Source organism: Rhodococcus sp. MS13, from assembly GCF_013277835.1.
In the GTDB taxonomy this organism is placed as follows: domain Bacteria; phylum Actinomycetota; class Actinomycetes; order Mycobacteriales; family Mycobacteriaceae; genus Rhodococcus_F; species Rhodococcus_F erythropolis.
In genome coordinates this window covers 113,116-170,786 of sequence record NZ_VBTL01000011.1, presented here as the reverse complement: position 1 = coordinate 170,786, position 57,671 = coordinate 113,116, and the positions used below count along the sequence as shown (strand labels likewise).

Genomic DNA, 57,671 nt, shown 5'->3' with positions numbered 1-57,671 from the left:
AGAGTACGACCCTCGGCTCGGCGATGACGGCGCGAGCAACTTCGAGCATGCGACGCATCCCCAGGGGCAGCGACGTCGCGATCTCGTTGCGCAGGTGCGACATCCCCACGAGCTCGAGAACACGCTCGGCCTCGACGATGTCGGCCTTCGCGATCCTGCGGAAGCTGGGCAGGCGAAGCACAGCCGACGCCATCGACGCGCGGTGCACCGAATACCGTCCGGATGCAACAGCTTCCAGAACCGTGATGTTCTCCGGAATCGTCGGAGTTTGGAACGTGCGCGCCACCCCCACGCGCGCCACCTTGTGCGGCGACGACTGCGAGACCACCGTGTCACCGATTGTGATCACGCCGGCGTCCGCGGTGTAGAAGCCGCAGATCATGTTGAGCATGGTCGTCTTACCCGAACCGTTGGGCCCGATCAACGCGGTGACCTTACCGGCCTCTGCGGTCAGGGTTGCCGCATTGAGTGCCTGGTTACCACCGAATGCCTTGGACACTCCGTCGACCACCAACCGAGCGCCATTGATCGGCGCCAGTTCCGGTGTTCCGCCGCTGTTTTCCTTTGCGACGACTACGCCCAGGCCGGCCCTGCGATCGAGTTTCGAGACGATCGCTCGCCCGACCTTGGTCAGCCCACCGGAGAGCAGCACACCGCCGATGATCAGGAAGCCTCCGTAGAAGATCAGCGAGTATTCCTGAAATGCCGTCGACTGGTTGGGACCGAGCTGCATGATCGCGGCACCGACTACGGCGCCGTACACACTTGCCGCACCGCCCAGGATGGATGCCGCCAGAACCGCTGTCGCAAAGGTGAACCCGAAGGCTTCCGGCGAGATGAACAGGTCGGTATTGGCGAACAACGCACCCGCCAGACCGGCCGGGAACGCACCGATCGCATAGCCGAGCAGTTTCATCCGGAACACCGACACACCCTGCGACGACGCCAGCACCGGCGACTGCTTGAGCGTGCGGAACGCGATGCCGTGGCGCGAGACCACCAGGTTGCGCATCACCGCGAACCAGAGGACGGTCACCACGACAACCACCATGTAGTACTGCTGGGTGTCGAGTTCGGAGCCGAAGAGCGTCGGCGGCTCCATACCGGTGAGGCCGTTTCGGCCGCCGGTCTTGCCGCCGAAGATCGCCAGTACGTCCGGCACGAGCAGGACCAGGAAGAACGACGTCATCGCCAGGGACCAGTTGCCCAGTCGCAGACCGGGAACGCCGGTCAAGATGCCGACGCCCAATGCCACCGCACCGGCCGCAGCGAGCTGGACCAGGATGTCGGTGTGACCGGCCTGGGACATCAGACCCGCGGTGTATGCACCCGCCGCGTACATCGCGGCCTGGCCGAGCGCCAGTTCACCGGCAAAGCCGAGGCTCAGGTTCAGGCCGCTGACCACAAGTGCCAGGATGCAGGCCAATTGAATCTGCCGTGATGTCGACAGGTCGAGCCCCATCACGGGCAGCAGCAAGATCACTACCGCCAGGACCAGCGGGATGATCCAGCTCGGAAGGGAACGGAAAGTCCGCCACGCGCTAACCATTTCACACCACCCGTTCTCGGACGTTGCCGAACAAGCCGGCAGGTTTGACCATCAAGATGATGATCAGCACCGTGAAGACGGCGATATTGCTGTACTGACTTCCCGCCCACAGGGCGGTGAACGATTCCACCAGGCCGACGGTCAGGCCGCCGATCAAAGCGCCTGGCAGAGAGCCGAACCCGCCGATCGCCAACGCCACGAATCCCTTGAGGGCCAGCGCGGCACCCAACGTCGCAACTGCAAACGTCTTGGGGCCGACAAGGAGTCCGAGGACACCGGCCAATGCACCCGAGAAGGCAAACGCACCCAGCGCCAACCGTCGTACGTTGACTCCTCGCAGCATCGCCGCTTCACGATCCTCGGAGATGCCGATCAGAGCCAGACCCGTCATGGTCTTCTTCGAGACGTAACTCAACCCGATGACCAGTGCGATCGCCGCAACAAGCAGAGCGATCTCGACCGGGTAGGTACGGCCGCCGAGTAGGGTGATCGGTTCGTTCGATCCGAAGAACGGAACCGTGAGAGGTTCACTACCCCAAATCAATTGAGTTGCACCATTGAGCAGCGTGGCAACGCCAAGCGTGGTGACCAGCTGGTTCTGGTGATCGGCCACCGGTCTGATCGCGACGATCTCCTCGACCGAGGCGAGGAGCATCACGGTCACGGTTGCCATGACGGCCACCACGAGAACGGGAAGTTTCAGGGTTACGAGACCCGTGTAGGCGACGAAAGTGCCCACCATCATCAGCTGAGCTTGAGCGAAGTTGAAAGTGTTGGAGGAAACGAAAACGATGTTGTACCCGATGGCAACCAGCACGTAGACCGCGCCGAGCGCCAATCCGGACCACAGAATGGTCATGACGCAGCCGGGTTTCCGAACTGACCGTTGAGGATCTTCGTCGGGCTGATGAACTTCAGCTCACTGGTATCCGGGTTCGGGCCGTGGTTGTCAGAGCTGAAGTTGTAGCGCGAGAGGAATGCGGTCTTGGCATTCTCCTGAACCTCTGCGGTTTCCAGTGCTTCGGCGAGCTTCTTCGGATCGGTCGAACTGCCGACCTTCTCCGCTGCTGCCGCGACGAGGGGGAATGCGTCGTAGTTGTCCGCGAGGATCAGCGTCGACGGGATCGAGCCCAGCGACGCCATCGTGTCCACCATCGTGTTGACGAGCGCGTTGTTCGGATCGAACACCGTGCTGGTGAACACCTGCGTCACCAGGTTCTTCACCTGCGGGGTGCCGAGCACGCCGGCGGGCGGATCATTGGCGATGAGGTTGGTGGCAGAGACCGACGTGTTGCCGATCAACGGCACGTCCCAGCCGAGTCGCTCCAGGCTCTGCAACACGTATCCGAGCGGGGCGCCGTACGCGTCCAACGCGATTGCCGTTGCACCGGCATTCTTGAGGGACTGCAACTGCGCCGTCATGTCCAGAGCAGCGGCGTCGTATTCTTCGTTGCCGGCAGCCTTCAGACCGACCTTCTCGAGCGCACCGGTCATCTCCTCGCCGAAGAGTTCACCGTAAGCGGTACTACCGTGCAGGACTCCGACGCTGCTGTAGCCCTTGGTCTTTGCATACTCGGAGATGCCGCGAGCGGTGTCGGTCGCGCCCGGAGCCAGGTCGAAGTTCAGCGGGAACTTCGAGGGGTCCGTGGAATCGGGAGAAGGCGCCATGCTCAGCGAGAGGATGTTGTTCTGCTTGAGGATCGGGAGAACCGCAGCCGCGATCGACGAAGGACCCGAGTTGAGGTAGAGGTCAGGCTTGTTCCCCGAGTTGATGGCTTCGCGCAGCTTGGTGACAGCGATGGTTGCATCACCCGCGTCATCGACAGTGGTGAGCTCGATCTGACGGCCGCCGATGCCCCCGGCCTCGTTCTGGACCTGAACGCCGGCCTTCGTGGCCAGCAGGGAAGTCTGCGAGTTCGCCGCGAGAACACCCTGCGCACTGATCCCGCCGGTCAGCAGGACGCGGTACGGCGAATCCGCGCCACCTTCGGACTCCGAAGAACCACTACACCCCGCGAGAGCCAGAGCCGTCACGGCAACTGCCGCAACAAGAATGGGCCGACGATTCATGTCTGCACTCCTAGAACACATGTATGCACCGAACGTCAGGCGAATACCTGACGAAAGAAGGATCGGCCGGTGGGAACGCCTGATTTCGAGCACCAGCCAACCAAGCACCCGCTTGATGATCTAGCAAGCAGTTGCTTGGGTTGGAGCATAGAATGTGATCTGGATAACGTCAAACGCACAAAAGAGGAGTCATGGAAGCGGACGCTATGCATATTCGGGCGGCCTCGACAGACCGATTCCCGCTGGGTGGAAACGCCAAAACGGCCCCACGCCCTGCGGGATTCGATGAGGTGAATCCGAGCAGGGCGTGGAGCCGTTTGCGTAAAGGTCTGAACTATCGCTGGTTTCGTGGCTTCCAAACCACCAACGCGTTGTTGCGTGGAATCGGAACGAGGTCCCGGCGATAGCCCGCATGGACTTTCGCGATTTCCTCGGCCAGTTCGCGGACGCGATGCTGCAGAGCCTCGACCTGGTTGGTCAGTTCGATGATCCGTTTGATTCCGGCGAGGTTGACGCCCTCGTCCTGCGAAAGCCGTTGCACTTCACGCAGAAGCGCAACATCACGCGGGGAGTAGCGTCGTCCGCCACCAGTGGTTCGGTGAGGGGTGACCAAACCGAGTCGATCGTAGTTACGCAAGGTCTGCGCATGCATTCCGGCCAACTCGGCTGCCACCGAGATCACGAAGATCTGGGCGTCAGGATCGACCGTCGCATCCCATTGATTCTGCGGTCGTTCGGTCATCATGCACCGGCCCACCCGGCCCGTGGATCGAACCCGCTCGCCTTCTCGGCTTCGAGATAGGTCTTCAGCGCTTCGATCGCCGGGTCGTCCAACTTCTGCGGGACGGATACCTTGACGGTGACCAGAAGGTCGCCGGCCCCCTCGGGACGCTTGGGGATGCCGCGTCCGCGAACTCGCAGAATGCGTCCGTCCACCGTTCCGGCCGGAACCTTCACTCCGACACGGCCGTCCAGGGTCGGCACGGACAGTGTCGTCCCGAGCACCAGTTCGCCGTAGCTCACCGGAACCGTCAGCGTCAGATCGTCGCCGTTACGGCCGAAGACATTGTCCGGCTTGACGCGGATGTTGACGAACAGGTCACCCGCCGGAGCTCCGCGGAGACCCGCTTCGCCCTTGCCCTTGAGTCTGATTTTCTGACCGTCGCTCACGCCTGCCGGCACGCGAACCGTGATGGTCCGTGTCCGGTTGGTGACGCCGCTACCGTGGCAGTCCTCGCAAGGCGAGTCGATGATCGAGCCGGTTCCCCGGCAGTCGTCACACGGCTCACTGAATCCGAATGCGCCCTGGTTGCGGCTGACCACGCCGGTTCCGTTGCAATGCGGGCACACTCGCGGGCTGGTGCCCGGCTTTGCGCCGCTGCCGTGACACGTGGTGCACGACGTCGGGCTGGTCAGACGAAGTGGGACCGTGACACCGAGCGCCGCTTCGCGGAAGGCGAGCGTCGTCTCGGTCTCGAGGTCCTTGCCTCGACGCGGGCGGTTGGGCGCAGCTGTGCGCTGGCCCGCTCCCCCACGATTGAACAATCCGCCGAAGATGTCTCCGAGACCCGAGTCCTGCCCGCCGGCACCGCCGCCGAACAGGTCGTTGATGTCGAAACCACCAGCGCCGGGGTTGAATCCACCGCTACCTTGCGCACGGGGACCGAAGCCTCCGCTGGCAAAGAGGCGCCTGGCCTCGTCGTACTCCTTGCGCTTGTCCGGATCAGACAGAACGGCATGAGCTTCACTGACGGACTTGAAACGCTCTTCGGCCTTCGCATCGTCAGGGTTGGCGTCGGGATGAAGATCCCGGGCCAGCTTGCGATACGCCTTCTTGATTTCGTCGGCCGTCGCGGTGGACGAGACGCCCAGCTCCTTGTAGAAGTCCTTCTCGATCCACTCCCGTTGACTCACTGGGCGTCTCCTCCTCTCACTCTTACTTCGCTTCTTGTTCTGAACCGTCTGCAGGCTTGTCGCCTACCCGGTCCGTCACGGCCACCATTGCGGTCCGAAGGACCCGGTCGCCGAGCTTGTAACCCTTGCGCATGACCGTCCCGAGTACGGGGTCGTGGCCTTCGCCTTCATGCTGCACCGCTTCGTGGAGTGCGGGATCGAAATCGTCGCCCTCGTTACCGAAGTCGGTCAAACCCAGACCCGTCAGGGTCGTGTTGAGCTTGTCCGCGAGTGCACGCAGTGGACCTGATTCGAGGTCACCGTGTGCCCGAGCGCGATCCAGGTCGTCGAGGATTCCGATGAGTTCGGTGATGACCGAAGCGCGCGCGGTTTCCTTGATGACCTGCTTGTCACGCTCGACGCGACGACGGTAGTTGGTGAACTCCGCCTGAAGTCGCTGCAGATCCGCAGTTCGTTCGGCGAGCTGATCGGTGGCGGATGCTTCCTCCACGATCGACTCTGCTTCCTGAACTACCCCTGTGTCTTCCGAGTCGAGCGGCGGCAGGGATTCCCCCGCCGCCTCTCCCTGTGCACCGGTCTCGGGGTCGACCGGGTTGTTCTCGGAGTTGTCCGAGGTCACTTCTTGTCCGAGTCGGTGGGCTCGTCGACAACCTCGGCGTCGACGACGTCGTCGTCATTGCCTGCGCCGTCGGTGTTTCCGGCCTCGTTTGCAGCGGAAGCCTCGTAGATGGCCTGGCCCAGAGCCTGCGACTCGGTGCCCAGCTTCTCCACTGCGGTCTTCACTGCAGCGATGTCGGTGCCTGCCAGGGCGTCGTTGACATCCTTGACCGCTGCCTCGACCTTGGTCAGGATCTCCTCGGAGACCTTGCCCGCGTTCTCACCTTCACGCTGCTCCTTGACGAACTTCTCCGTCTGGTGGACCAGCGACTCGGCCTGGTTGCGGACCTCTGCCTCTTCGCGACGTGCCTTGTCTTCCTCGGCGTGAGCCTCGGCGTCCTTGACCATGCGCTCGATCTCTTCCTTGGACAGACCGGAGCCGTCCTGGATCTTGATCGTGTTTTCCTTGCCGGTGCCCTTGTCCTTCGCCGTCACGTGCACGATGCCGTTGGCGTCGATGTCGAAGGTGACCTCGATCTGCGGAACGCCACGCGGGGCGGGCGGCAGATCGGTGAGCTCGAAGGAGCCGAGCAGCTTGTTGTGCGAAGCGATTTCGCGCTCACCCTGGAAGACCTGGATCTGCACCGAAGGCTGATTGTCGTCAGCGGTGGTGAAGGTCTCGGAACGCTTCGTGGGGATGGTGGTGTTGCGCTCGATGAGCTTGGTCATCACGCCACCCTTGGTTTCGATACCGAGGGAAAGCGGCGTGACGTCGAGGAGCAGAACGTCCTTGACCTCGCCCTTGAGCACGCCGGCCTGGAGTGCGGCGCCGACGGCGACGACCTCGTCCGGGTTGACACCCTTGTTGGGCTCACGGCCACCAGTCAGTTCACGAACCAGATCGGAGACTGCCGGCATACGGGTGGAGCCACCGACGAGCACGACATGGTCGATGTCCTTGACAGCGATTCCGCTGTCCTTGATCACTGCCTGGAACGGCGCACGGGTGCGATCGAGCAGGTCCGAGGTGATCTTCTGGAACTCGCTGCGGGAGAGCTGCTCGTCCAGGAAGAGCGGGTTCTTGTCCGCGTCGACCGTGATGTACGGGAGGTTGATGGAGGTGCTCTGCGAGCTGGAGAGCTCGATCTTCGCCTTCTCCGCAGCCTCACGCAGACGCTGCAGGGCCATCTTGTCCTTGGTCAGATCGATGCCGTTCTGAGCCTTGAACTTGTCGACCAGCCAAGCGACGACGCGCTCGTCCCAGTCGTCGCCACCGAGGTGGTTGTCACCGGAGGTTGCGCGAACCTCGACGACGCCGTCGCCGATTTCGAGCAGGGAGACGTCGAAGGTGCCGCCACCGAGGTCGAAGACCAGAATGGTCTGCTCGGTGTCACCCTTGTCCAGTCCGTATGCCAGTGCAGCCGCGGTGGGCTCGTTGACGATACGAAGGACGTTGAGGCCGGCGATCTGGCCGGCTTCCTTGGTTGCCTGACGCTGTGCGTCCTCGAAGTATGCGGGGACGGTGATGACGGCGTCGGTGATGTCTTCGCCGAGGTAAGCCTCCGCGTCACGCTTGAGCTTCATGAGCGTGCGGGCGCTGATTTCCTGCGGCGTGTACTTCTTGCCGTCGATTTCCACGTTCCAGTCAGTGCCGATGTGGCGCTTGACGGAGCGGAGGGTGCGGTCGACGTTCGTGACTGCCTGGTTCTTCGCGGGCTGACCGACGAGAACCTCGCCGTTCTTGGCAAATGCGACCACCGAGGGGGTGGTACGTGAGCCTTCGGCGTTGGCGACCACTACGGGCTCGCCGCCCTCCAGCACTGCAACTACCGAGTTGGTCGTACCGAGATCGATACCGACTGCACGAGCCATAGTGTTCCTACCTTTCGTTCTGCGGTTCTCTGCCCGAGTGGTTGATCTCGAACATGACCGCGAGTTTTTCGCTTGGTGAGCGTCCTCCGCTCAAGTTTGCCTCCGACCGTGGCCGGGAGTCAACTTGAAGTTGAGCCGAGGGCGCTCAAGCTTGTCGAAATGGTCAACTACAGCCCACGTAGATTTGTTCCCGCCTTCCCCGAAAAGCCGAAAAAGTGCGCCACATCACGTCCGAATCTCTCCGAATGGCTACGATCGGCCGGTGACCGATCCCGACAATTCTCCCGTTCGACCTGCTCGACCGGCGCCGGCGCGCCCGGCACCCGAGCGACCCGACGTCTCGGTTCGGCCGCTCCGACCTGCAGCGAACGACGAGATGCCCAAGGCCGTGACCTTGTCCACCTCTGCCTGGATCGGCTCGTTCGTCGTCCTGGCCGGTATCGCCGGAGTGGTAGTCACCAGCCTCGACGACGTCCGGTCAGCCCTCGAAGAATCGACTGCGCGCGACAATCCCGGATACTCGTCCACCGACATCTCCGATGCCGTGACGGTCGTCCTGGCCGGCAGTGGCGGCGGCGCTCTCGTCCTGATCCTGCTCGCACTCATGAGCCTTCAACTCCTCCGTGCCCGCAAGAACGCCGGGCGGGTGATGACGGCGATCGTCGGAGCCCTCAGCATCGCGGCCGGACTCGGCTTCATGTCTCTGGTCGACGGCGCCGCGGATATCGGCGCCGGAGTTCTGAGATGGGGTCCGATTCTCTACTGCGTCCTTGTAGCAGTGGCGGCGATCGCTCCGTTTGCTCCCGGTGTCAGCACCTGGCTGCGAGTACGCCGATGAAGGTTCACGTACAACTCGACTCCGCGCCGGGCGCGGGCGCTGCTCGCAGCCGTGAACTCGCGGACACCGGCGCCGGTGGCCTGTTCACCTTCGAGGGACCACACGACGTGTTCTTCCCGCTCGTCGAAGCGGCATCGGCCGTCGACCTCGACCTGATGACCAACGTCGCCATCGCATTCCCCCGCAGTCCCATGCATCTGGCGCATTCGGCCAACGACCTACAGTTGCTCAGTCGCGGCCACTTTCGCCTCGGTCTCGGATCGCAGATCAAACCGCACATCGAAAAACGCTACAGCGCAACGTGGTCGCGTCCAGCGGCCCGCATGAAGGAGACGGTCGCAGCGGTCAAGGCGATCTTCACGGCGTGGGAGAACACCTCGACGCTGAACTTCCGCGGCGAGTTCTTCACCCACACTCTGATGCCCCCGACGTTCGATCCAGGCCCCAATCCCTATGGACCGCCGCCCATCCTGATGGGTGCGCTCGGACCGGTGATGACCCGGACGGCGGCGGAGGTGGCCGACGGACTCCTGGTCATGCCGTTCCACACGCAACGCCATTTCCTCGAACGAACACTTCCGGCCGTCGATGCCGGCCTCCGTGAATCCGGCCGCACCCGAGACGAATTCACGATCATCCCGCAGGTCATCGTCGGCGTCGGCCGCGGCGACGATCAACTTGCCGCGGCCGCCCGAGGCGTCCGAGCCCTGCTCTCGTTCTACGGTTCGACGCCCGCATACCGTCCGGTGCTCGACGTCGAAGGGTGGGGCGAGGTCCAACCGGAACTCAATGCCCTGTCGAAGCGAGGTGGTTACGCCGACATGGCATCACTGATCACCGATCCGATGCTGACCACACTCGCCGTCGTCGGCACCCCCGAAGAGTGTGCTGCCGAGATTCGGCGGCGGTTCGGCGAGCATGCCGACGAAGTGTGCTGCTACTTCCCGGGTTACGACGTAGAGCCGGCTGACGTGGCGTCGATGATCTCGCTTCTCACCTGAACCTGGTCGAACTTCCTGATCAGGCCCCCAAGGTACGGGCCAGCTCGGTCAACGACTCCCGGGCAGCACGCAGGCTCGCGTCACCCTGCTCGATCAGCGGTGCCATCGCCGGAATACGCTGCGCCAAAGTCAGTTCCGCGGTGATGACGGAGACATCCATTCCCATCGACACCCCGAGCACCTGAACGAGTGGCGGGACGGTGTGATCGTTGGCCTCGTTCCCCGAGCCCGGCGCATAGGTGTTCCCACGGCTGGACACGATCACCACGGGCTTACCTGCGAGCGGCTGAGTGCGCGTGTCGAAAGGCACCGTAGTCCCCAGGACGTGCACGTAATCTATCCACGCCTTCAACGTCGACGGGATCGACCAGTTGTACATCGGCGCGCCGATCACGACTACGTCTGCAGCGGTAAGTTGCTCGATGACCCGAGCCTGTAGTGCTTCCGCGGCGGGATCCGGAATCTCTCCCTCGACCCGCAAACGTGGTGCATAGTGCAGAGCCGCGTCCGCGAGGTGCGGCAAGGGATCCCGGTGCAGGTCCACCGTCACCGTCGTGTGATCCGGACTGTTGTTCGACCACTGCTGAGCGAACAGGGCGGTGAGATCACGAGAGGTCGAGTTGTGGAGTTCGGCAGACGAATCGATGTGAAGTAGCTGTGGCATCCTTCATCAGTACCAGAGCGCGCTCAACTCTTCTCCGCGGCGAGATCGGATTCTGCCGCGTACTGCGCCAGCAGGACACGTTCGCGCTCGCGGCGCGGATAGAAGAACGTCACCACCGCGGCACCGGCACACACGATGATGATCGCCGCGATGTAGGCGTTTGTATCCCCGTCCAGGAAGGCGTTTTTGGCGGCGGTCATGATTTGGTCCGCGTATTGCGGGTAGCGTTCCGCGAGAACTTCGGCGCTGGAGAAAGATTTGGTGAGCGCGGCCTGAGTTTCGGGAGTCACCTCGGATGCGTTCGGCGAGGACGAGATCGCATTCCCCAACGATTTTGCGTACCCGGCCGTGAGTATTCCGCCGAGAATCGACTGCATGATGGCGCCGCCCAGGTCGCGTTGCAGGTCCGAGGTTCCCGACGCCATACCAGCGCGGTGCACGGGAACGGATCCGGTCAGCGAACGCGATGCCGGTGTGCCTGCCAGGCCGACCCCGATCCCGACAAGCGCATAGGCCAGCGCGACCTGCCAATACTGTGTGCTTTCGTTCCACAGGAAAAGCGCGACAAACAACCCGAGAACCACGAACAGGTAGCCGGAGAGCAGCGTGACGCGGGCGCCGTACCTTTCGATCATGGTCGCCGAGCGCGGCGCAACGATCACCATCGCCAGCGCAGCCGGAATGATCGCCGCACCGGCTGCCAGCGTCGAGTAGCCGAGGACGTTCTGCAGGAACTGCTGGCCGATGAACATCGCGCCCATGAGCGAACCGAACACGACCAACCCGCCCACCGCCGCGACCCAGAAGGTCGGGCGCGCAGCTACGTGAAGATCGAACAGCGGATTGACCGCGCGTCGCTGTTGCAGGAAGAACCCGATACCCGCGACGACCGCTATCGCCCCGAGCACCAGAGCCAACGTGCCCGAACCCTTCACCGGCGCAAAGTTGATGGACAGCACCAGCGCCCCGATGAAGACGATCGACACTATGCCTCCGAGGTGATCAACTCGCTCGGTCGTCTCGTTGACGTGCGCGGGCACCAACACCAGCGAACAGATCAGTGCCACGAGAGCCAACGGAAGGGTGACGAAGAAGACCGAACCCCAGTGAAACTGCTCGAGCAGCGCCCCCGAGACGATCGGACCGAGTGCTGAAATCGCGCCACCGATTGCGGACCACATGGCAATCGCCTTGGTCCGTGCCGGTCCGGCCCACAGCGCCGTGATGATCGCCAGCGTGGTCGGGAATGCAAGACCTGCCGAGACGCCTCCGACTATCCGAGCAAGGAACAGCACTTCGAAGTTCCCGGCGAATCCAGCCACGATCGACGCCGGAATAGACAGCGCCATGCCGGTGACCAGCAGCATCTTGCGGCCGTATCGGTCTCCCAACGCCCCAAGGTAGAGCACCGTTCCGGCCAGGCCCAACGAGTACCCGACCGCGATCAGGTTCAGTTGCGTCTGGCTGGCGTCGAAGGCCCGCCCGATGTCCGGCAGCGCGACATTCGCGACCGAGAGATTGAGATTCGCGACCGCAGCGACCAGGATGAGCGTCCCCAGGACGAGGGTGGCTCGATCCGGTGAAGCGGACTTGATGTCACTCGCCATGCGCGTGCTCCCATCGAGGTGGGACCCGAACCTGGGAGTTATGTCCGGGTCATCCCGAACTCAAGATAGAACCCTCTCCAAGCGCTCGCACAGTGAACGGGTCCCTATTCGGGCACAATTTCAGCCAAGACGCCCTCGGCGCTGCGGGCAGCAACCAGGCAGGCGCGGGAGGTGAACCTGTCGAAGAGCGGATGCCTGGACAACTCCCGCCATCGCCGGACAGCCGCGGTAGCCCGCGCACGCTGGACCTCCGGCGATTCTTCCGGTTCGCAGCCCAACCGGTCACTGGCCCGGATTCCGTAGCCACCGATCAGCCTTTGTAGTTGTGCCAGGTCGTCGGGTGGCAGATCTGTGTGTACCGAACGAAGTCGCCCGAGCAGGCGAAGTTCGTGGAAACCGTGAACATCGGCAAGCAACCGTTGTGCCTCCGCCGCGATCAGATCGCCTTCCTCACTCGGATCGGCTTCGAGGATTCGGCCCAACGTCACCAGCGCGGTGTGCGATTTCAGTTGATCCGCGCGCTGCCCGAACTGAACGTCGATCACCTGACGAAGGTCGTCCAGTCCGCTTCGCTCCAGCAATTCGGCTGCCAGACTCGGCGAATCAGTGGCACCCAGCTTTATCGACGTCACGGCGAGGCGAATTCCGAAGAGCCCGAACCGATCGGCCAATTGCGCCCGCATCGCCGCGTCGACCGGGAGCGGACTGTCCTGCCTGGCAAAACGATCCGCGGAGAGCAAGGCCAGGCTCAGATCCTCGGATGAAACCTGCGCGAGCGCCGAGAAGGCAGCGAACTCGCTCTGCCGCATCGTCCGTGCGGCGAGTGCCAGCAGACCTGCCACGGGAACCACCGACTGGCACAGGCCGGTTCGCTCCAATTCCTCGGCAAATCGTGCCGCGACGTCCTTCGCCGAAGACAACGCATCGAGCCTGCCTGCGCCGACCTCGTCGGCACGCGAGAGAACACCGATCACTCCGAGCGGGCCGGATTCTCCGCCGACATGATCAGCGATCTTCCCGAGGAACTGCATGTCACTGGCGTTCAGGGCGCGCAGCAGGTAGACCACCGCGTCCGCGCCGGGCGCACCACCATCGGGAACCAGCATGTCCCAGGTTCGGGCCGAAACCTCGGTCGAGAGCGACGACGTACCTGGGGTGTCGATGATCGTCGTACGAGCCAATGCCGAAGACGGCCAGTCGACGTCGATGCGGTCCACCGAGTCTGCGGTGTACTCCCCCAGATCGAACGTGAGCCTGCCGTCGCGGCGCGTCACCGGTACGTTGAACTCGGCACCGTTCTCAGCCGTCGCAGTCACCTGGGGCGTTGTCCCGTTCCGATACCAGGTGACGACGCGCGTGCACTCCGTCGCGTCGGTAGGCGCTATATCCTGTCCGACAAGCGAATTGAGCAGCGTCGACTTCCCCGCCTTGAGGGAGCCGGCGAGCGCCACTCGGAGTGGCTCGCCGAGTCGGGCAGCGCATTCGTCCAACTGGGCTCGCGTCTGCGGCTGGTCCGCGTAGACCCGTCTGGCCTGGTCGATCAGAGCATGTGCCGACTCCACAGCGGTCACGGCGGTCGTGGCACTCATGCGTTGGTCACCTTTGCCGGAGCAGGAGCGGGAGTTTCGCCGATCAGCGTTCCGGCAACGGCGTCAAGCTCTGAGACGACGCGCATGTCGGTCTCCAGACGCTTGATACGAGCGGCGTGTTCGCTCGACTCCAACTGCGCAGCTTCCTGCGTGGCGCGGAGGGATTCGTTGATCGAGCGCAGCGCCTGCTCGGCGATGTCGGTGAAATGATCCCGCAGAAGCCGCTGCACCAGGCGGAGGCGGTCCTTCGACTCCTTGCCCACCTGGAAGCTGACGTCGTCGGCGAACCGTCGGATAGCCGCTTTCGCCTCGGCCCGACGCTTGAGCACCTGTGCTTGTTTGTCTTCGCGATAAGCCTTGGTACCCAGCAGAACCCCGGCTCCGATGGAGATCGGGTTGACCAGTGCCATGCCCATCATCGTGGTGATCAAGCCGAACATCAATACGCCGCCGTACGAGCCGCGCATGCCGACCAGGACCTTCTGAGTGATGCCGATACGGCCGGATTCGAGGTCCGACAACGCGCCAACCGGTTCCAGGAAACCGTCGGTGTCGGCGACGTCGAGATGCGGGAGCGCGACGTCGCCGGTCTCCGCGAAGTGCTGCGCCACAACTTCTGCCAACCATTGAGCTCGATCGTGAGCCCACACGAAGTTGTCACCGATAGCGGTGGCGATCTCCTGTTCGAGCCACTCCCCCACTACGTCCCAGTCCTTACCTGGATCGCCTTCGTCGACCGTCTCTTCGGCCTGGCGGGTGACCCGGCGCAACCGGTCCCGGAGGTCGTGATCGATGTCGGCGGCAAGGTCTGCAATGCCGTCGCCGAGGCTCTGTTGCCAGAGCGAGGTCTTCTTGTGCAGTTCCTCGGCCGCTGCCCGGGCACGCTGCAGGCCGGCGACCGCCGCTTGAGCGGTGGACGGATCCTTCAGCGCCGCAAGCTCACTGCCCATCTCCAACGTCAGATGTGCTGCCGAGGAACGCACGTCCATCGCAACTGCGCGTCGCGTGTTCGACTCGGCACGCGCAACCACGTTGTCCCGCAGGAACTGATAGAGGTCCAGAAATCCGGATTCCGTCTCGAGTTCCTTGTCCCCCAGCCTCAGTGCGTGCGACCGCAGTACCGAGGAGATCGGAATGAGCGGCAGGTCCAACCCGGCGCGCTGGAGATGTCCGCGATCGGCGTCGAGGATCTGTCGCCAGTGCGGGTACAGATCGGTCTTGCTGATCAGACCGGCCACCGCAGGACACAGATTGACGACCTGGCGGATGAATCCCAGCTCGGGTTCGGTGAACTCCTGACTGGAGTCCGACAGAACCAACACGGCATCGGCCGCAGTGATCAATCCCAATGTTCCTGCAGCATGCGGATTTCCATGACCACCGACACCGGGGGTGTCGATCAGAACCAAACCGTCGGCCAACAGCGGACTGGGAACACCCACTTCCACACGCAGAACTTCACGCCCTTCGGCGCGAGGCGTGGCCGGGGTGATCCCCATCAGTTCTTCGAGCGGGAGGGGCACCCGGATGGGCGCCGCACCCGGATCGGCGAGAATCAATTCGGCGACCGCGGTCTCCGCGTACTGCACGACCGTCGCCACGGCAGTGGTCTCGTCGTCACCGACCGAACACACGTCGATGCCGAGCAGAGAATTGACGAACTGGCTCTTGCCCTGTTTGAGGGGACCGACCACCACGATACGAATACGTGGATCATTGACTCTGACCTGAGCATTCTCGAGTCGGCGCACCAGATCCGTGCGCCCGAAATCCTTCGCCACGACGGCTGTTCGTTCGAGCAACGACGCCGTCGACGACGCGACGCGCGCCTTCCGACTGCTTACCTGACTCGCTGAATCACTCATGAGCTACGTTGACCCGCAATTCTTCCCGACTCGAATATCCGGCCCTGCGAACGCATAGCGCACGCAGGGCCGGATTTGTTACATCAGGTCATTTTGACCGATTTCAGTTCCTGCGTCAGCAGATCAGGGATGCAGGTGGTCGACAACCGCAACCGGGTCGATGTGATCGACCGGTGCTGCAACCGAATCCTCGGCGAAGAGCGAGTGTCCGGTATCGGCGCTCAGTCCCGAATCGGAGCCCGCACCGAAAGCGTCGGTCGCATCGATCGACGACCACGGGTTCAGCGCACCGGTCAAGGAACTTGTCAGGTCGGACACGCCGCTGACTGCTCCACCGAGGGATCCACCCAGGTCAGCGACTCCGCCGCCGCCAACGGTACCGCCACCGTCGACGGTGCCACCGGCAGCCGCGGCTGCGTCGGCACCGATCGAACCTGTCACGTCGGTGACTGCTCCGACAGCCCCGCCGAGCGATCCACCGAGATCGGTGACGCCGTTCAGTGCTCCGCCGAGCGACCCACCCAAACCAGCCGCAGCGTTCGTGGCGGCGTCGAGACCTGCTGTTGCGTCGAGACCTGCTGTTGCGTCCAGAGCACCGCCCACCGTTGCTCCGAGGTCGCCGGTCACACCACCGAGGTTCAGGCCGTCTGCCGCGATGCTTCCGAGGTCGACGGAAGGCAGTTCAGCGGAGATCGGGCCAAGGTTCACTGCGCCGAGGTCGACGGAGGGCAGGTCGGCGCCGATCGAACCGGTGTCGATTCCGCCGAGGTTCAGTGCCGTGTCCAGCGCTCCACCGAGTGCGCCTTCGGCACCGAGAACGCTGTCGAGAGAGCCCCCCAGCCCGAGGCCGGCGCCCAGCGCACCATCCAGCGCGCCGGTGAGGTCCGTGCCCACGGAACCGACAGCACCCAAGCCGCCTGCACCTGCGAGAGCGGTGTCGAGAGCCGCAGCCACACCGGCTGCCAAGCCTGCTTCGCCGCCCAGGCCGAGTGCACCACCGAGGTCGATTCCGGTAAGTCCGCCTGCGCCCAGCGCTGCGTCGAGTGCGCCGCCGAGACCGCCCGCCAGCCCGGCATCGACGCCGAGTGCCGAACCGAGGACACCTTCGAGAGCCGTCGACAGATTCGCACCGCCGCCCAGAGCCGCTGCGAGGTCTGCGCCGAGACCGCCTTCGAGGTCGAGTGCTCCCCCGAGCAGTCCACCGAGTGCGCCGCCCAGGTCGGCTCCGACCGTTCCGCCGGCACCGAGGGCGCCGGAGAGTGCCGCGCTGAGCTGCGCGCCCAGGTCTGCACCCCCGCCGAGTACGGCGTCGAGGTCGAGTCCTCCGCCGAGGCCCAGTGCTGCGTCGAGTGCGCCGCCGAGTGCAGTTTCCAAGCCGCCGCCGACGCCGAGCGCTCCTCCGAGTGCGCCGCTCAGGGCTGCACCGAGATCGAGGCCGCCCGCGATATCGGTGAGAACGCTGACATCCGTGATCGCTCCGAGGACGCCGCCGAGTGATGCACCCAGATCAGCGCCGATCGTGCCGCCGGCTCCCAGGACACCGGAGAGCGCGCCGGACAACGCCGTGCTGAGGTCGCCCGTCAGAGCGCCGGCCAGATCGAGGCCGCCGCCCAGTGCAAGGGCGGATTCCAGTGCGCCGGTCAGGCTCGCGCCCAGTTCGCCGCCGATGTCGAGGAGACCGCTGAGGTCTGCTGCGCCGCCGAGGAGTCCACCGAGAGCCAGTCCGAGGTCGGCTCCGAGGTCGCCACCGATGGCAAAGACGGGTGCGAGGGCTCCGCTGAGCCCCGCCGTCAGGTCGAGTCCGCCGACCGCGCCGATGGCGGCGTCGAGGGCTGCGCCCAGTTCCGCGGTCAGACCGCCGGTCACTCCGAGGGCGCCGCCCAGAGCCGCGCTGAGCTGTGCGCCCAGATCGAGAGCTCCTTCGAGATCGAGTGCACCGCCGAGGCCCAGGCCGGCTTCGATGACGGCGCCGAAGGCTGCGCCGAGGTCGGCACTGATCTCGCCGCCGATGGCAAGCGCAGCGCTGAGGGCTGCTGCGAAGTCGCCGACCAGGTCGAACTGGCCGCCGAGGGCGCCTCCGACTCCGAGGCCTGCACCGGCACCGAGACCCAGGCTGCCGCCGAGGCCGCCACCCAGTCCACCGGTGAGACCACCACCGATTCCGAGACCGCCGCCGATGGCACCCGCAGCGGACGCGCCGGCGTTGACGATCGCGGACAGGTCGGCGCCGCCACCGGCAAACAGTCCGGACTCGGCAACCAGCGGAGCGACGGCGACGATGTCGGCGGGGCTGACGTCGCACAGACCGGCAGCGTTGAGTGCCGCGGTCGGGTTGGCGCAGTAGTTGGCAGCTGCCTCGTCGTCACGAAGTAGCCCGAGGATGAATTCGAGTACGGCGTTCGTTGCCATGGCGGGTTCTCCTGAAGGTCGTTGACCGGGTTGTTGCCGGTGGGTTGTTGCCGGTGATCCGGAAACTGGTGCGCTGCCAGAGGTAGCGAGTGGAATCAACGCTAAGAACTTTTGCGACTGGGGCCAACGGGGAGCACCCCCCTCTTCTGCGTGGACAGACGGGGAAGCCCCCTACGGGGTACGCCCGCTCGGAATAGGGGGATTTGCTCCGATTAGGGGATCGGTCCCCTACTTCGCCGCGACGCCTCCGATCCGGTAACGATCTAGGTCCTGAAACCGACATCGCAGACAACCGCGACAGTCCTTCTGTCGCCCACGACCAGGGGAGTTCGTTCATGGCGGCAGGGCTCGGCATCAGCATCGGTTCGGCCACTCTCGTAGCTGTCACCGACGGCTCGACCGGTGAAACGCAACAGGTCCGCTTACCCAGTGCGCTGCAATTGGACGACGGAACCGTCATCACCGGATTTGTCGAGCGCGTCGGAGACCCGATCCCGATACTTGCCGCCGACGGTACCGAGTACCGCGGCGAGTCTCTCGCAGCGACAGCGGTAGGCGCGCTCGTCGGCCAGGCTGGCGGCGAAGAAGGTCCAGCTGTTGTCCTGGCTCACCCGGTGGGGTGGAATCGTCACACAGCACGCACCATGGAGTCCGCGCTGGACGACGCCGGGGTTCACGGGGCTACTCTCGTCGCCGAACCCGCGGCCGTCATGGCGTGGCTCGCCGCTTCCGGAAACGCTGCCAACGACGGTCTGACCGTCGTCTACGACCTCGGCGCTCGCTCGCTCGACGTCACGATGATGTCCACGACCGGCGGACGAAGCGAGATCTTCGGAAAGCCACTGCGCAGCGAGGACATCGGCGGCGACGAATTCGATCACCTCGTCACCGTGCACCTGCTCGATGCGGTTTCCGACCACTTCGCAACCCTTGATCCCTTTGCTCCCGAGACGATTGCAGCGCTGGAAACTCTGCGCGAGCAAGCCCGCGCAGCCAAGGAGGAACTTTCCACCGAGACGGAAACCGTTGCTCGCGTGACGCTTCCCGGCGCCGTCAGCGACATTCGACTGGTTCGTTCCGAGCTCGAGGATCTGATCAGGCCCGCCCTCACCGAATCGGTGGCCTTGGTTCGCGAAAGCCTGCGATCTGCCGGCGTCGAGTCCAGTGATGTCAATCAGGTTGTTCTGGCCGGCGGAAGCTCGTCCATTCCCCTTGTCGCCGAACTACTGTCCGCGGAGCTTCGTGTTCCGGTAATCGCCGACGCCGATCCCGCGTCGTGCGCGGCGTCCGGCGCCGCGGCACTCGCCCTCGACGCCCGAGACTCGCACGTGCCGGCCGCCGCCACTGCAGTGATTCCCGCCGAGCCGTCGCGCAAGCCCGCACCGGTTCCTGCCTTCTCGACTCCGTTGCTTGCCGAGCCGACAGAGGAAGAGAACACGGCGACTCGACGCTCGTCGAGGGTGGGCGTCGTTGCTGCGGTGGTAGGAGCGTTCATCGTGCTCGCCGCAGGCGGACTCGGAATCGGAACGGCCATGGACAAGATCAACGTTCCGTCCAGTTCGGCGGACACCACCAGTGAGTCCACCTCGTCCACCGCTTCGACCACGCCGGGCTCTACCCCCGGCAGCACCACGGCAGCCGAAGCAGCAGGCACCGGATCCACGACTGCGAACAACGTTACTCAGAACAATCAGCCCGGCTCTCCTGCTGCCGCAGGCGGTTCGACGACGGTACCAGGGGCAGTTCCGGTTGCCGGCGCACCAGCTGGATCTGCTCCCGCACCAGGTGAGACCGCCCAGTCGGCGCCTGCACCTGCCGCACCCGGCGCCCCGGCGCCCGCACCGGCTCCCGCCCCGGCACCGGCGCCCGCGCCCGGAGCAGGCGTCGGAACCGGTATCGGTGATGCTGCGACCGGCATCGGCAACGGTGTCGGCGGTTTGGTCGACGGCGTCGGGGACGGTGTCGGCGGCGTGGTCGGAGGTCTCGGTAACGTCGTCGGTGGTGTCGGAAACGTGGTCGGTGGTGTCGTCGGCGGCGTCACCGCGCCGATCCGCTGACCGGCGGGCTTTCGATGAACCGTGACAGCGGCACCGAATCGTCTTACATTGCAGGACTTTTGCGCGGCATCGACCTGACTGCATCGCCACTGCGCCTGTTCGTCACCGGGACCGACGCCAGCGCTCGGCCCCAAGTGACGAGGGCGGTGCGCAAGAGGATCGAATCTGGTGACAGAACTGTGGTCACCGTCGTCACGCATGACGCCCCGGCCGATGCGATTGTGGTGATCGCAGACGCACAGGCTCTGACCTCCGATGAAATCCGTGCCCTGAACGAACTGGTTCAACGTGACGACCTCGGAGTTGTCATCGCCTCCGATCGGATCGATCCTCCACTCGCACCGATCTACTCGAACATCTCGAGTTTCGGTACCGTCCTACATCTGAACCCGTTGAACCGGTCAGATATTCGGAAGATCGCCGCGGAGCGAAGAGTTCCGCTCGACGATCGTGCCGTGCTGACGCTCGAGCATCTGGCCGGTGGTTCCTTCGGGGCCGTCGAAGCGTATTTCACCGCCGCCTCGGCGGGCCGCCCGGAAATGGCGACAGCCGTACGCACACACATCCTCCATCAGGTCACCGCTCTGCATCCGATCGAGCGTGAGATCCTCGAGGTTTCATTCGCCGTCCCGGACATCGACGCTTTCGAGCTCGATCTGGGACAGGAGAAGTTCAGCCTCACAGCGGCATTCGACCGAGCACTGGCTACCGGACTGTTCGGTTCGCGATCACCTCTCGTCGCGAGCGTTGTGGCAGAGTCGACCAGCACAGGACGTATCCGCAGCGAGCTGATCAGAATCGTCGAATCACGAGCGAACGCGAGAACCCTCGATATCGATACAGCACGAAGACTTTTCGACTCCGGCATCCGCCACCGCGATCTCACGGCTGTACTACGAGACGCAGTCGACGCGAGCACGCCGACGGTCGCGGCAGATCTTTTTCGTCGTGTGAATTCGATCGAGCCTCTCGGCGTGGCGGACACGCTGCTGTACGCCCAGGTCTCGGCTCGGAGTGGTGACCTCGACACTGCCTGCCGCCTGGCCGATTCCGTCATCGCCGAACCCGATCTCGACAACGCGAGACTGGCTGCGGCGGTGCGAATCCGCGCAGCTTCGTCCGCAGCATGCGGCCAACTCCGCGCCGCCGCAGATCTCTACACCTGGCTCGGGCCAGGGCGCACCGAAACCGAATCCCCCTTCGCCGCAATCACCTTCCTCGGCATCGGCAACGTCGATGACGCGAACGCGGCGCTCGCCGGGCATACTGGATCACCGTCGAGCTCCACGGTCGGCGCTGCCACACTGGCCAATGGACTGATGCAATCGGTCACGGGGAGTGCACCGAGTGCGCTCAACACGATGTCGCGCGCACTTTCGCTCCCCGGCGGCTCCGGCACATCTGAATTCCAGCCTGATTCCGCCCCGGCACTGGTAGCTCTTGCACTCCTGCACAACGGCGCCCATGAACGGGCCGCCGCTGTCGTCGCGGCCGCGATCGCCGCCGACGACGCAAGCAGTCACACGTGGGCGCGGCTTCACCTTCTCGACGCGTGGATCGCGATGACCCGTGGGCACGACACTGCTGTCGAAGATCTACCGGAGGAGGTAGTCCGCGGCCCCCTCCGTGAGCGTGACGCACTGTTTCTGCATGCCATGATCGTGGGTCTCGCTCGACGCTCCGGCGATCTCGCCCAGCTGCGGCGCGCCTGGTCGGGCGCAGCCGGCACCCTCTCGTCCTGCAGCGTGGATCTCTTCAATTTGCTTCCCATCGGCGAACTGTGGCTTGCGGCAGTACGACTCGACGAGGCCGAGCAGGTCGAGCATCTGGTCGACGACGCACGCACGCTCCTCCGAGCACTCGGCGAGCCTCCGCTGTGGTCTTCGCCGCTGCATTGGTACGGCGTCCAGGCGTCGATCCTCTCGCAGTCACCGGCCGATCTCCTTCCACACGCCCATACACTCGCGGAATCAGCCAAAACCCACACTTACGCAGCCGGTTTGGCGACCGCCGGACGCCAGTGGCTTCTACTCATGCAGGGCAGCGTCGACGCAGACGACGTGGAAGCTGCAGCGCGAACGCTCAACCGCATCGGGCTGCCCTGGGACGCGGCCCGCTTGGCGGGCGAAGCAGCATTGCGCACACCGGACACCAAATCGGCCACCGCATTGCTCCACGTTGCGCGCTCGCTACGCACAACGTCGACGGCCGAGACCAATGCAACCGATTCGACCGACAGCGCGGCACCACCGTCGGTACTGACCGAGCGCGAACAAGAAGTTGCCGAACTCGTCGTCGTCGGCCTGACCTATCGGGAAATCGGCGAACGCCTCTACATCTCCGCAAAAACCGTCGAGCACCATGTCGCACGCATCAAGCGGCGCGTCGGGGCGCAGTCTCGTTCGGAACTACTCACCATCCTTCGCAGCATGACACCGCCGAACAAATAGTTAGCTGCATATTGTCCGGAGGGTTGCGTATATCCGTTTAAGTGATAGTTTTCACAGGAATCAGGACATGCATGCCGAGCAAAGTTCGGTAACTGTGAAACGGGGATCGCTATGAAGTGGGGAGTCGAACTCGCCGTCGGCAATAAACGAAGCATTGCTGCGATCGCGAAACCCGACTCGGAACCAGTGATCCTCGAACGCGAATCGGTGCTGCACCACGCTCCTGACGGCACCGTGCAGCTAGGTGAAACCGCGTTGGGGTCAACCGGCTTGCGCGGGTTCCTCGACAGGGTCGGAACTGACGATACCGACAACTTCTCCGAGCACATGACGCGAGGAGAGGAACTCGTAGCGACAGCAATGTATTGCCTGGTCAAGGAGGTCCGAACACTCACTGATCAGAACCTGAACATCTCTGCGGTGATCCCGGCAGGTTGGTCGAGCGATTCCGTCGACGCACTGCGCGGCGCACTCGACAGCATGGATCTCGACGGCGTCGAACTGATTCCGGAAGAGAAAGCCTCTGCGGCCTGGCTCGCGGATCCGGATGCCGACGACAGTGCAGCCCGCGGAGCCGCAGCGTTGGCCGCGCCTTACTCGATCACCTCTACCTGTTCCGAACCCGAGCCAACCGATCTTGCCGAGCCAGAGGACACCATCGAGGAGTTTCCGCCGTTCGTCCTGATCGAACCTGAGCCGGAATCCGGCGTGGAAGTACCGGGCACGAAAGCACCGAGCGTCGACGGTTGGCTGAATCGTCAGTGGCGATCGGAGCGCCGACCGATCATCGCCGCAGCCGCCGCCGCAGTCTTTCTGACGGTGTCGGGGTGCGCGGCCGCGGTCATCATCGGACACACTCCGACCATTTCAGCGCCCGGGATTCTCGACGCACAATCTCCCCTGCCCACCGGCACCACGCCCGCCACTGCGGCGAGTCAGCCCGGCACGGTTTCGCACTCAGCGACCTCGCTCCCGTCGGAAGTACCCGCTCTCGGCGCGCAGCCGACGGCGCAGTCGTGGTCATCCGACGCGGAATCGACCTCATCCGAATCCCAGCCCATCCCGGCGAGTCCGGGCACCGGTACCGAGAAATCCACTACGGCGAACGTCCCCGCGCAACAGGGATCGCCGATCACCATCCAGCTCGACCCCCTTCGGATCGAGAACCTGCCGCCGGTCGTCGGACCGCTGAATCCGGTCGATCCGGCTACCCCGGACACTCCCGCCGTGACCGACCCCACTGATACACAGACAACGCCGACGCAGCCCTCCAACCCGACCGACACAACCGATCCGGTGGTGCCGAATCCCGACATGCCCGTCATGCCATTGGCCCCGAGACCCGGAATGCCAAGTTAGACAGAAAGATTGAACAGCCAGACAGGAGGCGCATATTCCTCGTCGAAACTTTTCCCCTATGGTGGGTGCGGTACCTACCGGCTCGGTGCCGGGGACTTGAAGGGATTTCATGCGTAACTCGTTGGCGATCCGCACCGCTGTGGTCGGCGCCTCGGCACTACTGCTCGCAGCTCCATTCACCACGACGGCATCGGCAGAGCCCGCCTCCGACACGCATGTCGAACAGCTCGAAGCCGACCAGCTTCCGGCTGAGCTGGTCGAGGCGATCACACGCGATCTGAAGATCTCCCCACAGGAGTATCTCGACCGCGCTGCCAAAGCTCAGGAACTCGGCGCGTACGCCCAGGAATTCAAGTCCGAGCGCCCCGGCGACTACGCCGGATCGTGGATGGGACTCGACGGTCAACCCGTCGTAGCCGTCACCACCACCGAAGCTGCTCGAATCGCGGCCGACGACGGATACCGCACCCACGTCGCCCCCGTCTCCGCCGACACCCTCGAGAAGACGCTGGCCGACGTCAACGGATGGATCGCCGGGCTGCCCAAGGAAATATCACGCGCAGTCAATTCGGCGACCATCGACGTCTTGAACAATCAGGTCGTCATCGACGTTGCGAACAGCCCCGTCGGGCAGGCACTCAATCTTCCGACCCTGCTCGAGAACACCAAGATCGTTCTCAGCCCGGACGGTGGCGGATCGGTTGATCCCGGAGCGCTCGGCGGCGACACCTACATCACGTCGACGGGACCCATTCGCGAGACGCCGACCGAGAACATCTCGGTCTGCTCGTTCGGGTTCAACGCCGTCGACGATCAGAACAATGCACTCAATATCAGTGCCGGACACTGCAATCCGGCCGAGGGCTCGAAGTCGCCGGTCTACCTGCCGAATCACGCGAACGTCGACGACAGTCAGTTGATCGGCGCCTTCTCACAGTCTTCCGTCGGCAACAACGCCGGTGATCTCGATTACTCGGTCATCAAGTTCGACCAGTCGGGCATCGACGCGGGCCTCGACCGCGCTGCCGTCCGCGGCGCCAACGGGACCACCCTCGCGATCACCGGAACAGCACGTCCCGTGATCGGCGCTCCCATCTGCAAGTCGGGTCAGACGTCGTCCTTCACCTGTGGCGTCGTGGCAGCCGATCGCGTCGAAACACAACTGGTCATGGCTGACGGCGATTCACGAACCGTCCGCGGGTTCGCCGGTACCGCGTGCACCCTCGCCGGGGACAGTGGCGGCGCCATCGTCTCCGGAACCCTGGCGCTGGGCATCACCAGCGGTTCCAACAGCAGCGGCGCACCCAGTTGCAACGAAGCGAACCTGGTACTCGCGACCTCCGGTGGAACCTCGAATCTGGGTATCCCGGTCGGAGACATCCTCGACGCTGCAGATCGCGCATCCGGCGGCGGTGTCGGTTCCGGAATCCGCGTTCGCACTGCGGGTTGACCAACGCCTGATTCACGCACTGTGCCCGCCGATCTGTTCTGATCGGCGGGCACAGTGCTGTTGTCGGTCGGGGTCAGCGCTGTTTGCTCATGTAACGGGTGGGAATAGCGCGTTCGAACCCATATAGTCATGGTCGACTGTGATCGGCTCACCACAAGTCCGTGAGCCGTATCCGTGTGCTCCCAGGGGGGTGGTACGCGGTCAACGAAGTGGAAAGGCCCACATGCGAAGCTCCATCGCACGTCGCGCCGCAGTGTTCGGTTCGGCCGCGCTGCTGCTCCTCGGACCGATTACCGCGGTCGCGAACGCAGAACCGAATGAACCCGGTGTATCCGATCAGGCAGCCCATCTGCCCGTCGAACTCGCCGAAGCCCTACAGCACGACTTGGCGCTGACGCCCGACCAGTTCGTCTCGCGTTCCGAACTCGCGCAGAAGCTCGCAGAGTTCGCCGCCATCGCGCGCGTCCAGTTTCCCGACTCTTTTGCCGGCGTGTGGCTCGACGACCTCGGCAAGGGCATCGTCGCTCTCGCTGACGGTCGCGACAAGGATGCTGCCCGCGAGGCCGCCGAGAAGGCCGGCTTCGAGGTCAAGGACGTCGCGCAGAGCGAGCAGGCTCTGCAAGGTCAACTCTCGGCACTCAACACCTGGCTCGATTCGCAGCCTGCCGAAGTCGCAGACCTCGTGCGTGGCATCGCCGTCGACGTGGTCGGCAACGGAGTCGCCCTCACCGCCGATCCTGCCGCCGGCATCGAATTGCCTGAGTTCCTGAAGCGGACCGTCGTCCACACCGCTGCTCCGCTACTGGTTCCCCCGATCGTCGCGGACCTCATTCCCGCAACCGGATCCGCAACCGGCGACGCTGCACTGGGCGGAGACGCCTTCGGCGCAACCTCCGGTAACACCGGACTGCGTTGTTCATTCGGCTTCAACGGCACCGACGGTTCAGGACGCACGGTCAACATCAGCGCCGGTCACTGCGATCCCAACCGTGCCGCTGCCGGCACCTCGAACTCCAGCCAGGTCTTCCCGATGGTGAACAACCAGACCGGGCCCCGCGTCGGATACTTCGCCAAGAGCAGCTTCGACGGGCGTGACTACTCGATCATCAACATCGACGACAACGCGAAGTACCGCTTCGAGAACAACAGCGTGCGGGTCCCGTTCAACCGTTCGGTCAACATCACCGGTACCGCCGATCCCATTGTGGGCGCCCCGGTCTGCAAGGCGGGATCGACCACCGGCTTCAGCTGCGGCGTCGTCACCGGCGTCAACCGCGTCGCCAAGGTCTTGGATCACACCCTCGACAACGGCTTCACCACCAACATCTGCGTCCTGCAGGGTGACAGCGGTGGCCCCATCGTCTCCGGAACGTTGGCAGTGGGCATCACGAGTGCGTCCAACGTCGCCACCTCTCCCCTGTGCGAGATCGCTCAGGCCGAGACGTTGTTCGGACAAGAAGCACCGACGCAGTACGCGACGCCGATCAACGACATCCTCGCCGCCAATCCAGGCCTGAAGGTTCGCGACTACTGATCGCACGCATTCCCCGAGACAGCAAAACGGGCGCCACACCTTTCGAAGGTGTGGCGCCCGTTTCGGCGTTCGTGACGTCTAACCGGAAGCGCTGCTTACTGGAAGAGAGTTGTTCCGGCCGGAGCGTTCAGGACCTGGATCAGGTCCATCCCCGCGACGATTGCGGTTCCGCCGCCGGCGAGGATCGTACCGGCGACTCCACCGATACCGGCACCGGTGACCATGCCGGGGAGGCAGCCGATAACCAGGCCGGGCAGACCCACGATGCAACCGATGACTGCACCGACGATCGTGCCGGTGAGGCTACCGATCTGCGTGGCAAGCCCGAGCTGTGACTGGAACTTCTCGATTGCCTTCTGATCCTCGTCAGGCGAAGCAACCGGGGTGAACTCGGCAGCGACCGGCTTCGGCTTGGAGCTGGCCGGGTCCAGGTTCGGCTTGAGGGTGAGGGTCTTGCCGTCCTCACTGATGGTCTCGTCGAACGGGAACTGAACGTCCCCGAGGTTGAACGCGAGCGGCAGGCTCACGAGAGTTGCGCCCTGGCTGTTCTGCAAGTCGACGTGTGTGCCGTCACCCGATACCCGGAATGCCCCGGCATCGATGGTGGTGACAACAGCCTGGTCGACGACCTCGGCGGTGTACGAAACGTCGGGTGACGTCTCCGGAGCTGCGTAAGAAGTACCTGCAGCGATGCCCGTAGCGGCAATGGTCATCGCTGCGATGGCCGCAGCTTTACGAATGAACATTTTTGATCCTCCCCGGGAGCGAGCGGGCGCAAGTCGATGACTCACACCACCCGTTTCCCCTGTGCGTGACGGGCGTAACGATAACAGCCGGTCGGTTGTCCTCACCTGCCCGGAAACCGAGTTAGGGCTGCCTGACAGAAAGGAGCCCGACGGCCACCGCCTAACGTGACGACCAGACATGTCTGCGTTTGACCAAGCCCGTCCGACGCAGAAGATTGATCTCTCCAGGCCACGAGCGGTTACCAGTCGGTATCTACAGGCTGGTAATGCTAGTTACTGGCGGGTAACATAACGCAGGTTAGTATCAGTGGGCTGTCCCGAGGTGGCCGACGCGTCGCCCTGAAACGAAAGGCCGCGACATGAATGCCCTGACGATTACGTTGGGCACGATTGGTGCTCTGCTGAGCTTGGTGTGTTGGTACATCTTCCTCTCAGGCGCGCTGAGGATGTTCAACACCGTGCGCATCGGCCAGTCGGCACCCGATCGATGGCGCCCGTTCTTCCCTCGCTTCAAGCAGATGATCATCGAGTTCATCGCGCACACGCGCATGAACAAGTTCCGCAGCGTCGGCTGGGCCCACTGGCTCGTCATGGTCGGCTTCCTCGGCGGATTCCTGCTCTGGTTCGAGGCTTACGGCCAGACGTTCAACCCCGAGTTCCACTGGCCCATCTTCGGTAACACGTGGGCGTGGCACCTGTGGGACGAGATCCTGGGCCTCGGCACCGTCATCGGTATCACCACGCTGATCGTGATCCGTCAGCTCAACCACCCGCGTCTGCCTGCACGCCTGTCCCGGTTCGGCGGCTCCAACTTCAAGGCCGCCTACGTCATCGAGGGCATCGTCCTGCTCGAGGGCCTGGGCATGATCATGGTCAAGGCCGGCAAGATCGCGACCTACGGTCACGCCAACCCGTGGACCGACTTCTTCACCATGCAGGTCGCCAAACTGCTTCCCGCCAGCCCCGTCATGATCTCGGTGTTCGCGTTCGTCAAGCTGATGACCGGCATGATCTGGCTCGCGATCGTGGGCCGCAACATCACCTGGGGCGTCGCCTGGCACCGCTTCTCCGCGTTCTTCAACATCTACTTCAAGCGTGAAGACGACGGCACCGTCGCGCTCGGCGCGGCAAAGCCCATGATGTCCAAGGGCAAAGTCCTGACGATGGAGAACGTCGACCCCGACACCGACACTCTCGGCGCCGGAAACATCGAAGACTTCTCCTGGAAGGGCTGGCTGGACTTCACCACCTGCACCGAGTGCGGGCGTTGCCAGTCCCAGTGCCCTGCTTGGAACACCGGAAAGCCGCTCTCCCCCAAGCTGCTCATCATGTCGCTGCGTGACCACGGCTACGCCAAGGCCCCGTACCTGCTCGCTGGTGGACGCAAGGACATGGGCGGCGACGAGATCGGACTCGTCGACAGCGAAGGCAACGTCAAGGAAGCCGCACTCGCAGCCATCCCCGAGGCCGCACGCCTCGAGGCCGACCGCAAGCTCGTCGGTGAAACCGTCGAAGGTGAGATGGCCCCGGTCATCGACGCCGAAACCTTGTGGAGCTGCACCAACTGCGGCGCCTGCGTCGAACAGTGCCCCGTCGACATCGAACACGTCGACCACATCATCGACATGCGTCGCTACCAGGTCCTGATCGAATCGGAGTTCCCCTCCGAGCTCGCCGGCCTGTTCAAGAACCTCGAGAACAAGGGCAACCCCTGGGGCCAGAACTCCAAGGATCGCCTCAACTGGATCAACGAGATGGACTTCGAGATCCCCGTCTTCGGCAAGGACGCCGACAGCTTCGAGGACTACGAGTACCTCTTCTGGGTCGGCTGCGCCGGCGCCTACGAAGACCGTGCCAAGAAGACCACCAAGGCCGTCGCCGAACTCCTCGCCACCGCGGGAGTGAAGTTCATGGTCCTCGGCGCCGACGAAACCTGCACCGGCGACTCCGCACGTCGTGCCGGCAACGAGTTCTTGTTCCAGCAGCTCGCAATGCAGAACATCGAGATGCTCAACTCGGTCTTCGACGGTATCGAGCAGAAGAAGCGCAAGATCGTCGTCACCTGTGCGCACTGCTTCAACGCCCTCGGCAACGAGTACCCGGAGGTGGGCGGCGACTACGAGGTCGTGCACCACACTCAGCTGCTCAACCGTCTGGTGCGCCAGAAGAAGCTGATCCCGGTTGCATCCGTGAGCGAAGACGTCACCTACCACGACCCGTGCTTCCTCGGACGCCACAACAAGGTTTACGACGCTCCCCGTGAACTCATGGAAGCCTCAGGCTCCAAGCTGGTCGAAATGCCGCGTCACGGCGAACGTTCCATGTGCTGTGGTGCCGGTGGTGCTCGCATGTGGATGGAAGAGAACATCGGTAAGCGCATCAACGTCGACCGCGTCGACGAAGCGCTCTCCACCAACCCCAAGAAGATCGCCACGGGTTGCCCGTTCTGCCGCGTCATGCTCACCGACGGCGTCACTGCCCGCCAGGAGCAAGGCCAGGGCGAAGGCGTCGAGGTCGTCGACGTCGCGCAGTTGATGCTGAACTCCGTCACCCGCCTCGATCCCGCCCAACTCGGCGAGAACATCAAGGTGATCCCGCGTGAGAAGGCCCCGGTCGCTGCTGAGGCAAAGGCTGAGACCGTCGAGCAGGATCGGGTCGCCGAAGTCGAGGAAGCCGCCGCGACTCCGGAAGCCAAGGCTGCACCGGCAGGCAAGGGTCTGGCCATGAAGGGCCTCGCCAAAGCACCAGGCGCAAAAGCTCCCGGAGCCAAGGCACCAGGCAAGGGCCTCGGAATGGCCGGCGGGGCAAAGGCTCCCGGCGCCAAGAAGGCAGCTCCCGCCGCAAGCGCGGAAGCTCCCGCCGCCGACGCTGCTGCACCGGCCACACCTGTGGCAAAGCCCAAGGGGCTCGGTCTTGCGGGCGGAGCCAAGGCTCCCGGCGGCAAGGGACTGCAGATGAAGGGCGCCGCCAAGGCACCCGGAGCAAAGGCCGCTGCCGCACCGGCAGCGGAAGCACCGGCAGCTGAGGCTGCTGCACCCGAAGCTGCTGCACCCGTCGCCAAGCCGAAGGGTCTGGGCCTGGCGTCCGGCGCCAAGGCTCCCGGCGGCAAGGGACTGCAGATGAAGGGCGCCGCCAAGGCTCCTGGCGCGAAGGCTGCACCTGCTGCTGAAGCACCTGCGGCTGCTCCGGCTGCACCCGCCGAGGCACCCGCAGAGGCTCCGGCCGCCGAGGCGGAAGCCCCGAAGGCTCCACCGGTCGCCAAGGCCGGCGGACTCGGATTCAAGTCGGGCGCAAAGGCTCCCGGCGCTCGGAAGGCAGCTCCTGCTGCAGCCCCGGCGCCAGCTGCGGCACCGGCTCCCGCCGCCGAACCCGTGAAGGTAGAACCCGCCGCCGAAGCACCTGCTGAAGCGTCCGCACCCGCGGAAGCTCCGGCTCCTGCTGCCGCGCCGCCCGCCCCCAAAGCAGGTGGGCTCGGATTCAAGGCCGGCGCAAAGGCTCCCGGCCGCAAGAAGTAACCGCTCCACACGCGAATGCCCTCACCGTCACGGTGAGGGCATTCGTGTTTGTATGGGGAGCCACTCCCGACCGAGCACCCTTTCCCTCGACTCAACACCCCTTGCTCTACGCGGAAAGCGGTGCTCGCCGTGGACAAGTGGTGCTCACTCCCCCGCTGTCAAATCGAGGTCGCCCGGTCAATCTGCGACAAGCATCACCGCACCGCGCGCACGCCCGACACCCCTTTCCTGCTGCCGTCCGATAACGTATCGCCCCGGAGCGATTCCGGTCGCGCCGTGCTCCGGATGGATCAGGTACGCGGTCACTCGGGTGTCGAGCACGCCGAGCGCAAGGCCCCGAGCATCTTTCACCGGCGTCGACCACGTGCACTCCCCTTCGTCTGCAACCAGACTGTGGGGGTTACCGCCCGCCGCGCTTCGCAGCAGCTCCACTCCCGAGAGCGGCACTCTCACAGAGCGTGTCCACGGCAGAGGCGCCACGATATTTGCGAGCAGCGAAAACGGGATCACGATGAGATCGCCCTGCGCCTGAAGTCCGTCGATCACAGGAATGGACACTTCCTGGTCCAGGTAGTCGAAGACATCGAGGCCGGTGAGGGTGGTGAGAGCGGACAAGGTCATGTTCGAGTTCATAAGTATCACCAAGGGTTTGAGGATTGAGGGTTTGAGGATTGGGGCTTGAGGGGTCGAGATTCAGGTTCGACGAACGAGACGGGAGTAATCGGCGCCGGTGATGCCGTAAGTCCAACCGGCGGCATCCAACGCGGAGGTAAACCATCCGGGTACGTGAAGGCCGTATCGACGCCGATGCCCGTCGCGTTCGAAAGAACCGTTGACCGCGAGGAGAATGCGTCCACTTCGGCCCCAGCCCTCCGGGGACGCGTAGAGCTGCAGCAGGCAACCGGCATTACCGGGATCGTCGGCTTGGTCGACCAGTGTCAGGCCGGCCAGCTCGATGTAGGAATCCCACCCGATCCGCTCGATTGCACATCGACGGATCTCTACATTGCGCTCGTGTGCGATGCGTTCGGCGGTCGGGTCGAGCACTACCCAGTCGGGAACGATCGCTCCGTGCAGAACGAACGCCTTTGTTCCGTCTGCGAATTCGAGTGCCGGGGAATCAGAGTGGTGGAGTCGGCGTTCTCCCCGCGCACTGCCCGGTATCCGCTCCGAGTGCAAGACCCTGGGTCGTTCCGCCATGATGCACACGTCGTCGAACGCCCACCACCACCCGGTCGAGTCAGCCAGTGCGGTCTGCACATCGAGAAGTTCACGGTCTTCCGAGCGGAAGGTCGCAAGACCGTATCGATGGCATGTGTCGTAGTATGCGATTCGATGGGCGTCCTGCTGCCCGTACCAGGTCACTCCACCCGCCACCGGGGTCGACATCGTTCGTATCGCAGCTGCCACGCCGTCGAACAGTGTGGTGTGCAACGATTCCCAGATTGCGGATCTGATGATCCGCGCTGGATTGACGCGGCGCTGAGTCGAACCCCGCTGAGTCGACCCCCGCTGATCCGACCCCTCGGACACGCTGGCACCAACGCCCCCGAACGCGCGACGTTCCATCTCCCAGCGTTCTATCTGCCAGTCAATGCTCCGACGTTCGATACGCGCGTTCATACGTCGGCGCGACGCCGAAAACATGCTCGCGATGTGCCCGCAAGCGCAGTCGAGTCCAGTGCCGTCGAAGGATATCTTGTTCGACAGACCTTCGGCGGCGATCAGATCCGATCCAGCAGAGGGCGACTGAACCCAGACGAACTCCGGTTTCGGGAGCCTGGATCGTCGGTATAGTTGCGCGACAGCAGATTCTGCAGTGGATCGATCGGCCGGACGTGTACACAGACCGCGTTCGAGCCACACGTCGCGGACTGCTTCCAAGGCCTGATTGTCTTCATCGAAGATATCGATGTTCTCGGTCGATGTCGCTCGACGTGACGTCGACGAGCGAAACGGTGCGGCGCTCACGCGAGGGTGGCGGTGTCCGCCTTTCCTGTAGTCATAGTTCAACAGCCTGGCACGCAAACGCTCCGGACGCAAGGGTTGCCTAGAGTGCGGCGTCGAGAACCTGCCACCGTTTCCCCACACCCAACACCCTCTCCAGCGACGCGAAACCGGTTCGAACTGTGGACAAGTGGTGTTCACTCACGGCTATCCACAGCCCCGGGTTCACGGCTTCCTTTCCAGCGCCGGGCGCAGCAAGATCGATCGGTATGGGGGAACAAATACGCATCATCCGTCGGCCAGAGCAGCTGTCGACAGGTCGTACCGATTCCGAGATCCGGCAGGCCTGCGCGAGTGGAAACTGGTCCAGAATCCATCGCGGTGCCTACGTACCCAGCGACCACCTGTCCCGCCTCGACGCCTACGGGCTACATCGATTGCGCGTCGAGGCTGTGGCCGGTACCGCTTCGGCACATGCAGCGGTCAGCCACATCTCGGCAGCGGTGGTGCACGGCTTCGAACTCTGGAACACTCCGCTCGAAGTTGTGCACCTCTCTCGGGACCGACGAGGCGGTGGCCGTAAATCCGCTCGACGACACGTGCACTCGGTATCGTTCACCGACGACGAGGTCACCCACGTCGACGGCCTGCGCGTCACGACTCCGGCACGAACTGTTGCGGATCTCGCGAGGACGCTCCCTTTCGAACCGGCTCTCGTGGTGGGCAATTCAGCATTGCACCGTTCAGCGTTGACCAAAGATGCAGTTGCGGCCTCGCTTGCACTCAGCCCGAACCATCCGCGCCATCGACATGCGCTCCACGCGCTCACCGCGATGGACTCGCGCATCGAAAGCGTCGGTGAATCACGGAGCCTCGCATTGTTCCTGCAGGAACACTTACCACTCCCCGAACCCCAGGTCGAAATCCACGACGCCCGAGGGTTGGCCGGCCGCGTCGACTTCCTGTGGCGTGAGCAGCGCACCATCGGAGAGTTCGACGGCCGCATCAAATACGGCCGACTGGTGCCCGCCGGGCGCAGCGCCGAGGACGTGCTCTGGAACGAGAAGCTCCGCGAAGACCGACTCCGTGACGCGGGGTGGGAAGTCGCGAGGTGGACGTGGGTCGACCTGTCGACCCCGTCACTGGTGGCAGGTCGGATCCTCGCGGCCTTTGCGCGCAGCCGCGGGGCCGTCAGCTACTGATCGCAGGCTTCCACAGCTCGAGTGTCGCAATGCCGGGTGGGGTGAATCCGAGCACCTGCCCGTAGAAGGACAGCTCGGCGTTGCGTGAGCTGATGATGGTCGACTGCTTGCGGAATCCGTGAGATTCACCCTCGTAGGCCAGGTAGGCATGCGGAATACCCTTGGTCACCAGAGCATCCCGGAATCGCTCCGCCTGCGAAGGTGGCACGATCGGATCGTCGAGACCCTGGAGCAGCAACACCGGGCAGTTCAACCCGTCGACGTTGTTGAGCGGAGCACGTTCCGCGTACAGGTCGGCAGATTCCGGCAGCGGGCCGATCAAACCGTCGACATAGCGCGATTCGAAATCGTGAGTTTCCTGCACGAACAGGTCCAGTTCGGCCACGCCGAAATAGGAAGCACCACAAGCGAACACGTCGGACGTCGTCAGTGCGGCCAGAACGGTCCATCCACCGGCAGATCCGCCTTCGATGGCAAGGCGGGCCGGATCGGCAAGCCCTTGCTCGGCCAACCCGGTGACGGCGGTGACTACGTCCTGCACGTCGACGACACCCCACTGTCCGCGCAGCCGGTTGCGGTACTCACGTCCGTAACCGGTCGACCCGCCGTAATTCACATCGACGACGCCGATTCCGCGGCTGGTGAAGAAGGCGTAGACGAGGTTGAGGGCCGGGGCGACGTGCGCCGTCGGCCCACCGTGAACAAACGCAACGTATGGCGGCAGTTCGCCGTCGAGTCCTTTGTATCGCGGACTGCGCGGCGGATACGCAACGGCGTGAACTTCTCGCCCGTGTCCGTGAGCCACGACAGCTCGCGCTTCCGGAAGGTATGCAGACTCGGGCAATTCTTCGACCGACGAACGGATTTCGGTGAGTTCGCCGGTACCGAGGTCGAACTCGCGTAGCGCGCCCGCCAGTTTCGCGCCTCCCGAGGTGAGCAGCAACCGATCGCCGCGAACCTGCATGAGGCCGATGCTGGTGACACCCGGGATCGCGATGTCGCGCAGTTCCCCCGACGCCGGATCGAGTACCGCCAGCGTGTCGGTTCCCACCGTGCGTGCGGTGAGAAGGTGCCCGTTGTCGAGTTCGACGAACCAGCGCGCACCGAAGCGCCACTGTGGGCCACCGAAATCCGCATCCACCGGGCAGATCGGGGTGATCTTGCCGCCGACGCGATAGATGTTCCACCAGCCGCTGCGATCACTGCTTGCGTAGAGTTCGTCGTCGGTGATCCACTCCGGTTGCAGGACGGACTCTTCAAGTCCGCCGATCAGCACGGAGTAGTTCTGAGCGACGCCGTCGACGAGTGGAGCTACCCGCAGTTCGGTACCGTCCCAGGGCATTTGCGGATGGTTCCACGCGATCCAGGCTATTTTGGTTCCACTCGGCGAAAGCCTCGGTGACGAGAGGAAGTCCGAGCCGCCGACGATCGAGCGAACCTTGCCGGAACCGTCCAGCGGAATCGCGCAGATATCGCGAGTGATCGCCCCGCCCTCCGCGTGCGCTTCCCGAACCGCCCACACCTCACCGTTCACGATCTGCAGGTCTGCGTATCGCAACGCGGCCGGCGACGCGGGTTCAGGCGTCAGAGCCCGCGGAGTGACTCCTTCGAGGATGTACACCCGTTGATCGGAGAATTCACTGAAGACCAGTTTTCCGGACTCGGTGACGGTCCAGGCGCCACCGCCGTACTCGTGAACCCTGGTCCGCGCGTTCCACGGCGCAGGGAGGATGTCGACGGGTTGGTTGTCGAGACCGGATCGACGGATCGATGTCCGACCACCCTCGGTCGGACGAAGTTCAGCCCACCAGATCTCGTCACCGACGTATCGTCCACCCTCGACAGGGTGGCCACCTGCAGCCAGATCCGCTGCTCCGATCGGAGAAGTCCACGATCCGTACGGGGCTGCAATCTGCTCGCTGGGGGTCATCGCTCGACAATAGCCAACTGGTCGCGCGACACGGTCCCCGACAATGCACTTGCACAGTGGTGGAATCATGTAACTCGTGAGCACACCAGAACCCGTCCGCCATCGTCAGCCGCAGCGCGAGCTGGAGCAGTCGTCGAAGCTCCAGAACGTCCTGTACGAAATCCGTGGGCCGGTGCACGCGCATGCCGCCCGGTTGGAGGCGGAAGGACACCGGATCCTCAAGCTCAACATCGGCAACCCGGCACCGTTCGGATTCGATGCTCCCGATGTGATCATGCGCGACATGATCGCCGCCCTGCCCTATGCGCAGGGCTATTCGGAGTCGAAGGGAATTCTGTCGGCGCGGCGCGCAATCGTGACGCGTTACGAGCTGGTTCCCGGCTTCCCCGAGCTCGACGTCGACAACATCTACCTCGGTAACGGTGTTTCCGAGCTGATCACGATGACCATGCAGGCCCTCCTCAACAACGGGGACGAGGTTCTGATCCCAGCGCCGGACTACCCGCTGTGGACTGCGATGACGAGCCTGTCCGGAGGCACGCCCGTCCACTATCTCTGCGACGAGGCCAACGACTGGAATCCCGATATCGCCGATATCGAATCCAAGATCACCGACAAGACCAAGGCTCTCCTCGTCATCAACCCGAACAACCCCACGGGTGCGGTGTACTCCATGGAGGTTCTGCAGCAGTTGGTCGATCTGGCACGCAAGCATCAGCTTCTGCTGCTCGCCGACGAGATCTACGACAAGATCCTCTACGACGACGCAAAGCACATCTCGCTGGCAACGCTTGCCCCTGATCTGCTGTGCCTGACGTTCAACGGCCTCTCGAAGGCCTACCGCGTCGCCGGCTACCGCTCCGGCTGGGTGGCGATCACGGGCCCGAAGGATCACGCCGCCGGCTTCCTCGAGGGACTCGACCTCTTGGCGTCGACCCGCCTGTGCCCCAACGTCCCCGGACAGCACGCCATTCAGGTCGCCCTCGGCGGACACCAGAGCATCGAAGACCTGATCCTGCCCGGCGGTCGCCTGCTCGAGCAGCGCGACGTCGCGTGGGAGCGATTGAACATGATTCCGGGTGTTTCGTGTGTGAAACCCCGCGGTGCGCTCTACGCGTTCCCTCGTCTGGATCCGAACGTCTACGAGATCCACGACGACGAGAAGTTGGTTCAGGACCTGCTTCTCCAGGAGAAGATCCTGATGGTTCAAGGCACCGGGTTCAACTGGCCGAACCACGATCACCTTCGGATCGTCACCCTTCCGTGGGCCCGGGATCTCGCCGTGGCCATCGAGCGATTCGGCAACTTCCTCACCAGTTACAAGCAGTGATTTCGGCCCGTCGAATCGGGCAAAATCAGGTAAACAATTCGTTGTACAAATACCCCGTAAACGTAAAAGTGCGGGGTATTTGTGAGACCTTCGTCACAACATTCGCATACCAGGCGGTTTGATTGACACTTTAACTATTTAGTGACCTGCCCTGATGCGAAAACGGTCCAACCGGTACGTGATTCGTCGTGAAATTGGTAGTTGGACAACGCGCCAAACCCGATTGAAATTGGGTACATTGGTTATCAGCACTTCGGTGCCGCGAGCACCTGGTATCCCTCCCCCCCCTGTGGATACCAGGTTGGTGGCGGGGACAACCCCCCCTGTTCCCCGCCACCCAGCTCGACCAATCCCAGTTTCGCCTCTTTCCCGGAAATCACCTGTGCCGACGCTGTCGTCGATCGACACTATCCGCAGAAGCTGACCATTCGCTTCGGAGCCGATAACATTGCACCGGTGCAAATCCCCAGTCCGACACTCAGTTTCCGATGAGTCACGGCCACGGCCACGGTGGCCCCATTCAGATCGGCCCCACCGCATCACGCGTCGTCATAGGCTTGCTCGTCGTCATCGGCATGGTTGTCGTCGCGGCAGCTATCGCGCTGTGGCCGGACAAGAACACCATTCCCGTCCCGCTCCCCTTTCAGAATGCCGACGGCAGTTCGGTGGAGACCGAGGCGGGCACCGTCACGATGCAGGATCTCGGCGACTGCGGAAGTTCCTCCGCCGGAAGGGTATTCGTCGGTGCACCGCAACCGCCACCCACCTCCGCCTATCAGTGCCAGCGCAGTATCGTCGATATCGAGTCCGGGCCGAATGCCGGAACGAAGACACTCCTCGAGATCATCCCGGGTGCCGGACAACCGGATCTACGGGTCGGTGACCACATTCGCCTGGTGCGTCAGACCGACCCGAACGGAAACACGCAGTACTCCTTCGAAGACTATTCGCGTGGACTCCCACTGGCGCTGATCGTCATCGCGTTTGCCGTCGTCATCATCGCCGTTGCGCGGTGGCGCGGACTGCGCGCACTCGTCGGTCTGGTGATCGCCTTCGGCGTCGTCGTCGGGTTTCTCCTGCCCGCATTGCTCGACGGTAAGCCTGCGATACCGGTTGCACTGGTCGCCGGCGCGGTGATCTTGTACGCGGTTCTCTATCTGGCGCACGGTGTCTCACTCAAGACCAGTTCGGCTTTGCTCGGCACCCTTGCCGCGATGGTGCTCGCTGCCGTTCTCTCCTACCTCTGTATCGAACTGACGCACCTCACCGGACTGTCCGAAGAGCAGAACACCAATGTGCAGACCTACATCGAGCACATCGACATCACGGGCCTGCTGCTGGCGGGCTTCATCATCGGATCGCTCGGTGTTCTCAACGACGTCACCATCACCCAGGCATCTTCGGCGTTCGAGTTGGCCGAACTCGACAAGCACGCACCCCGCCGAAAGGTGTTCAGCGGGGCGATGCGGGTCGGACGCGATCACATCGCCAGCACGGTCTACACCTTGGTTCTCGCGTACGCCGGCGGGGCGTTGCCACTGCTTCTGCTTTTCAGCGTCAGCGGTCGCCCTCTTCAGGACGTCCTGGTCGGTGACGCTGTAGCGATCGAAATCGTACGGTCCGCGGTCGGCGGGATTGCTCTGGCGCTATCTGTTCCGCTCACTACTGCTATCGCCGTGATTCTGGCTCGCCCACCCGGTAGTGCGGTCAAGGCCGGCCCCACGTCAGGCGGCCGACACTCCAAACGCTGAAAGCGAGCCTCAGAGTCCGGGAATCGGTGGGAGAACCGGTAACAGAATCGGCGGAAGCCCCGGAATGTAGATCGCGGGCGGTGGCGGCGCGGGAGCGGGCGCGGGCGGCACGTAAGTGTCCTGCACGACTGGCGGAGCCTCGACGACCGGAGGGGCTTCCTCCGTCGTCGTCGGGGGCGGGGTCGTTGTGGTCGTAGGCGGCGGGGTAGTCGTGGTCGTCGGCGGCGGCGTAGTCACCTCGGTTGCCACAGGTCCGGCATCCTCGGAATCGAAGACCTTTCCTCCGTAGCCCAATCCCAACCCCACGATCACGATCGCCGCGATCACACCGGCGCCGAGGCCAGCGAACCGTAGCGGGTTTCTCGGCTCTTTGGATGTCGATTCGACGGGTTGTGTCCCGGCGAGCCAGGACGGGTGTGCGGTTCCTGCCCCGGGTGCCTCGCCTTCGTACATCGCCGAGTACGCCTGGGCGTCAACCATCACAGCCTCGGTGTCGGCGTCATGTTCTGTGCCGAATCCGTCCGTGGCCTGGTCGCTGTCGGCGACCGCGAGATCTGCGGCCGGATCGAATCGTTGCTCGTGTCGGTTCGGTCGCGGCTGAGGCAGTTCCGCCGCGTAAGGGCTCGGCACCTGTTCCTGCGGAACGGACTTCGTGCCGGAAGCGGCTTCGGACAAGGCATTCGGCCGCTCCGATTCCGCGAGCGTTGCCACCCCTCCGTGGCTGAACGCCTGAACCGGAACGGGTACCTCCGCCGGGGTGTGGATCGGATACGGCGCAAAGATCGGCGCTACAGCCGGAACCTGAACCGGGGCAGATACCGCGCGCGCCGATGGCGTCATCGACGACTCCGCGATCAGCGCAGCGCCTTGCGCAGTCACGAGTTCCGGCTGCTCGGGCGCGATGAGGGGGCACTCCAGCCACGCGGCGAGGGTCGCCCGCACGATCGGAATGCGTGCACCGCCACCGATCAGGAGAATCGCGTCGGGGTTACGGCCGGACGTTGCGATGACCTCTCGAATCTCGCGTGCGAAGGCCTCCACCGACGTGACGACCAACGAATCGAAAACTTCCCGCGACAGCAGGAGAAGCCCGCCGGGCCCGGGCAGGCACACCGCACTTCGTGAGGACAGCTGTTCCTTCGCGAGTCGGCATCGCGCCTGCAGTTCGGCATCGCCACCCGGGTCGGCCGGCGTAGCTATACGGCGACGCACGGTCTGATCCGAGTAGACGAGCTCGTCGAAGTGATCTCCGCTGACCCGCGTCGACCGGGCGGTGACGACGGTAGACCGCATCTGCCTGTCCACAATGCTGATCGTCGATCCAGAACTACCGATGTCGACGACGACGAGTGTGCTCTGGTCGGTCAGCGCACCGGACACCTCGAGCATTCGAAGCGTCGCGACTACTTCGGGAACCAGCTCGAAGTTGTCGATGCCTTTCTGTTCGAACGCTGTTTGGAGTGCTCCGGCCTGCGCTTGATCCCGGTAGGCGACGACCGTATTGCTGCCGAGATCGGCATTCTCGGTCAAGGCCACGCCGGTTGCCTCCGCTGCGACTTCCTCCGGAATCTCACGACCGCGATCGACCGCTCTGGATCGGAACACCGGACCACTGTGGTCGGGCGTCCCCGGGCGCGCCAAACGCACAGCGCTGGCTCCCACCGTCACACCCAAAACCAAGTTCATGATCCACCTTCGTCGACCGGCGACGGGTTCCGTCAGCAGACCCCGTCATTCCCCGGCCGGAAGTCTACCCACTGGGCATGGTCTGCGAGGTTCGCGCATCTCACCTAAGGCCTTCTCGCAGCTATTTTTTCGCAACCTGGACGGTCGACCTACCGCCCCAATCCGCGGTAGTTCCAACCGGCGCCGCGCCACAGGTCCGGATCGAGGCAATTTCTGGCGTCAACGATCACCCGCCGCCGAACGAGTGGTTCCAAATCGCCGGGCACGAGTGAGGCGAACTCGTCCCATTCCGTGGCGATCAAGACCACATCAGCATTTCTGCAAGCTTCTGACGTGGAGGTTGCATAGTGAAGGGTGGGAAACAGTCGGCGAGAATTGTCCATGGCCTTCGGATCGAAAACGGTGACCGCTGCCCCGTGCAACTGCATCATTCCTGCAACGTTGAGCGCAGGCGAATCGCGCACATCGTCGGATTCGGGCTTGAACGCGGCCCCCAGAACCGAGACGTTAGCTCCCAGCAAACTGCCATCGCAGGCTGCCGTCACCAGTTCCACAGCTTTTGTGCGTCGTCGCATGTTGATGCTGTCTACCTCGCGGAGGAAGTACAGGGCCTGGTCGACACCCAATTCCCCGGCGCGTGCCATGAACGCCCGAATGTCCTTCGGCAGGCAACCACCGCCGAACCCCAAGCCCGCATTGAGGAACCGTCTACCGATCCGAGCGTCGTACCCGAGAGCGTCGGCCAACATCGTGACGTCGGCGCCGGTCGCCTCGCACACCTCCGCAATCGCATTGATGAAGGACACCTTGGTCGCGAGAAACGCGTTCGCAGATCCCTTGACCAACTCGGACGTCGCCAGATCGGTCACGAGGAACGGCACCCCCGCGCCCAGTATCTCGGCATACACCTCGCGAAGAACGCCTTCGGCGTTTCCCGGCCGGTCACGATCGATCCCCAGAACCAACCGGTCAGGGCTCAAGGTATCCGCGATCGCGTGTCCTTCACGCAGGAACTCCGGATTCCAGGCCACCTCTACCGAGCCACCCGCCGGCGAATTCGCTCGGAGTCGCTCGCCGAGCGCCGCTGCCGTGCCTACCGGCACCGTCGACTTCCCGACTATCAGCGAAGGCTTTCGCAACAACGGCGCCAACATGTCGATCACCGAATGAACATGACTGAGATCTGCGGCGTACTCCCCCTTCTTCTGGGGCGTCCCCACACCGACAAAATGGATGTCGGCAAAATCCGCGGCATCGGCGTAGGAAGTCGTGAACTGCAGCCGACCCGACGCCAGATTCTTCTCGAGCATGTCGGTCAGACCCGGCTCGAAGAACGGGACCTCCCCACGAGACAACTTGTCGACCTTGGACTGGTCGATGTCGACTCCCAGCACGTCGTGACCAAGTTCGGCCATACACACTGCGTGGGTCGCCCCCAGGTATCCCGTTCCGAACACGGTCATCTTCATGTGTAGTTGGTATGCGTCCGAACTTTCCGAAACGCGTACGCCAGGTGGGCGCGAAACCAACATCGGGCGTACGACGAGTGCGTCGCGCGTGCAACCTATGCTTCTGCCATGCACGTTCTCTTCGTTTGTACGGGAAACATCTGCCGATCACCCACTGGCGAACGCCTTGCACGTGCTTATGCCGCCGAAGCCGGAGTTTCCGGATTCACCGCGTCGAGTGCCGGAACCCGGGCGATGGTCGGACACCCGATCGAGCCGACTGCTGCGAGGGTTCTCGCGGGGCTCGGCGGCGACCCCACGGAGTTTCAAGCCCGACGCATGACAACAGCGCTGGCCTCGGACGCCGACCTCATTCTCACGATGACCGAAAGTCAGCGAGACAAAGTCCTGGCGATGGCTCCGGCGCGGCTCAAGCGCACGTTCACACTTCGAGAAGCCGCACGGTTGGGCTCGCTCGCAGATGCACGAACTGTCGAGGACCTCGCCGCCGCCAGACCCCGATTTCGTGCCGCCGAACCCGAGGACGTCATGGATCCGATGGGTAAGGAAGAGAACGTGTTTCACGAGATCGGACTTGAGATCGCCGATCTCCTCGGCCCGCTGCTCAGCCGACTTCGCTTCGGTGAGCGCTGAGAGCGGGCACCGCGGTCAACTGCGGTAGCGACTTGTCCGACTCGTAGTAGTAGCTGTACTCGTACGCATTGCGTCCGCGAGACGGCGTCATCGTGATGACAGTGCCCAGGACGTGTGCACCCACACTCTGTAGGTTTCCGACCGCGCGCGCCAGTTGATCGCGCTTCGTGGAGCCGTGTCGGGCGATCACCAGGGCACCGTCCGACATCGCGGCCAGGACCGCGGCATCCGTGACGGGTAGCAACGGCGAGGCGTCGATGATGACGTAGTCGTATCGCGCCCGCAGTTCATCGAGAACATGTTTGGCCGTGTCCGTGCCGAGTAGTTCGCTCGGGTTCGGCGGGATCGGTCCGGAGGCGAGCACTGTCAGCCCGTCGAATTCGGTCGGCTGAAGCACATCGTCCAGCGTCGCTTGACCGGAGAGCACCGAACTGACGCCGACGCTTCCGATCAACCCCAGATACTTCGACACTCGCGGCTTCCGGAGGTCGCCTTCCATCAGGCACACTGACTTACCGGCCTCCGCCAAGACAAGAGCGATGTTCACGGCGGTCGTCGTCTTACCCTCGGAGGGAAGCGAACTCGTGACGACGATGACACGCGGTGGATGATCCACCTCGAGGAACTGAAGGTTGGTGCGCAATTCACGGAAGGCTTCGGCACTCACGGAATTTCCGTCACTGAAAGTGATCGCATGGTTGACTTCGACGACTTTGTCGAACGGGATCGTGCCCACCATCGCCACACCCGCAATCTCTTCCACCGTTCGACGATCCTTCACCGTGTTGTCGAGTCGATCGCGAATCAACGCAAGCGCGATTCCCGACACCAGTCCCACCACTGCTCCGAGAGCGAGATTGCGCGAAGTCTTGGGCGAAACGGGAACAGACGGCTCTTGGGCCTGTTGCTCGACGACCACACGTGCAGGCGGCGTTCCGCCGTTCTCGGGTGTCTCCAGTTCCTTTGCCAGTGCGACGAATTCGGACGACAGAGTATTTGCGATCTCTCGCGCGAGCTCCGGTGAAGGATCCTTGACTCCGAGGTCGATCAACACAGTGTCGGGCGCCGACGTCGCAGTGACCTTGGAGGCCAACTCTTCAGCCGACATCCCGCCGACCACCCTCGGTCCCAGTTCGTCGATCGTCCGCTGCGCAAGTGTCCGGCCGGTCAGGAGTTTTGTATAGGACAGAACTCGCTGCTGTGAAAGTTGACTGCCCTGCAGTGCCTCGTTGACCGAGGTACCCGCCGACGTCGAAACGAACAGCCTCGTCGAGGCCTGGTAAACGGGCGTCGAAAGAAGAGAAGCGCAAAGGGCTCCCAGGATTCCGAGCACGGTTACAGCAGCGACTATTCGCCATCTGGCTTGCAATATCTTCAGGTAGTCGACAATTTCCATCTTGATGTCTCCTTCGGCTCACGCATGTCCACTGCGGGTCTGAGCGGTCTTTGCCGGTCAGACCGCGAGGGCGAACCGGGCTTTCTCAATTTCGATATCGATCAGCTGCGACGGACGAAACGTCCTGTGCTCACGGGCGTCCCAGTCCGCGGTAGTTCCAACCTGCGCCTCGCCACTCGTCGGGGGAAAGGCAATTGCGCCCGTCGACGATCACCTTCTTGCGAACGACTGCATCGAGATCGGACGGCTGCAACTTCAAAAATTCGGGCCACTCGGTCAACACCAGGACGACATCGGCGCCTTCGCACGCCTCCAACGCATTTGCCGAATAGGTCAACGTCGGGAACAGCGCGCGCGAATTGTCCATGGCCTTCGGGTCGTACACGTTCACTGCTGCGCCTTGAAGCTGAATCTGACCCGCGACGTTGAGCGCCGGCGAATCACGAACGTCGTCCGAGTCCGGTTTGAACGCGGCACCCAGAACTGCGACTCTCGCACCGAGAAGCGATCCGCATGCCTCCCGCGCCAGTTCGACCATGCGTGTCCGTCTGCGCATGTTGATGTTGTCGACTTCGCGTAGGAACGTCAGTGCTTGGTCGGCACCGAGTTCACCGGCGCGAGCCATGAAGGCACGGATGTCCTTGGGTAGGCAACCGCCGCCGAAACCAATTCCCGCGTTGAGGAATCGACGTCCGATCCGAACGTCGTACCCGATCGCGTCGGCGAGCACTGTGACGTCGGCGCCAGCAGCCTCGCACACTTCGGAAATCGCGTTGATGAACGAGATCTTCGTGGCCAGGAATGCATTCGCTGACGCTTTGACCAACTCGGCCGTAGCGAGGTCCGTGACGAGAAAGGGAATTCCCTCATCGAGGAGGTCTGCATAAACCTCGCGCGCAGCGGATTCCGCGCGACCGTGTCCACCGCGGTCGACCCCGAGCACCAGACGATCTGGATGCAATGTGTCCTGGACGGCAAACCCCTCGCGCAGAAACTCGGGATTCCATGCGACTTCGACGCCGTCACCAACCGGTGCCAGTTCCCGCGCGCGCTTACCGAGCCGTTCCGCGGTTCCCACCGGCACCGTGGACTTCCCGAAGATGACCGCGGGTTTGGTGAGCAGCGGTGCCAGAGTTTCGATCACGGCATCCACGTAACCCATGTCAGCGGCGAACTCACCCTTCTTCTGCGGCGTACCGACCCCGAGGAAGAACACGTCCGAAAATTCAGCGGCTTCCTCGTAAGACGACGTGAACTTCAGCCTTCCCCGATCGATGTTTCGTCGTAGGACCTCGCCCAAACCTGGCTCGTAGAAAGGAACTTCCCCTGCTGCCAGCTTCTCCAGCTTGGCCGCGTCGACATCCACTCCGAGGACCTCGTGACCGAGTTCGGCCATACACGCCGCGTGTGTCGCGCCCAGGTATCCCGTGCCGAAAACTGCTATGCGAGTGCTCATGTTGCTCGATCTGCTTTCTCGACAGTGTGTGAAGTGTTGATGGGATGGGTAATTCAGGTGCGTACGGCACCGATGTTGTCTCGGTACCACGAGACCGTCGACGCGATTCCCTCGCGCAATCCGATTGTCGGCCGCCATCCGAGTTCACGAATCATGCTCACGTCCAAGAGTTTCTGCATTGTTCCGTCAGGCTTCGAGGTGTCCCACCGCGTCTCGCCGGTGTATCCGACCTCGTCGGCGACCATCGAAGCGATCTCACGAATTGTGTGGTCCTCGCCGGTTCCCACGTTGACGTGCGATGCACCGTCGTAGTTGTCGAGCAGATGCAGACACGCCGACGCCAGATCGTCGACATGCAGAAATTCACGTCGAGGATTGCCACTCCCCCAGTTGACAACCAACGGCACTGCGGATGACTGCGCCTCGTCGTAACGCCGAACGAGGGCGGGAAGTACATGCGATCCGCGCGGCGAGAAATTGTCGCCCGGACCGTACAGGTTGGTGGGCATCGCCGAGATCCACGATCGACCATGCTGCCGCCTGGCAGCTTGAACATGGAGTATTCCCGCAATCTTTGCTATTGCATAGGCGTCGTTGGTCGGCTCGAGATGCCCGGTGAGCAGGTATTCCTCCTTGATCGGCTGCGGCGCCAATTTCGGGTAGATGCACGATGATCCGAGGAACAGGAGACGCTCGACGCCGTGTGCAAGGGCAGCGTCGAGCACGTTCACCTGGATACGGAGATTCTCCGACAGGAAGTCGACGAGGAACGTGCTGTTCGCCGCAATCCCACCAACTTTTGCTGCTGCAAGGATCACGTTGGTCGGCTTTTCGCGGGCGAAAAAATCGAAAACAGCTTCCCGGTCACGCAGATCGAGTTCGGCGGAGGTCTGTCCGAGCAACCGGGAGAAGCCGGCAGATTCCAATTTTCGCCACACCGAAGAGCCGACCAGACCTCGGTGTCCAGCCACGTAGAACGGTGCGCCTCGATCGAGTGGCCGCGCTGCGAATGAATCACTCATCGCGTCGCCAACCAGTCGGGAAGTGCCGGAGTGTCGATCCACGGGCGCCCTTCATGTTCGAGCGCTTCGATGTCTGCCTCGACCATGATCCGGGCCAGTTCGGGTGTGTGCACGCCGGCCTTCCAACCGAGTTTGCGCTCGGCATGGCTCGGATCCCCGATCAGTGCGTCCACCTCGGTCGGCCGAAGATACCGTTCGTCGAATCGAACGTGGTTCTCCCAGTTCAGACCTGCGTGTTCGAAAGCGACTGTGAGGAAGTCGCGCACCGAGTAGTTGCCACCGGTGGCCAGCACAAAATCCTCAGGCTCGTCGACCTGCAGCATGCGCCACATTCCCTCGACATACTCCGGCGCGTACCCCCAATCGCGTATCGCATCGAGATTACCCATGTACAGATGATCCTCGATCCCGGCCTTGATACGTGCGACTGCCCGCGTGATCTTGCGCGTCACGAACGTCTCACCGCGCCTGGGGGACTCGTGATTGAACAGAATTCCGTTCACCGCGAAGATTCCGTACGCCTCACGGTAGTTCTTGGTGATCCAGTACGAGTACACCTTCGCCGCACCGTAGGGCGAGCGTGGATAGAACGGCGTCTCCTCGTTCTGCGGTGGTGGTGTGGCACCGAACATCTCAGAGCTCGACGCCTGGTAGAACCGGCAGTCGAGTCCGGCCATCCGAACCGCCTCCAGTAGTCGGATCGACCCGACACCTGTCGTGTTCCCCGTGTGTTCGGGTTCGTCGAAGCTGACTCTGACGTGAGACTGCGCAGCGAGGTTGTATACCTCGTCCGGTTTGATCTGCGCGAGCAGCGTCACCAGGCGCGCTCCGTCACTGAGGTCACCGTAGTGAAGGAAAAGCCGTGCATCCGCATGGTGGGGGTCCACATAGATGTGGTTGATCCTCGAAGTATTGAACGTCGACGATCGACGGATCAGTCCGTGAACCTCGTAGCCTTTGGAGAGCAGCAACTCGGCGAGGTAAGAGCCGTCCTGTCCCGTGATTCCGGTAATCAGTGCGCGTTTCATCCTGCGTTCCTTCCGTTGCGGGACAGCCCGCCTGATAGTTGCGAAACCACGGTTGTGGTCCGTATTCCTCCGAATCGCCCGGCAGTCTTGATCTCGCTCATGTGCGTCCCCCCGAACGGCCGCGGAACTTTCGAATGTCACGCGATGCCAACCGAACGAATGTCGAGTTACCGAACAGGTAGCGCCGCCACAGACGTTTGGGTTCCGATGCAAGTCGATACAGCCACTCGAAACCCGAGTTCTGGACGAAAGATGGTGCCTCCGAAACAGTTCCGGCCAAGAAGTCGAAGGCCGCGCCGACACCGACGGCCACGTAGTCGGTTCGATCCGCTATCGCCTTCGTGACAAAATCCTGCTTCGGAGCTCCCAAGCCGACCCACACGATGTCCGGGGCCGACGGACCGACCTTCGTGATGATGTCATCGACGAACTCCTTGCTGAACGCGGCAAACGGCGGGGCATAAGTGCCAGCCACCTCGATGCCCGGGTATAACTCCTCGACTCGATCCGTCAAGAGGCTCAACGTCTCTTCTGTCGTGCCGACAAAGTGGTGACGGAGGCCGTAGCGGCGCCCCTTGTCCAGGGTGGCCTCGAAGAACGACGGACCCCGGACTGGTCGAACACCGACGTGATCGGAAGCGGTGCCGCCGATCAGGCGCATCACCCAGTTGACCGGGGTTCCGTCTGCGAAGTTCACACCGGGACCCTTCAAAACCGCTGAGTAGTCGCGATCGCTGTGCGCCGCCGACACGCAGTAGGAATTCGACAACCTCACGGAGACTCCGGTTCCCGCTCCCTCTCGTCTGTCGTTGACTACCCAATCGGTAGCTCCCTCGAGATTGGTCGCGGCAAACGGAATGCCACCCACCTCGATGACCTCGAACGGACTGCTCATCTGTCTCACCACTTCTTCGAGTTCGTTTGTTGACGTTCATTGCACTGGCCGTAACTGCGCGACAAGACCGATGTCAACCGAGATCGAGTCCAATCACGCTGCGGTTCAAAGAAAGAAAGTTCTGTCTCGACAACCGATCGAGCGATACGAGAGGCGAGAGTCGAGGCCGGAGCAACCGGGATCGCCACGGCGTTACTACCGGCCAGTGTCGGCACACCGCCGAGATCCAAACAGACCACCGGGAGGCCCACCGCAGCCGCTTCGGCCGCCACCCAGCCGCCCGAATCGTGCATGCTCGGGAAGAGCAGAACGGAGGAGGCCCCCATCTCGCCCACCACTTCCGATCTGTCGAGCCACCCGCGAAGCGTGACCTGACCGCGCCGATACGGAAGCGACTTCTCGATCCGCCCGCGGGCGGTTCCCTCCCCGACAAAGGTCATGGACCACTCGGCGCCCAAATGCTCGAGCGCGTCCAGAATCAGGTCGATTCCTTTGTACTGCAACAGTCTTCCTACGAACAAGAGCCTTCGTTTCGGCCGGGGTACCGCTTGCTTCTCGATTCCGTCGTAGTCCAGAACACAATTGGGTTGGATGACGACGTTGCGTGCCCGCGGTGCGCCACGCCCGCTGTCGGAGTTCATCGCGATGAAAGTGTCGACTCGTCCGGCCATGAAGACATGTGTCAGTGACCGAACGGCTTTCGTCGAGCAGGTTCGAACTGCCGTGGTTGCCAGATACCGCATACCGATGCGCTTGGCGAGCGGCATCGGCGGGTAGGTGTTGCCCCCGGCAGGCCCCCATACGAGTCGTGCGCCGCCGGCTCCACCGAACAGCACCGGTGGTGGCAGCCAGTCGGAGGCGAAAGTTGCATGGTGCAGGACGTCGAAGTTTGCCGCTTCACGCCGAACGAACAGTGAAGTGTGCCAGAGCCATCGGAGGTATCGACCGTACGATCCGGCTTCTTCCGCGGTCAAAGTCGCTATTCGCACGACACGAACTTCGCAACCGAGCTTTTCACACTCCGATTCCAATGCGGGAGCCTCACCGGAGCGAGTCACCACCGTGATCGACTCACACAGTTCGGAAGCCGCCGAGAGAAGCGCCCAACCCGCACCGGATTCACTCCCTTGATTCGGATCGCAGGCGTATGCCGTCATCAACAACCGTGTCATCGCGCTACCACCAGCCTCTGTGCGCGCGGCTTCCGAGAATCGCGGCGGCTGAATCGCTCTGAGAACCAACCGATGTTGCGTGCACCGTGGTCGAGAACCACGCGTTTGATCCGTGGACTGATCAGGGCAACGGGGATCAACGTCGCCGACGCGAGTACGAGCAGAGCGCGTTTGGCACTCTGAGCCGTCAACAGTGGCAGGTCGAGCTGTCCCTGACAGACCGCGAGGATTCGTCCGTTGTTGACATACCGGGCGAAGAGCCAGGAGTCCCGACGCCGATCCTCGTCGACGGGTTCGTACGCAAGCGCCTCGTCGCACCACAACAACCGGACACCGCCGGCGCTCATCCTGAGCGTGAACTCGGTGTCCTCGCCGCCAGGTAGATCCCAGTCGTCACTGAAGTTCAAGCCGTTCAAAGTCTTCAGGTCCAACAACAGATTTCCAGCGCCTGCAGACGCAACCGGGGTGCCGGTCGAATGGCGAACGCGAGTGTGCAATGGAAGTTCTGAGGCAGGCAGACCCGCCGGAATCACAGGACCGGCCACAGCACCTGCGTCGAAATCTGCGGCGCAGGTGAGGAGATTCGACAGCCAGTCGACATCGACGTACTCGTCGTCGTCGACGAAGACGATGTAACGACGATCTCGTGCACGGGCGAGATCGACCAGCGCACGTCGCGCCGGAGATACCCCGCCAAATCCGAGATGCAGTCGTTCGATCCCGTCGGCAACATACGTCGGTGTGGTGGATTCCGGATCATTGTCGCCTACTACGACCTGGGCGGAGACACCGGAAGCCTGGATCGATGCCCGGACGCTGTCGATGCACACAGCCAGTTCCGATTCGCGACGGAAGGTCAGAATCGCCACTATGACGCCGCTGGGATTCTTCATGAGAGGTCAACTTTCGGTCGGGCGCCACGGTTCATCGAGACCAGGAGTGCGACGCTCGCGCTGACGCACGCCGACGCGGCCAATGCTCCTGCGACGTGCACGGCGCTGTCGGTCAGTCCTGCCCCGAGAACGATCAGAAACTGTAGAGGCAACAGCAAGGCTCGAAATCTGTTGAGGTTTCCCGTCTTGTCCACGACGCGGATCGACGTGCCGACTCCCAGCAGAATCCCGTTGAACGCCACCGCCAACCCGCACAGCAGAATGACCGGTATCAAGTTCGGAAAGTGCGGCCCGACCAGATGATCCATCAATCGCACTCCCGAGAGTCGAATCTCGAGCGTGAGACAGATCAGCGAAACGCAGATGATCGAAACCCAGAAGATCTGCAAGCCCACTCGGCGGCCGAGTGCCATGCACTCGCTCGGGCTCATCGCTTCGACACCACTGCCGAACTTACGCATCAGAATTGGCGAGATGCCCGCGAACATCAAGGACAGTGGACCGAGCAGTGTCTGGGCAGTTCTGATCTCACCGATCATCGATATCGACGCCACCACGGTGAGTATCAAGAACATCGCCTGCTGCGCAGCTGATCCCATCAATATCTCGATCGCAAACGGCACGGATCTATATCGGTGAGTGCGCGAGTAGCTGATCGACGGCACCGGCGGTACCAGACGCATGGATGCGTGACCGAGAGCGAGCGCGACGAAGACACCGACCGTATAGGTCACGAGTGCAAGTGTCAGATTCTCGACCAGGAAAGCTGCAATAAGGACGAACGAGAGTGTCACGATCTGTATCGACGCAGAGATCCAACTCGCTCCGTCGTGCATCAGCATCGTGCGTATCACGTCCAAAACCACGAAACCAGCTGCAGCCAAGGCGTATACCGTGAGATTCATCGAGTCCGAGCCGGCGATCAGGAACAGTGCCCACACCGATGTCACCGATACCGCCGCCAGCACGATCGTGGGTGCCAACGCCGGTCCACGCTCGTCGGACCCCGCCCCTCGCGACAGCCAGACGTCGACGCCGATCGCTCTCCCCAGTGCCAGTGCCAACAGACCCGCCGATTGAATCACGGCAACCTGGCCGACTTCGATCGGACCACCGAGTCGTGCCACCGAGGTGAGAACGACAAAAGTGAGGACGCTCGAAAGCCCTTGATCGGCCATGAATGTCACATGCCGAGTGCGATCGTTCACGATCTCACCTCGTTGATGAGCTCACGCATCGACGTCGCCGCTTTGCTCGATGTGAAGCGATTCGAGTAGTGACGATAAGCGGATCTGCGTATCGCCGATCGGTCGTCCGCTCCGAAGATTCGGTCGAGGGCCTCGCGTATCGACGACTCTTCCAAGGTATGGAGAGGCGTTCCGCCCGGTCCGACGATGTCCGCGAGTGCACCGCTGGTTGCGTAGATGACCGGGGTGCCAACCGACATCGACTCGATCGCAACCCGCCCGAACGGTTCTGCCCATTGAGACGGCACCACGGACGCCGCACTGTCGCGGAGTATCTCGATCACATCTTCGTGTGAAGTGAATCCGGCCAGCGTGACGTTGTCGAGAGCTGCGCTTATGCTGGAGATCTCGCCGTACTGCGGTCCGTCACCGAGAACTGTGAGCGAGGGACTTCCAGCGCCCTGCGGCCAGTTGCGCACCAAGTCCAGGACGCCCTTCTCCGGTGTCAGTCGGCTGACGCACACAACCGAATCAGTGCTCCGGAACTCGGGTTCATTTTCTTCGAATCCGAAGTTCGGACGAACCACGACGCGACCAGAATCGATCAGTCGTCCCTCGACCAGACGTGCTGTCATTGCGCTCGTTGCGACGAACCTGTGCTGCTTCCACCCCAAGACGCTCAGCTTGACCGCCGCAGCGCTCAGGTAGCAGACAAGGCTCTGCAGTCGGCTGTTTCCGTAGCATCCGTTGCGGACACAACTCGTGAAGTAATTGGTGGAACCGCATTCGGTGCACGTGCCATCTGCGCGCAACTTGGCTGACGGTGTGGCCAGGCGATAGTTCCGAACCGCCTGCAACGTAGGAATTGCGGCGGTTCGTGCGGCCACGAGCAACGAAGCCGAGAACGCCGGCCAGAGATTGTTCACGTAGACGATGTCCGGTCGCTCCGAACGAATGATGCGCAACGCATCGACGAGTACTCGAGGACTGAACACTGCGGTGACTGCCGCCCACGGTCCCCGGGAGATCTTGGAATTCTCGGTGGTGCACTGAACCGTCTCGTATCCGATCGACTCGAGGAGCTTGGATTCGTTCGCGAAGCTCTGCTCCTCACCACCCGGATTCCGATAGATCGCATGGAACATCAAGGCTTTCGGCGGCGTGGATCCACCGGCGGACGTCGGGTTCACTTCAGGCTTCGAACGCGCCACATCGAACGACTTGTACATCTCACTGACCTCCTCTTCGCTCCGGAGCGAACCCGTACGCACGACCCCTACGGATCGACAATTCGGCGTTGCCTGCACTGTGAGAGCGGTGCGTCGAGGGTCCGTACGGCGCCAGGAAGACCCATGCGATCAGCCACATGGCGCCGAAGAAGAGCGTCGACTCCGTCAAGTCCATCGAGAAGACGAGAACCATGATCGCGACGACGGCGATGTACTCCGTTCTGCTGCGAGCTCGCCCGAGCGCCGTGTTCAGAAGCAGGTAATAGCCGGCCAACAGCAGCAGGAATCCGATCCAACCGATCTGGAGACGAATGTCGAGCATTCCGTTGTGCGCGCTGGTCGCCGGAAAGGACAGCTTGGACCGGATCATCTGTCCGACAACGCTGTCAGGTGCCCAGACCGAGCCGAAGCCCCATCCGAGCAGGGGCCGCTGTTCGGCGTAGTACTCGGATACCGTCCAGAGATGCAGCCGGCCGGTCAACGTGACATCTCGCGAGAGTAGCGCTGCGACATCGGGTCCGAGCACCTTCATCGCGCCGGACACCCCGATGTACAGCCCGATGATCACCGTCGAGGCGAGGCGAGCGTTAGGTGTCCGTCGAAGGCACTTCAGAGCAAGCACTGTCGCCAGCGCAATCCCTGCAGCGACGAGACTGGTCTGGCTCCGGGCTTCGAACAACACGATGCCGGCGACAGCCAACGCCGCCACCCACGGAATACGCTTGACGTCGGGAAGCATGAGCATGACAGCAACAAGGACAACTTCGATCGCAGCCATTCGGCCCAAAGTATTCTTGTGCGTGAAGATTCCGCGATAGGCAACAGTGCGGGTGTCCACATCGATGCCGGTCGAAGGATCGAGGACCACGACCATCAGCGACAGCACGAGTAGTACCAGCAAGGTGACGGCCACAGTCCGCACTCGCACCGGGAAGGTCAACTCGCGGGCGACCATGATTCCCGTGATCGCCAGGCACACGATGACGATGCCGGCGACGACGGAGTTCCGGGGCAACGTCGACCAGTACCAGCTGGTTGCCGGAACGCCGGCCGCGATCAGAAGCGTGAAGACAGGCCAGGACGCGTTGCGTGAGTATCGCCGGTCGAGGAAGTAGACCAACGCGAGTGTCGCCGAGAGAACAGCCGAACCGTGTACGAGCAACGATCCGAGCGCTGTCTTCTGCGTGTAGGCCTGAAAGGCTCCGCTCGCGCCGATGACCGCGATCACCAATGCCGTTCGCAAGATCAGCGGATTGTTCGGTGCCTCATTTTCGCAAGGCGCCGGTGCCGCATTCTTGTCAGTAGGCGCCATCACTTCCCACCACCGCCTTGAGCGTCTTCGCGACGATCATGACGTCACCCATCATCGACCAGTTGTCGACGTAGGAAAGATCAAGGCGGACAGTGTCTTCCCACGACAGATCAGAACGTCCGCTGACTTGCCACAGACCGGTGACACCGGGCTTGACCAGTAGCCGGCGACTGACCGCACCGTCGTACATCTCGACCTCGCGCCGAAGCGGTGGCCGCGGTCCGACGACGCTCATCTCGCGCCGAAGAACATTGACGAACTGGGGCAACTCGTCGATCGAGTACCGACGCATGAAGCGACCGACCGTCGTCACACGCGGATCATCTCGCATCTTGAAAAGCACTCCGGCGCCTTCGTTCTCCTTCATCAGCGCCGTGACTTGAGAATCCGCATTCTGGACCATCGAGCGGAACTTGAGCATGGGGAACGGCTGCCCGTCCAACCCCATCCGCTCGGACTTGTACAGAACCGGCCCCTTGCTCGTGAGCTTGACTGCGATCGCAGCCGCCAGAAGCACCGGACTGATCACGGCGAGTACCACGGTCGAGAAGACGATGTCGAAGGTCGTCTTCGTGAACTTCTGCGCGCCGTGATAGCGCGGACGCTCGACATGGATCAGCGGAAATCCTGCGACCGGGCGCATCGACAGCCTCGGTCCGGACACATCCAGAATCCCTGGTGCAACAACAAGGTCCACATGATCGCGCTCGAGAGCCCAGGCCAACGTGCGCAGCCTTTCCGGTCCGAATCGCTCCGACGCCGTCACTGCCACCGTGTCGGCACCGACCTGTTCGATTGCGTCCGTGACACTGTGCTCATCTCCGAGCACCGGAATGTCCCGACCGTTCACTGTGACAACTTCGCCCACGTCTCCTCCGTAGCCAGGTACGCAGACTCCGACGACTCGGTATCCATGGGCATCGTCTCGCTCGAGGTTGCGTGCAAGATCGACAACCGCCCCTCGCACACCGACCACGAGTACGGCAGTTCGAAATTCACCTCGGGCTCGCTCACGAGCAATCACCCGTCGCCAGATCCAACGACTCGCGATCAAGGCGGTCAATCCCATCGGAAACGCCACGGCGAGGTACAGGCGCGCGATCTCCAGGTGAAGGAGAAGGCTGGCGATCGCAATCAGTCCGAACAGGCGGAGCGTTCCGACGGCGATCAATCGGTACTCTTCAGGGCCGCTTCCGATCACGCGAGGGGATCTGGTGCGAAATACTCTCAATACGGCGAACCAGCCGATAATCAGGGCGAAAGACAGTGCGGTGTAGCTGAAATGGCCGAATGCTTCACCGTCTACGACATCCGCGTCGCTACCGAATCGCCACCATTGAGCCAGAAACACAACTGCCGCAACAATGATCGTGTCGGTGATCGCCAGACGACGAAGATACGCAGATTGCCATTTCCTGCGTGCGGAAACTCCACCAGCCCTCTCCGGCGCTACTCGTCGGTGTTGTTGTGGCCGTTCTTTCGTGGGCGCGGCCATCTCGAGAACCGTCATGTGTTCAGAAACCTTTCCCCATGCACAAAATTCGGCCTGAAGCTGTTCGCCGGCCGAGGTCCATCGGACCGCCTTGCCGAATCCCGAAACTTCGACAGCGAAGCAACTGCTCCGCATTGCTGCGTTCAGTGCGAATGGTCGCATTACGTGCGCCTTGCAGTTAACCCGGCGACTGTTGTCAGGCCTCGGCCCAACTGTCGATTATTGCGGCATTGCCGCAGCTCACACCCCATGATTGAAGCAGAGTCCACTAACGACCCAAACACAGGACGATCGGCGATTTCTCATCGCCCGCTGACGTCGCCAGCCTCGATATTGTCAGGACTCACGTCTTGGCAATTTTTCGGCTAGCTGGTCAGTACCAGTGAGGAGTTTGCCACATTCCGGACAGTGTGGCAATAGCGCTTTCCGAACTTCTTCCGAACGCCAGCAGTGAGGTCAGTTATTCACCCTCTAAGCAGGAGGGTGCGAACATTCCTCACCATTACCATTGCGTACCTATAGTTTTCATTGACTTGGCCAATTGGACTCCGCGTTTGGACGGAAACCCGCACGCAGTTGGTAATCGCTCTGCAAACCATACTTTGAAGCGTTCAGCGTCGCCTCAAACCTGGACGATTGTCCGGCACTTGGCCTCTGGGCGCCTTACTTACGACTGGCCGGCAATGCGCGAACCTACGATCGGGCGACACCGAGAATTTAGACATGCGAAAGGAGGAGCCTGGACCGCCACTGACCGTCTATGCGGCGCAGAAAGATCTGCAGCACAATCCAATTCGAGAAGAGTGAATTGTGCAGCCGTTCGACTACAAAGCGGGGCGACCGCTACGACGGCTATGTCCATGGCAAGCATGCACGGCCATGGCAAGAGTGCGTGGCCGCGTATAGGTCAACTGACGCTCGACATGCTCGTTGGCGCCCAGTAGCGGATCGTGTCTCTCGAACAGCCGAGGTTGCGGTCGACTGATCAGCTGGGCGCACGCTCGCGAGTAGACCCCCGCAAACCTCGATGGCCTTGCGTGAACCCACGTTCATCTCGTTGCGGGCAATCAGGACTCGACCGAGGCCCACCGGTTGTGTGGCATACGTGAGCATCTCCTGCAGCGCCATCGACGCGATACCTTGCCGGCGTTCCGGCGGCCGGACTCCATAGCCGATATGACCACCGAAATCGGCCAACATCTCGTTCATGCTGTGCCGCATCTGGATAGCACCGAGATACCGGCCGCCGCGAGCGATCCACCAGTTGGTTGCCGGGACAATGTCGGGCCCCGTCCACGACTCTGGCTGCGCCAACAGCTACTGCACCCACTGCCTGAATCCAGCACGGGATGCCAAACCGAGATCTAGACGTTGCGCAACTCCAATCGCCGAACCGTGCTGGTCCGCCTGCGGTCAGCCACACTCGTCACACGACTCCAACAGGAAGCCCACAACGGCTCGTCAGGCGCAACCAGATCGAAAGCCGTAGCGGCACCGGTCAAGTAGGACAGGTCAGACCGCAGCGTCGCAGACTCAGAGGACCCGACTAAAGAAT

At 62.9% G+C, this 57,671-nt stretch carries 42 protein-coding genes (1 of these 42 running past the window's edge); 12 read left to right on the top strand and 30 right to left on the bottom strand.

The genetic code is table 11. From position 1 onward, the window contains the following. The 7 genes from FEZ59_RS22475 to dnaK form a co-directional block, all read right to left on the bottom strand. A protein-coding gene (locus tag FEZ59_RS22475; RefSeq protein WP_097387723.1) for a branched-chain amino acid ABC transporter ATP-binding protein/permease crosses the window boundary here: on the bottom strand, positions 1–1,549 show its 5' portion. It extends 302 nt beyond the left edge of the window; only the first 1,549 of its 1,851 coding nucleotides appear in the window; its start codon is at positions 1,547–1,549; its stop codon lies off the left edge, out of view. Position 1,550: 1 nt separating this feature from the next. Continuing rightward, positions 1,551–2,408, bottom strand: a complete 858-nt coding sequence (locus FEZ59_RS22470; RefSeq protein ID WP_019749388.1) for a branched-chain amino acid ABC transporter permease — start codon at positions 2,406–2,408, stop codon at positions 1,551–1,553. Further along, positions 2,405–3,619: an ABC transporter substrate-binding protein gene (locus FEZ59_RS22465; protein WP_019749387.1), complete on the bottom strand. Its 1,215-nt coding sequence runs from the start codon at positions 3,617–3,619 to the stop codon at positions 2,405–2,407. Before FEZ59_RS22465 ends, FEZ59_RS22470 begins: the two co-directional genes overlap by 4 nt. A gap of 334 nt (positions 3,620–3,953) precedes the next feature. Next, the gene (locus tag FEZ59_RS22460; protein WP_020906601.1) at positions 3,954–4,361 is read right to left on the bottom strand and encodes a helix-turn-helix domain-containing protein; all 408 of its coding nucleotides are present in this window, start codon (positions 4,359–4,361) and stop codon (positions 3,954–3,956) included. Then, on the bottom strand, positions 4,361–5,533 hold the full coding sequence (gene dnaJ / locus FEZ59_RS22455; protein WP_172933243.1) for a molecular chaperone DnaJ: 1,173 nt from the start codon (positions 5,531–5,533) through the stop codon (positions 4,361–4,363). Before dnaJ ends, FEZ59_RS22460 begins: the two co-directional genes overlap by 1 nt. Before the next feature lie 22 nt (positions 5,534–5,555). Next, the gene (gene grpE, locus FEZ59_RS22450) at positions 5,556–6,152 is read right to left on the bottom strand and encodes a nucleotide exchange factor GrpE (RefSeq protein ID WP_019749385.1); all 597 of its coding nucleotides are present in this window, start codon (positions 6,150–6,152) and stop codon (positions 5,556–5,558) included. Further along, positions 6,149–8,002, bottom strand: coding sequence for a molecular chaperone DnaK (dnaK, locus tag FEZ59_RS22445; protein ID WP_019749384.1), 1,854 nt, complete (start codon positions 8,000–8,002; stop codon positions 6,149–6,151). Before dnaK ends, grpE begins: the two co-directional genes overlap by 4 nt. Before the next feature lie 262 nt (positions 8,003–8,264). Here dnaK and FEZ59_RS22440 point away from each other — a divergent pair, with 262 nt between their 5' ends. Both FEZ59_RS22440 and FEZ59_RS22435 read left to right on the top strand, forming a co-directional pair. Then, the gene (locus FEZ59_RS22440) at positions 8,265–8,840 is read left to right on the top strand and encodes a hypothetical protein (RefSeq protein WP_019749383.1); all 576 of its coding nucleotides are present in this window, start codon (positions 8,265–8,267) and stop codon (positions 8,838–8,840) included. After that, the gene (locus tag FEZ59_RS22435; RefSeq protein ID WP_060939117.1) at positions 8,837–9,841 is read left to right on the top strand and encodes a TIGR03617 family F420-dependent LLM class oxidoreductase; all 1,005 of its coding nucleotides are present in this window, start codon (positions 8,837–8,839) and stop codon (positions 9,839–9,841) included. Before FEZ59_RS22440 ends, FEZ59_RS22435 begins: the two co-directional genes overlap by 4 nt. Positions 9,842–9,860: 19 nt before the next feature. Here FEZ59_RS22435 and FEZ59_RS22430 read toward each other — a convergent pair whose 3' ends face one another. From FEZ59_RS22430 to FEZ59_RS30305, 5 genes are all read right to left on the bottom strand, one after another. After that, entirely contained in the window at positions 9,861–10,505 is a 645-nt protein-coding gene (locus FEZ59_RS22430) for an NAD(P)H-dependent oxidoreductase (protein WP_019749381.1), read from the bottom strand. Between the two features lie 23 nt (positions 10,506–10,528). Next, a complete protein-coding gene (locus FEZ59_RS22425) occupies positions 10,529–12,112 on the bottom strand; it encodes an MFS transporter (RefSeq protein ID WP_019749380.1) in 1,584 nt (527 codons plus the stop codon). A 104-nt stretch (positions 12,113–12,216) separates the two neighbouring features. Further along, positions 12,217–13,701, bottom strand: coding sequence for a dynamin family protein (locus FEZ59_RS22420; RefSeq protein WP_172933242.1), 1,485 nt, complete (start codon positions 13,699–13,701; stop codon positions 12,217–12,219). Further along, positions 13,698–15,566, bottom strand: a complete 1,869-nt coding sequence (locus FEZ59_RS22415; protein ID WP_172933241.1) for a dynamin family protein — start codon at positions 15,564–15,566, stop codon at positions 13,698–13,700. The genes FEZ59_RS22420 and FEZ59_RS22415 overlap by 4 nt, the downstream gene beginning before the upstream one ends. A gap of 123 nt (positions 15,567–15,689) precedes the next feature. Beyond that, complete coding sequence (locus tag FEZ59_RS30305; RefSeq protein WP_046378121.1) at positions 15,690–17,975, bottom strand: IniB N-terminal domain-containing protein; 2,286 nt, start codon at positions 17,973–17,975, stop codon at positions 15,690–15,692. A 335-nt stretch (positions 17,976–18,310) separates the two neighbouring features. Here FEZ59_RS30305 and FEZ59_RS22405 point away from each other — a divergent pair, with 335 nt between their 5' ends. The 5 genes from FEZ59_RS22405 (at position 18,311) to FEZ59_RS22385 (ending at position 26,825) form a co-directional block, all read left to right on the top strand. Continuing rightward, entirely contained in the window at positions 18,311–20,032 is a 1,722-nt protein-coding gene (locus FEZ59_RS22405; RefSeq protein WP_172933240.1) for an Hsp70 family protein, read from the top strand. A gap of 14 nt (positions 20,033–20,046) precedes the next feature. Then, on the top strand, positions 20,047–22,482 hold the full coding sequence (locus FEZ59_RS22400; protein WP_172933239.1) for a LuxR C-terminal-related transcriptional regulator: 2,436 nt from the start codon (positions 20,047–20,049) through the stop codon (positions 22,480–22,482). A 111-nt stretch (positions 22,483–22,593) separates the two neighbouring features. Further along, positions 22,594–23,841 (top strand): hypothetical protein, encoded by a 1,248-nt coding sequence (locus FEZ59_RS22395; protein WP_020968770.1) that lies wholly within the window; start codon positions 22,594–22,596, stop codon positions 23,839–23,841. Positions 23,842–23,950: 109 nt separating this feature from the next. Beyond that, a complete protein-coding gene (locus FEZ59_RS22390) occupies positions 23,951–25,291 on the top strand; it encodes a S1 family peptidase (protein ID WP_019749373.1) in 1,341 nt (446 codons plus the stop codon). A 223-nt stretch (positions 25,292–25,514) separates the two neighbouring features. After that, complete coding sequence (locus tag FEZ59_RS22385; RefSeq protein ID WP_029538548.1) at positions 25,515–26,825, top strand: S1 family peptidase; 1,311 nt, start codon at positions 25,515–25,517, stop codon at positions 26,823–26,825. Positions 26,826–26,920: 95 nt separating this feature from the next. On the opposite strand, the gene FEZ59_RS22380 is transcribed toward FEZ59_RS22385, so the two are convergent. Beyond that, positions 26,921–27,571 (bottom strand): glycine zipper family protein, encoded by a 651-nt coding sequence (locus tag FEZ59_RS22380; protein ID WP_029538545.1) that lies wholly within the window; start codon positions 27,569–27,571, stop codon positions 26,921–26,923. A 359-nt stretch (positions 27,572–27,930) separates the two neighbouring features. On the opposite strand from FEZ59_RS22380, the gene FEZ59_RS22375 reads away from it, so the two are divergent. Then, positions 27,931–31,086, top strand: a complete 3,156-nt coding sequence (locus tag FEZ59_RS22375) for a (Fe-S)-binding protein (RefSeq protein ID WP_172933238.1) — start codon at positions 27,931–27,933, stop codon at positions 31,084–31,086. Positions 31,087–31,263: 177 nt separating this feature from the next. On the opposite strand, the gene FEZ59_RS22370 is transcribed toward FEZ59_RS22375, so the two are convergent. Next, positions 31,264–31,719 (bottom strand): hypothetical protein, encoded by a 456-nt coding sequence (locus FEZ59_RS22370; protein ID WP_029537798.1) that lies wholly within the window; start codon positions 31,717–31,719, stop codon positions 31,264–31,266. Positions 31,720–31,779: 60 nt separating this feature from the next. Continuing rightward, positions 31,780–33,057 carry a DUF6745 domain-containing protein gene (locus tag FEZ59_RS22365; protein ID WP_172933237.1) on the bottom strand — a complete coding sequence of 426 codons (1,278 nt, stop codon included), beginning with the start codon at positions 33,055–33,057 and terminating at the stop codon, positions 31,780–31,782. A 245-nt stretch (positions 33,058–33,302) separates the two neighbouring features. Here FEZ59_RS22365 and FEZ59_RS22360 point away from each other — a divergent pair, with 245 nt between their 5' ends. Continuing rightward, a complete protein-coding gene (locus tag FEZ59_RS22360; protein WP_172933236.1) occupies positions 33,303–34,235 on the top strand; it encodes a hypothetical protein in 933 nt (310 codons plus the stop codon). Here FEZ59_RS22360 and FEZ59_RS22355 read toward each other — a convergent pair. Continuing rightward, positions 34,225–36,165: a prolyl oligopeptidase family serine peptidase gene (locus FEZ59_RS22355; RefSeq protein ID WP_172933235.1), complete on the bottom strand. Its 1,941-nt coding sequence runs from the start codon at positions 36,163–36,165 to the stop codon at positions 34,225–34,227. The genes FEZ59_RS22360 and FEZ59_RS22355 overlap by 11 nt on opposite strands. A gap of 76 nt (positions 36,166–36,241) precedes the next feature. On the opposite strand from FEZ59_RS22355, the gene FEZ59_RS22350 reads away from it, so the two are divergent. Both FEZ59_RS22350 and FEZ59_RS22345 read left to right on the top strand, forming a co-directional pair. After that, positions 36,242–37,495 carry a pyridoxal phosphate-dependent aminotransferase gene (locus FEZ59_RS22350; RefSeq protein WP_019747413.1) on the top strand — a complete coding sequence of 418 codons (1,254 nt, stop codon included), beginning with the start codon at positions 36,242–36,244 and terminating at the stop codon, positions 37,493–37,495. A gap of 488 nt (positions 37,496–37,983) precedes the next feature. Next, on the top strand, positions 37,984–39,246 hold the full coding sequence (locus FEZ59_RS22345) for a YibE/F family protein (RefSeq protein WP_019747414.1): 1,263 nt from the start codon (positions 37,984–37,986) through the stop codon (positions 39,244–39,246). Between the two features lie 9 nt (positions 39,247–39,255). On the opposite strand, the gene FEZ59_RS22340 is transcribed toward FEZ59_RS22345, so the two are convergent. Together FEZ59_RS22340 and FEZ59_RS22335 are read right to left on the bottom strand one after the other, a co-directional pair. Then, positions 39,256–40,932, bottom strand: coding sequence for an Hsp70 family protein (locus FEZ59_RS22340; protein WP_242459913.1), 1,677 nt, complete (start codon positions 40,930–40,932; stop codon positions 39,256–39,258). 149 nt (positions 40,933–41,081) lie between these two features. Continuing rightward, positions 41,082–42,401 (bottom strand): UDP-glucose/GDP-mannose dehydrogenase family protein, encoded by a 1,320-nt coding sequence (locus tag FEZ59_RS22335; protein WP_080910172.1) that lies wholly within the window; start codon positions 42,399–42,401, stop codon positions 41,082–41,084. Positions 42,402–42,509: 108 nt separating this feature from the next. Here FEZ59_RS22335 and FEZ59_RS22330 point away from each other — a divergent pair, with 108 nt between their 5' ends. Beyond that, positions 42,510–43,034: a protein tyrosine phosphatase gene (locus FEZ59_RS22330; RefSeq protein WP_069146129.1), complete on the top strand. Its 525-nt coding sequence runs from the start codon at positions 42,510–42,512 to the stop codon at positions 43,032–43,034. Here the strand turns inward: FEZ59_RS22330 and FEZ59_RS22325 are convergent. The 12 genes from FEZ59_RS22325 to FEZ59_RS22270 form a co-directional block, all read right to left on the bottom strand. Beyond that, a complete protein-coding gene (locus tag FEZ59_RS22325; RefSeq protein ID WP_172933234.1) occupies positions 43,006–44,430 on the bottom strand; it encodes a polysaccharide biosynthesis tyrosine autokinase in 1,425 nt (474 codons plus the stop codon). The two genes, FEZ59_RS22330 and FEZ59_RS22325, sit on opposite strands and share 29 nt — an antisense overlap. Positions 44,431–44,560: 130 nt before the next feature. After that, positions 44,561–45,886: a UDP-glucose/GDP-mannose dehydrogenase family protein gene (locus tag FEZ59_RS22320; protein WP_172933233.1), complete on the bottom strand. Its 1,326-nt coding sequence runs from the start codon at positions 45,884–45,886 to the stop codon at positions 44,561–44,563. A gap of 53 nt (positions 45,887–45,939) precedes the next feature. Next, positions 45,940–46,908: a GDP-L-fucose synthase gene (locus FEZ59_RS22315; RefSeq protein ID WP_020906580.1), complete on the bottom strand. Its 969-nt coding sequence runs from the start codon at positions 46,906–46,908 to the stop codon at positions 45,940–45,942. Continuing rightward, positions 46,905–47,936, bottom strand: a complete 1,032-nt coding sequence (gene gmd / locus FEZ59_RS22310) for a GDP-mannose 4,6-dehydratase (RefSeq protein WP_019747421.1) — start codon at positions 47,934–47,936, stop codon at positions 46,905–46,907. Before gmd ends, FEZ59_RS22315 begins: the two co-directional genes overlap by 4 nt. 97 nt (positions 47,937–48,033) lie before the next feature. Then, the gene (locus tag FEZ59_RS22305; protein WP_172933232.1) at positions 48,034–48,831 is read right to left on the bottom strand and encodes a WecB/TagA/CpsF family glycosyltransferase; all 798 of its coding nucleotides are present in this window, start codon (positions 48,829–48,831) and stop codon (positions 48,034–48,036) included. 5 nt (positions 48,832–48,836) lie between these two features. After that, complete coding sequence (locus tag FEZ59_RS22300) at positions 48,837–50,003, bottom strand: glycosyltransferase family 4 protein (protein ID WP_042951023.1); 1,167 nt, start codon at positions 50,001–50,003, stop codon at positions 48,837–48,839. Beyond that, on the bottom strand, positions 50,000–50,896 hold the full coding sequence (locus FEZ59_RS22295; RefSeq protein WP_042951022.1) for a glycosyltransferase: 897 nt from the start codon (positions 50,894–50,896) through the stop codon (positions 50,000–50,002). Before FEZ59_RS22295 ends, FEZ59_RS22300 begins: the two co-directional genes overlap by 4 nt. Then, positions 50,893–52,104, bottom strand: coding sequence for a hypothetical protein (locus FEZ59_RS22290; RefSeq protein ID WP_172933231.1), 1,212 nt, complete (start codon positions 52,102–52,104; stop codon positions 50,893–50,895). Before FEZ59_RS22290 ends, FEZ59_RS22295 begins: the two co-directional genes overlap by 4 nt. Next, positions 52,101–53,312 (bottom strand): glycosyltransferase family 4 protein, encoded by a 1,212-nt coding sequence (locus FEZ59_RS22285; RefSeq protein WP_021333834.1) that lies wholly within the window; start codon positions 53,310–53,312, stop codon positions 52,101–52,103. Before FEZ59_RS22285 ends, FEZ59_RS22290 begins: the two co-directional genes overlap by 4 nt. A 1-nt stretch (position 53,313) precedes the next feature. Next, entirely contained in the window at positions 53,314–54,624 is a 1,311-nt protein-coding gene (locus tag FEZ59_RS22280; RefSeq protein ID WP_019747427.1) for an O-antigen ligase family protein, read from the bottom strand. Further along, a complete protein-coding gene (locus FEZ59_RS22275; RefSeq protein ID WP_060939111.1) occupies positions 54,611–56,134 on the bottom strand; it encodes a sugar transferase in 1,524 nt (507 codons plus the stop codon). Before FEZ59_RS22275 ends, FEZ59_RS22280 begins: the two co-directional genes overlap by 14 nt. Positions 56,135–56,968: 834 nt before the next feature. Beyond that, complete coding sequence (locus FEZ59_RS22270; RefSeq protein WP_346343249.1) at positions 56,969–57,337, bottom strand: GNAT family N-acetyltransferase; 369 nt, start codon at positions 57,335–57,337, stop codon at positions 56,969–56,971. Between the last annotated feature and the right edge of the window lie 334 nt (positions 57,338–57,671).

Coding starts and splice junctions, on each gene's coding strand:
- FEZ59_RS22340 (WP_242459913.1), bottom strand. CDS start 40,932: ATGAACTTGGTTTTGGGTGTGACGGTGGGAGCCAGCGCTGTGCGTTTG.
- FEZ59_RS22315 (WP_020906580.1), bottom strand. CDS start 46,908: ATGAGTGATTCATTCGCAGCGCGGCCACTCGATCGAGGCGCACCGTTC.
- FEZ59_RS22395 (WP_020968770.1), top strand. CDS start 22,594: ATGAAGTGGGGAGTCGAACTCGCCGTCGGCAATAAACGAAGCATTGCT.
- dnaK (WP_019749384.1), bottom strand. CDS start 8,002: ATGGCTCGTGCAGTCGGTATCGATCTCGGTACGACCAACTCGGTAGTT.
- FEZ59_RS22400 (WP_172933239.1), top strand. CDS start 20,047: ATGAACCGTGACAGCGGCACCGAATCGTCTTACATTGCAGGACTTTTG.
- FEZ59_RS22275 (WP_060939111.1), bottom strand. CDS start 56,134: ATGACGGTTCTCGAGATGGCCGCGCCCACGAAAGAACGGCCACAACAA.
- FEZ59_RS22430 (WP_019749381.1), bottom strand. CDS start 10,505: ATGCCACAGCTACTTCACATCGATTCGTCTGCCGAACTCCACAACTCG.
- FEZ59_RS22270 (WP_346343249.1), bottom strand. CDS start 57,337: ATGCGGCACAGCATGAACGAGATGTTGGCCGATTTCGGTGGTCATATC.
- FEZ59_RS22385 (WP_029538548.1), top strand. CDS start 25,515: ATGCGAAGCTCCATCGCACGTCGCGCCGCAGTGTTCGGTTCGGCCGCG.
- FEZ59_RS22345 (WP_019747414.1), top strand. CDS start 37,984: ATGAGTCACGGCCACGGCCACGGTGGCCCCATTCAGATCGGCCCCACC.
- gmd (WP_019747421.1), bottom strand. CDS start 47,936: ATGAAACGCGCACTGATTACCGGAATCACGGGACAGGACGGCTCTTAC.
- FEZ59_RS22325 (WP_172933234.1), bottom strand. CDS start 44,430: ATGGAAATTGTCGACTACCTGAAGATATTGCAAGCCAGATGGCGAATA.
- FEZ59_RS22375 (WP_172933238.1), top strand. CDS start 27,931: ATGAATGCCCTGACGATTACGTTGGGCACGATTGGTGCTCTGCTGAGC.
- FEZ59_RS22470 (WP_019749388.1), bottom strand. CDS start 2,408: ATGACCATTCTGTGGTCCGGATTGGCGCTCGGCGCGGTCTACGTGCTG.
- FEZ59_RS22415 (WP_172933241.1), bottom strand. CDS start 15,566: ATGAGTGATTCAGCGAGTCAGGTAAGCAGTCGGAAGGCGCGCGTCGCG.
- FEZ59_RS22335 (WP_080910172.1), bottom strand. CDS start 42,401: ATGAAGATGACCGTGTTCGGAACGGGATACCTGGGGGCGACCCACGCA.
- FEZ59_RS22380 (WP_029538545.1), bottom strand. CDS start 27,571: ATGTTCATTCGTAAAGCTGCGGCCATCGCAGCGATGACCATTGCCGCT.
- FEZ59_RS22390 (WP_019749373.1), top strand. CDS start 23,951: ATGCGTAACTCGTTGGCGATCCGCACCGCTGTGGTCGGCGCCTCGGCA.
- FEZ59_RS22285 (WP_021333834.1), bottom strand. CDS start 53,312: ATGTACAAGTCGTTCGATGTGGCGCGTTCGAAGCCTGAAGTGAACCCG.
- FEZ59_RS22280 (WP_019747427.1), bottom strand. CDS start 54,624: ATGGCGCCTACTGACAAGAATGCGGCACCGGCGCCTTGCGAAAATGAG.
- FEZ59_RS22305 (WP_172933232.1), bottom strand. CDS start 48,831: ATGAGCAGTCCGTTCGAGGTCATCGAGGTGGGTGGCATTCCGTTTGCC.
- FEZ59_RS22330 (WP_069146129.1), top strand. CDS start 42,510: ATGCACGTTCTCTTCGTTTGTACGGGAAACATCTGCCGATCACCCACT.
- FEZ59_RS22295 (WP_042951022.1), bottom strand. CDS start 50,896: ATGAAGAATCCCAGCGGCGTCATAGTGGCGATTCTGACCTTCCGTCGC.
- FEZ59_RS22420 (WP_172933242.1), bottom strand. CDS start 13,701: ATGAGTGCCACGACCGCCGTGACCGCTGTGGAGTCGGCACATGCTCTG.
- FEZ59_RS22435 (WP_060939117.1), top strand. CDS start 8,837: ATGAAGGTTCACGTACAACTCGACTCCGCGCCGGGCGCGGGCGCTGCT.
- FEZ59_RS22370 (WP_029537798.1), bottom strand. CDS start 31,719: ATGAACTCGAACATGACCTTGTCCGCTCTCACCACCCTCACCGGCCTC.
- FEZ59_RS22355 (WP_172933235.1), bottom strand. CDS start 36,165: ATGACCCCCAGCGAGCAGATTGCAGCCCCGTACGGATCGTGGACTTCT.
- FEZ59_RS22405 (WP_172933240.1), top strand. CDS start 18,311: ATGGCGGCAGGGCTCGGCATCAGCATCGGTTCGGCCACTCTCGTAGCT.
- FEZ59_RS22465 (WP_019749387.1), bottom strand. CDS start 3,619: ATGAATCGTCGGCCCATTCTTGTTGCGGCAGTTGCCGTGACGGCTCTG.
- FEZ59_RS22460 (WP_020906601.1), bottom strand. CDS start 4,361: ATGACCGAACGACCGCAGAATCAATGGGATGCGACGGTCGATCCTGAC.
- FEZ59_RS22320 (WP_172933233.1), bottom strand. CDS start 45,886: ATGAGCACTCGCATAGCAGTTTTCGGCACGGGATACCTGGGCGCGACA.
- FEZ59_RS30305 (WP_046378121.1), bottom strand. CDS start 17,975: ATGGCAACGAACGCCGTACTCGAATTCATCCTCGGGCTACTTCGTGAC.
- FEZ59_RS22300 (WP_042951023.1), bottom strand. CDS start 50,003: ATGACACGGTTGTTGATGACGGCATACGCCTGCGATCCGAATCAAGGG.
- FEZ59_RS22425 (WP_019749380.1), bottom strand. CDS start 12,112: ATGGCGAGTGACATCAAGTCCGCTTCACCGGATCGAGCCACCCTCGTC.
- FEZ59_RS22360 (WP_172933236.1), top strand. CDS start 33,303: ATGGGGGAACAAATACGCATCATCCGTCGGCCAGAGCAGCTGTCGACA.